This window comes from uncultured Sphingomonas sp. (assembly GCF_913062585.1).
GTDB lineage: Bacteria > Pseudomonadota > Alphaproteobacteria > Sphingomonadales > Sphingomonadaceae > Sphingomonas.
The window spans coordinates 1-52854 of record NZ_CAJXWX010000029.1 but is presented as its reverse complement, the minus strand read 5'-3'; the positions used below and the strand labels follow the sequence as shown (position 1 = coordinate 52854).

55 protein-coding genes, 4 tRNA genes and 1 pseudogene are annotated in these 52854 nt (G+C 67.1%); 32 read left to right on the top strand and 28 right to left on the bottom strand.

The features are described 5' to 3' along the window. Positions 1-2: 2 nt before the first annotated feature. The 3 genes from QZ546_RS15925 to QZ546_RS15915 all read right to left on the bottom strand — a co-directional run bounded on the left by QZ546_RS15925 (position 3) and on the right by QZ546_RS15915 (position 639). A tRNA-Ala gene (locus QZ546_RS15925) sits at positions 3-78 on the bottom strand. 75 nt (positions 79-153) lie between these two features. Continuing rightward, a tRNA-Ala gene (locus tag QZ546_RS15920) sits at positions 154-229 on the bottom strand. An 86-nt stretch (positions 230-315) separates the two neighbouring features. Next, positions 316-639 (bottom strand): TIGR02300 family protein, encoded by a 324-nt coding sequence (locus QZ546_RS15915; protein ID WP_175310700.1) that lies wholly within the window; start codon positions 637-639, stop codon positions 316-318. A 95-nt stretch (positions 640-734) separates the two neighbouring features. Here QZ546_RS15915 and aroA point away from each other — a divergent pair, with 95 nt between their 5' ends. The 7 genes from aroA (at position 735) to QZ546_RS15880 (ending at position 7307) form a co-directional block, all read left to right on the top strand. Beyond that, positions 735-2066, top strand: a complete 1332-nt coding sequence (aroA, locus tag QZ546_RS15910; RefSeq protein ID WP_294239692.1) for a 3-phosphoshikimate 1-carboxyvinyltransferase — start codon at positions 735-737, stop codon at positions 2064-2066. Then, on the top strand, positions 2063-2695 hold the full coding sequence (gene cmk / locus QZ546_RS15905; RefSeq protein WP_294239689.1) for a (d)CMP kinase: 633 nt from the start codon (positions 2063-2065) through the stop codon (positions 2693-2695). Before aroA ends, cmk begins: the two co-directional genes overlap by 4 nt. Before the next feature lie 384 nt (positions 2696-3079). Beyond that, complete coding sequence (rpsA, locus tag QZ546_RS15900) at positions 3080-4789, top strand: 30S ribosomal protein S1 (RefSeq protein ID WP_056439406.1); 1710 nt, start codon at positions 3080-3082, stop codon at positions 4787-4789. Between the two features lie 148 nt (positions 4790-4937). Further along, on the top strand, positions 4938-5225 hold the full coding sequence (locus QZ546_RS15895; RefSeq protein WP_294239686.1) for an integration host factor subunit beta: 288 nt from the start codon (positions 4938-4940) through the stop codon (positions 5223-5225). Positions 5226-5362: 137 nt separating this feature from the next. Further along, positions 5363-5446: transfer RNA gene (locus QZ546_RS15890), tRNA-Leu, on the top strand. Further along, on the top strand, positions 5446-6882 hold the full coding sequence (locus QZ546_RS15885) for an ABC transporter substrate-binding protein (protein WP_294239684.1): 1437 nt from the start codon (positions 5446-5448) through the stop codon (positions 6880-6882). Before QZ546_RS15890 ends, QZ546_RS15885 begins: the two co-directional genes overlap by 1 nt. Before the next feature lie 23 nt (positions 6883-6905). Further along, positions 6906-7307 (top strand): DUF4112 domain-containing protein, encoded by a 402-nt coding sequence (locus tag QZ546_RS15880; RefSeq protein WP_294239709.1) that lies wholly within the window; start codon positions 6906-6908, stop codon positions 7305-7307. Between the two features lie 6 nt (positions 7308-7313). Here the strand turns inward: QZ546_RS15880 and QZ546_RS15875 are convergent, their stop codons facing one another. From QZ546_RS15875 to QZ546_RS15825, 11 genes are all read right to left on the bottom strand, one after another. Further along, positions 7314-8021, bottom strand: coding sequence for a ribonuclease T (locus tag QZ546_RS15875; protein ID WP_294239682.1), 708 nt, complete (start codon positions 8019-8021; stop codon positions 7314-7316). Further along, entirely contained in the window at positions 8021-8413 is a 393-nt protein-coding gene (locus QZ546_RS15870; RefSeq protein WP_294239680.1) for a hypothetical protein, read from the bottom strand. Before QZ546_RS15870 ends, QZ546_RS15875 begins: the two co-directional genes overlap by 1 nt. A 28-nt stretch (positions 8414-8441) precedes the next feature. Next, on the bottom strand, positions 8442-9278 hold the full coding sequence (gene nadC, locus QZ546_RS15865) for a carboxylating nicotinate-nucleotide diphosphorylase (RefSeq protein WP_294239677.1): 837 nt from the start codon (positions 9276-9278) through the stop codon (positions 8442-8444). A gap of 8 nt (positions 9279-9286) precedes the next feature. Next, positions 9287-10273 carry a quinolinate synthase NadA gene (nadA, locus tag QZ546_RS15860; protein WP_294239674.1) on the bottom strand — a complete coding sequence of 329 codons (987 nt, stop codon included), beginning with the start codon at positions 10271-10273 and terminating at the stop codon, positions 9287-9289. 45 nt (positions 10274-10318) lie between these two features. Then, positions 10319-11050, bottom strand: coding sequence for a DUF4230 domain-containing protein (locus QZ546_RS15855; protein WP_294239671.1), 732 nt, complete (start codon positions 11048-11050; stop codon positions 10319-10321). Next, positions 11032-11892: an MBL fold metallo-hydrolase gene (locus QZ546_RS15850; protein ID WP_294239668.1), complete on the bottom strand. Its 861-nt coding sequence runs from the start codon at positions 11890-11892 to the stop codon at positions 11032-11034. The genes QZ546_RS15855 and QZ546_RS15850 overlap by 19 nt, the downstream gene beginning before the upstream one ends. 92 nt (positions 11893-11984) lie before the next feature. Next, positions 11985-13664 (bottom strand): M56 family metallopeptidase, encoded by a 1680-nt coding sequence (locus QZ546_RS15845; RefSeq protein WP_294239666.1) that lies wholly within the window; start codon positions 13662-13664, stop codon positions 11985-11987. Continuing rightward, positions 13661-14029, bottom strand: coding sequence for a BlaI/MecI/CopY family transcriptional regulator (locus tag QZ546_RS15840; protein WP_294239663.1), 369 nt, complete (start codon positions 14027-14029; stop codon positions 13661-13663). The genes QZ546_RS15845 and QZ546_RS15840 overlap by 4 nt, the downstream gene beginning before the upstream one ends. A 247-nt stretch (positions 14030-14276) precedes the next feature. Next, positions 14277-14600: a Grx4 family monothiol glutaredoxin gene (grxD, locus tag QZ546_RS15835; RefSeq protein ID WP_294239661.1), complete on the bottom strand. Its 324-nt coding sequence runs from the start codon at positions 14598-14600 to the stop codon at positions 14277-14279. A gap of 24 nt (positions 14601-14624) precedes the next feature. After that, the gene (locus QZ546_RS15830) at positions 14625-14858 is read right to left on the bottom strand and encodes a BolA/IbaG family iron-sulfur metabolism protein (protein ID WP_294239658.1); all 234 of its coding nucleotides are present in this window, start codon (positions 14856-14858) and stop codon (positions 14625-14627) included. 2 nt (positions 14859-14860) lie between these two features. Further along, positions 14861-15184, bottom strand: coding sequence for a DUF1476 domain-containing protein (locus tag QZ546_RS15825; RefSeq protein WP_294239655.1), 324 nt, complete (start codon positions 15182-15184; stop codon positions 14861-14863). Positions 15185-15402: 218 nt separating this feature from the next. On the opposite strand from QZ546_RS15825, the gene QZ546_RS15820 reads away from it, so the two are divergent. After that, on the top strand, positions 15403-15549 hold the full coding sequence (locus tag QZ546_RS15820) for a hypothetical protein (protein WP_294239651.1): 147 nt from the start codon (positions 15403-15405) through the stop codon (positions 15547-15549). Positions 15550-15579: 30 nt separating this feature from the next. On the opposite strand, the gene leuD is transcribed toward QZ546_RS15820, so the two are convergent. From leuD to QZ546_RS15790, 6 genes and pseudogenes are all read right to left on the bottom strand, one after another. Further along, complete coding sequence (leuD, locus tag QZ546_RS15815) at positions 15580-16191, bottom strand: 3-isopropylmalate dehydratase small subunit (protein ID WP_294239649.1); 612 nt, start codon at positions 16189-16191, stop codon at positions 15580-15582. Positions 16192-16360: 169 nt separating this feature from the next. Next, complete coding sequence (leuC, locus tag QZ546_RS15810; protein ID WP_294239646.1) at positions 16361-17818, bottom strand: 3-isopropylmalate dehydratase large subunit; 1458 nt, start codon at positions 17816-17818, stop codon at positions 16361-16363. 174 nt (positions 17819-17992) lie between these two features. Then, positions 17993-18654, bottom strand: a pseudogene (locus QZ546_RS15805) (glutathione S-transferase). Beyond that, on the bottom strand, positions 18654-19289 hold the full coding sequence (locus QZ546_RS15800) for a CoA transferase subunit B (protein WP_294239643.1): 636 nt from the start codon (positions 19287-19289) through the stop codon (positions 18654-18656). Before QZ546_RS15800 ends, QZ546_RS15805 begins: the two are co-directional and overlap by 1 nt. Positions 19290-19291: 2 nt before the next feature. Continuing rightward, the gene (locus tag QZ546_RS15795; protein ID WP_294239640.1) at positions 19292-20158 is read right to left on the bottom strand and encodes an HAD family acid phosphatase; all 867 of its coding nucleotides are present in this window, start codon (positions 20156-20158) and stop codon (positions 19292-19294) included. 180 nt (positions 20159-20338) lie between these two features. Further along, positions 20339-21040 carry a CoA transferase subunit A gene (locus tag QZ546_RS15790; protein WP_294239636.1) on the bottom strand — a complete coding sequence of 234 codons (702 nt, stop codon included), beginning with the start codon at positions 21038-21040 and terminating at the stop codon, positions 20339-20341. A 123-nt stretch (positions 21041-21163) separates the two neighbouring features. On the opposite strand from QZ546_RS15790, the gene QZ546_RS15785 reads away from it, so the two are divergent. Further along, positions 21164-22813 carry a thiamine pyrophosphate-binding protein gene (locus tag QZ546_RS15785; protein WP_294239635.1) on the top strand — a complete coding sequence of 550 codons (1650 nt, stop codon included), beginning with the start codon at positions 21164-21166 and terminating at the stop codon, positions 22811-22813. 283 nt (positions 22814-23096) lie between these two features. On the opposite strand, the gene QZ546_RS15780 is transcribed toward QZ546_RS15785, so the two are convergent. Further along, entirely contained in the window at positions 23097-23279 is a 183-nt protein-coding gene (locus QZ546_RS15780; protein WP_294239632.1) for a CsbD family protein, read from the bottom strand. A 90-nt stretch (positions 23280-23369) separates the two neighbouring features. Beyond that, positions 23370-24380 (bottom strand): sulfur carrier protein ThiS, encoded by a 1011-nt coding sequence (gene thiS, locus QZ546_RS15775; RefSeq protein ID WP_294239630.1) that lies wholly within the window; start codon positions 24378-24380, stop codon positions 23370-23372. A 113-nt stretch (positions 24381-24493) separates the two neighbouring features. Between thiS and aroQ the strand changes: the two genes are divergently transcribed. From aroQ to QZ546_RS15730, 9 genes are all read left to right on the top strand, one after another. Next, positions 24494-24928, top strand: coding sequence for a type II 3-dehydroquinate dehydratase (gene aroQ, locus QZ546_RS15770; RefSeq protein WP_294239628.1), 435 nt, complete (start codon positions 24494-24496; stop codon positions 24926-24928). A gap of 14 nt (positions 24929-24942) precedes the next feature. Continuing rightward, on the top strand, positions 24943-25431 hold the full coding sequence (gene accB / locus QZ546_RS15765) for an acetyl-CoA carboxylase biotin carboxyl carrier protein (RefSeq protein WP_294239625.1): 489 nt from the start codon (positions 24943-24945) through the stop codon (positions 25429-25431). Positions 25432-25437: 6 nt separating this feature from the next. Continuing rightward, positions 25438-26790 carry an acetyl-CoA carboxylase biotin carboxylase subunit gene (accC, locus tag QZ546_RS15760; protein ID WP_294239621.1) on the top strand — a complete coding sequence of 451 codons (1353 nt, stop codon included), beginning with the start codon at positions 25438-25440 and terminating at the stop codon, positions 26788-26790. Between the two features lie 202 nt (positions 26791-26992). After that, positions 26993-27328, top strand: coding sequence for an arsenate reductase (glutaredoxin) (gene arsC / locus QZ546_RS15755; RefSeq protein WP_294239703.1), 336 nt, complete (start codon positions 26993-26995; stop codon positions 27326-27328). A 160-nt stretch (positions 27329-27488) separates the two neighbouring features. Beyond that, positions 27489-27827, top strand: coding sequence for a P-II family nitrogen regulator (locus QZ546_RS15750; RefSeq protein ID WP_294239618.1), 339 nt, complete (start codon positions 27489-27491; stop codon positions 27825-27827). A gap of 109 nt (positions 27828-27936) precedes the next feature. After that, positions 27937-29349 carry a type I glutamate--ammonia ligase gene (gene glnA / locus QZ546_RS15745; protein ID WP_294239617.1) on the top strand — a complete coding sequence of 471 codons (1413 nt, stop codon included), beginning with the start codon at positions 27937-27939 and terminating at the stop codon, positions 29347-29349. A 574-nt stretch (positions 29350-29923) separates the two neighbouring features. Beyond that, the gene (locus tag QZ546_RS15740; protein ID WP_294239615.1) at positions 29924-30253 is read left to right on the top strand and encodes a hypothetical protein; all 330 of its coding nucleotides are present in this window, start codon (positions 29924-29926) and stop codon (positions 30251-30253) included. Between the two features lie 48 nt (positions 30254-30301). Continuing rightward, on the top strand, positions 30302-30568 hold the full coding sequence (locus QZ546_RS15735; RefSeq protein WP_367113539.1) for an energy transducer TonB: 267 nt from the start codon (positions 30302-30304) through the stop codon (positions 30566-30568). 191 nt (positions 30569-30759) lie between these two features. Continuing rightward, positions 30760-31206: a hypothetical protein gene (locus QZ546_RS15730; RefSeq protein WP_294239611.1), complete on the top strand. Its 447-nt coding sequence runs from the start codon at positions 30760-30762 to the stop codon at positions 31204-31206. 135 nt (positions 31207-31341) lie between these two features. On the opposite strand, the gene QZ546_RS15725 is transcribed toward QZ546_RS15730, so the two are convergent. The 5 genes from QZ546_RS15725 to QZ546_RS15705 form a co-directional block, all read right to left on the bottom strand. Further along, positions 31342-31959, bottom strand: a complete 618-nt coding sequence (locus tag QZ546_RS15725) for a peptidylprolyl isomerase (RefSeq protein ID WP_294239609.1) — start codon at positions 31957-31959, stop codon at positions 31342-31344. A gap of 158 nt (positions 31960-32117) precedes the next feature. Next, entirely contained in the window at positions 32118-33092 is a 975-nt protein-coding gene (locus QZ546_RS15720; RefSeq protein ID WP_294239607.1) for a quinone oxidoreductase, read from the bottom strand. Positions 33093-33133: 41 nt separating this feature from the next. Beyond that, positions 33134-37282 (bottom strand): translocation/assembly module TamB domain-containing protein, encoded by a 4149-nt coding sequence (locus QZ546_RS15715; protein WP_294239604.1) that lies wholly within the window; start codon positions 37280-37282, stop codon positions 33134-33136. After that, positions 37279-39285 (bottom strand): autotransporter assembly complex family protein, encoded by a 2007-nt coding sequence (locus tag QZ546_RS15710; RefSeq protein WP_294239601.1) that lies wholly within the window; start codon positions 39283-39285, stop codon positions 37279-37281. The genes QZ546_RS15715 and QZ546_RS15710 overlap by 4 nt, the downstream gene beginning before the upstream one ends. A 90-nt stretch (positions 39286-39375) precedes the next feature. Then, the gene (locus QZ546_RS15705) at positions 39376-39579 is read right to left on the bottom strand and encodes a hypothetical protein (RefSeq protein WP_294239698.1); all 204 of its coding nucleotides are present in this window, start codon (positions 39577-39579) and stop codon (positions 39376-39378) included. A gap of 162 nt (positions 39580-39741) precedes the next feature. Between QZ546_RS15705 and QZ546_RS15700 the strand changes: the two genes are divergently transcribed. After that, a complete protein-coding gene (locus tag QZ546_RS15700) occupies positions 39742-39927 on the top strand; it encodes a hypothetical protein (RefSeq protein ID WP_294239598.1) in 186 nt (61 codons plus the stop codon). Between the two features lie 283 nt (positions 39928-40210). Here QZ546_RS15700 and QZ546_RS15695 read toward each other — a convergent pair whose 3' ends face one another. After that, positions 40211-40846: a helix-turn-helix transcriptional regulator gene (locus QZ546_RS15695; protein WP_367113537.1), complete on the bottom strand. Its 636-nt coding sequence runs from the start codon at positions 40844-40846 to the stop codon at positions 40211-40213. 78 nt (positions 40847-40924) lie between these two features. Here QZ546_RS15695 and QZ546_RS15690 point away from each other — a divergent pair, with 78 nt between their 5' ends. The 13 genes from QZ546_RS15690 (at position 40925) to QZ546_RS15630 (ending at position 52693) form a co-directional block, all read left to right on the top strand. After that, a complete protein-coding gene (locus tag QZ546_RS15690; protein ID WP_294239596.1) occupies positions 40925-41101 on the top strand; it encodes a hypothetical protein in 177 nt (58 codons plus the stop codon). Then, entirely contained in the window at positions 41098-41454 is a 357-nt protein-coding gene (locus tag QZ546_RS15685) for a hypothetical protein (protein ID WP_294239594.1), read from the top strand. Before QZ546_RS15690 ends, QZ546_RS15685 begins: the two co-directional genes overlap by 4 nt. Before the next feature lie 99 nt (positions 41455-41553). Continuing rightward, positions 41554-43680, top strand: coding sequence for a TonB-dependent receptor (locus QZ546_RS15680; protein WP_294239591.1), 2127 nt, complete (start codon positions 41554-41556; stop codon positions 43678-43680). A 210-nt stretch (positions 43681-43890) separates the two neighbouring features. After that, positions 43891-45075 carry an acyl-CoA dehydrogenase gene (locus QZ546_RS15675; protein ID WP_294239588.1) on the top strand — a complete coding sequence of 395 codons (1185 nt, stop codon included), beginning with the start codon at positions 43891-43893 and terminating at the stop codon, positions 45073-45075. Between the two features lie 142 nt (positions 45076-45217). Then, positions 45218-46342: a CaiB/BaiF CoA-transferase family protein gene (locus tag QZ546_RS15670; RefSeq protein WP_294239586.1), complete on the top strand. Its 1125-nt coding sequence runs from the start codon at positions 45218-45220 to the stop codon at positions 46340-46342. Between the two features lie 35 nt (positions 46343-46377). Then, positions 46378-46956, top strand: coding sequence for a (2Fe-2S)-binding protein (locus QZ546_RS15665; protein ID WP_294239583.1), 579 nt, complete (start codon positions 46378-46380; stop codon positions 46954-46956). A gap of 89 nt (positions 46957-47045) precedes the next feature. Further along, positions 47046-48041, top strand: coding sequence for an RcnB family protein (locus QZ546_RS15660; RefSeq protein WP_294239582.1), 996 nt, complete (start codon positions 47046-47048; stop codon positions 48039-48041). Positions 48042-48114: 73 nt separating this feature from the next. Then, positions 48115-48810 (top strand): 2OG-Fe(II) oxygenase, encoded by a 696-nt coding sequence (locus QZ546_RS15655; RefSeq protein ID WP_294239579.1) that lies wholly within the window; start codon positions 48115-48117, stop codon positions 48808-48810. Between the two features lie 75 nt (positions 48811-48885). Further along, positions 48886-50640 (top strand): single-stranded-DNA-specific exonuclease RecJ, encoded by a 1755-nt coding sequence (gene recJ / locus QZ546_RS15650; protein WP_294239574.1) that lies wholly within the window; start codon positions 48886-48888, stop codon positions 50638-50640. A gap of 68 nt (positions 50641-50708) precedes the next feature. Beyond that, positions 50709-50783 (top strand) — tRNA-Glu (locus QZ546_RS15645). 95 nt (positions 50784-50878) lie between these two features. Next, a complete protein-coding gene (locus QZ546_RS15640; protein ID WP_367113538.1) occupies positions 50879-51145 on the top strand; it encodes a DUF6538 domain-containing protein in 267 nt (88 codons plus the stop codon). Further along, positions 51111-51551, top strand: coding sequence for a hypothetical protein (locus QZ546_RS15635; protein WP_294239569.1), 441 nt, complete (start codon positions 51111-51113; stop codon positions 51549-51551). Before QZ546_RS15640 ends, QZ546_RS15635 begins: the two co-directional genes overlap by 35 nt. A 77-nt stretch (positions 51552-51628) precedes the next feature. Then, positions 51629-52693: a site-specific integrase gene (locus QZ546_RS15630; RefSeq protein WP_294239566.1), complete on the top strand. Its 1065-nt coding sequence runs from the start codon at positions 51629-51631 to the stop codon at positions 52691-52693. Positions 52694-52854 lie beyond the last annotated feature (161 nt).

Sequence of the window (52854 nt, the reverse complement as noted above, 5' to 3'; positions counted from 1 at the left end):
AATGGTGGAGCCGAGGGGGATCGAACCCCTGACCTTCGCAATGCCATTGCGACGCTCTCCCAGCTGAGCTACGGCCCCAATATTACGGCAAATATCCGGCGGGATGCGGATATGCCCGTCAGCGGATCAGATCGCGCTGCTATTCCGGCGGAATGGTGGAGCCGAGGGGGATCGAACCCCTGACCTTCGCAATGCCATTGCGACGCTCTCCCAGCTGAGCTACGGCCCCGTTCCGCTGTGGAGGCAGCCCACTAGCGGGGCCGCCGGGGCTCGGCAAGCACTTTTTTCAAGCACCCCCCGAGCCCTTCGGACAACTTAGTGTTCGTCGTCCTCGCTGGACGTTTCCACGCCCAGATCGTCGTCGCCGCCCAGATCGACTTCATCGTCGGGCGAGGGCTCTTCATCCTCACCGGTGATGTCCAGATCCTCGTCGTCGCCGCCCGCCAGATCGCTGTCGGCTTCCTTGTTCTCGGGCTTGGCCTGCTCGAACGGCAGGGGCTGCTTCGACTTCAGGATGGGCTCGGGCTCCCACTGCGTCCCGCAATTGATGCAGGTGACGGGGTCGTCCTTTTCGAGGTCGTAGAAACGCGTCGCGCATTTCGGGCACGTACGCTTCGTGCCCCATTCCGGCTTGATCATGCCGTTCATACCTTTCGGATTGGGTTTTCCGCCGGAGCGAAAAGTGGGCGCGCCTTGCCACAGCGCAAGGCCCCTGTCAAAAGCCCGCGCCATCTATGGCGCACACTCTTCCCCAGCCTCGCACCGTGCGAGCCGCCGCCGCCCTTCGCGGCACCATCGCCGTTCCGGGCGACAAATCGATCAGCCACCGCTCGCTGATGCTCTCCGCGCTGGCGGTCGGCGAAAGCCGCGTCCAGGGCCTGCTGGAGGGCGAGGACGTGCTCGCCACCGCGGCCGCGATGCGCGCGATGGGCGCGGACATCGTCCGGCAGGATGATGGCGAGTGGGTGATCCACGGCGTCGGCGTCGGCGGGCTGCTCCAGCCCGAAACGGCGCTCGACATGGGCAATTCGGGCACCTCGACGCGCCTGCTGATGGGCCTGGTCGCCAGCCATGCGATCACCGCGACCTTCATCGGCGACGCCTCCCTGTCCAAGCGCCCGATGGGCCGCGTGATCGAGCCGCTGTCGCAGATGGGCGCGCAGTTCCAGGATACGCCGGGCGGCCGCCTGCCCCTGATGGTCAGCGGGATCAGCCCCGCCGTGCCGATCCGCTACACCCTGCCCGTCGCCTCGGCGCAGGTGAAATCGGCGATCCTGCTGGCGGGCCTGAACACGCCGGGCGAGACCACGGTGATCGAGCCGATCGCGACCCGCGATCATAGCGAGCGGATGCTGGCGGGCTTCGGCGCAGAGTTGAGCGTCACCCCCTCCCCCGAGGGCCGGATCATCACGATTCGCGGACAAGCCGAACTGAAGCCGCAGAATATCGTCGTGCCGGGCGACCCGTCCTCGGCGGCCTTCTGGCTGGTCGCGGGGTCGATCGTGCCGGGTGCGGATGTGACGATCACCAATGTCGGCATGAACCCGACCCGCACCGGCATCATCGCCGCGCTCAAGATGATGGGTGCCGACATCACCGAGCTCGATTCGCGTATCGTCGGCGGCGAGCCGGTGGCCGACCTGCGCGTCCGCCACGCCCCCCTGTCCGCGATCGAGGTCCCGCCCGAGCTGACGCCGAGCATGATCGACGAATATCCCGTGCTGTTCGTGGCCGCCGCCTTCGCGACCGGCACGACCATCGCGCGTGGCGCAGAGGAGCTGCGCGTCAAGGAATCGGACCGCATCACCGCCATGGCCAATGCCCTCGGCGCGTGCGGCGTCGCCTGCGAGGAATTTGAGGACGGCATGGCCGTGACCGGCACCGGCGGCGATCCGATCCCCGGCGGCGCCACGATCGCGACCCTGCTCGACCACCGGATCGCGATGAGCATGACCATCGCGGCGCTCAACGCCCGCGAGCCCGTAACGCTGGACGATGCAGCCCCCGTCGCGACAAGCTATCCCATCTTCTTCGACACGCTGGAGAAGCTCGGGGCGCTGGCATGATCATCGCGGTCGACGGCCCCGCCGCCAGCGGCAAGGGCACCATCGCCCGCGCCTTGGCAAAGCATTACGGGCTGCCGCATCTCGATACCGGGCTGCTCTACCGCGCCGTCGCCGCGACGGTGCGGCAGATGCATCTGGATCCCACGCGCGAGGCCGATGCGGTCGCGGCGTGCAGCTTCGACGACAGCCTGCTCGCCGATCCGGGCTTGCGCGATGACGAGACGGGCAAGCTCGCCTCGGTCGTCTCCGCGCATCCGCTGGTCCGCGCGGCGCTGCTCCAGCGGCAGAAGCGCTTCGCCAACCAGCCGGGCGGCGCGATCCTCGATGGGCGCGACATCGGCACGGTGATCGCCCCCGACGCCGATGCCAAGCTGTTCGTGAAGGCCAGCCCCCAGGTCCGCGCCCGGCGGCGACATAACGAGTTGGTCAGGAACGGCGCGACCGTGACCTTCGAGCAGGTGCTGGCCGACATCCGCGCCCGTGACGAACGCGACAGCGGCCGGGCGACCGCCCCCCTCACCCAGGCGGCGGACGCGGCGGCGCTGGATACGTCCAGCCTGACGATCGACGCGGCGGTGGCCCGCGCGATCCAGTTTGTCGACGCCCAGGTGGCGGCGAAAAGGCACTAACAAATCCTCCCCGGCACGGGGAGGTGGCAGGCCGTCAGGCCTGACGGAGGGGGGCTTCCTCAAAGGATGTCCTATGGGGCACGCCCCCTCCACCACCGCTTCACGGCGGTCCCTCTCCCCGTATCGGCGAGGACAGCCCTCACCTTGCACAAAACCCCATTTTCCGCTAAGGCGCCCCCGCTCGCGGACCCTGTTCCGCGGAGAGGCTGACGCGGGGCGTTGCCCCAGCGTCCTTTCCGCATTTGTCGCGGACCGCCGCTTTTCCGTGTTTCAGTTACATCTACGGGCCTGGTGGCGTCGACATGGGGTCGGCGCGGCCATCGTCGAAGGCCTCGGGACCCGCCCGGACCGGAGGCGAAAAACTCTCAGGAACCTAACCCTTTTATGGCAACCAACCCCCAGCCCACGCGCGACGATTTCGCGGCGATGCTCGATGACATGTTCGGCGGTGCCGACAGCTTCGAGGGTCGCGTCGTGCATGGCACCGTCACCGCGATCGAAAACGACATGGCCGTCATCGACGTCGGTCTGAAGTCGGAAGGCCGTGTGCCCCTCCGCGAATTCGCTGCCCCCGGCCAGAAGGCCGACCTGAAGGTCGGTGACGAGGTCGAGGTCTATGTCGACCGCGTCGAGAACATGCACGGCGAAGCGATGCTCAGCCGCGACCGCGCGCGCCGCGAGGCCGCCTGGGACAAGCTGGAGCTCGAATTCTCGAAGTCGGCCCGCGTCGAAGGCGTGATCTTCGGCCGCGTGAAGGGTGGCTTCACCGTCGACCTGAACGGCGCCGTGGCGTTCCTGCCCGGCTCGCAGGTCGATATCCGCCCCGTCCGCGACGTCACCCCGCTGATGGACATCCCGCAGCCGTTCCAGATCCTGAAGATGGACCGCAAGCGCGGCAACATCGTCGTGTCGCGTCGCGCGGTCCTGGAAGAGACCCGCGCCGAGCAGCGTTCGGGCCTGATCCAGAGCCTGGCCGAAGGTCAGATCATCGACGGCGTCGTCAAGAACATCACCGATTACGGTGCGTTCGTTGACCTGGGCGGCATCGATGGCCTGCTGCACGTCACCGACCTGTCGTACAAGCGCGTCAATCATCCGTCGGAGATGATCGCGATCGGCGACACCGTGAAGGTGCAGATCATCCGCATCAACAAGGACACGCAGCGCATCTCGCTCGGCATGAAGCAGCTCGAGAGCGATCCGTGGGATGGCGCCGGCGCCAAATACCCGGTCGGCGCGAAGCTGTCGGGCCGCGTCACGAACATCACCGAGTACGGTGCGTTCGTCGAGCTGGAGCCGGGCATCGAAGGCCTGGTCCACGTGTCGGAAATGTCCTGGACCAAGAAGAACGTCCACCCAGGCAAGATCGTGTCGACCTCGCAGGAAGTCGATGTGGTCGTCCTCGAGGTCGATCAGGAAAAGCGTCGCATCTCGCTCGGCCTCAAGCAGGCTCAGGCCAATCCGTGGGAGGCGTTCGCCGCCGCTCATCCGATCGGCTCGACCGTCGAGGGCGAAGTCAAGAACGCGACCGAGTTCGGCCTGTTCATCGGCCTGGACAACGATGTCGACGGCATGGTCCACATGTCGGACATCGCCTGGGGCGTGTCGGGTGAGGATGCCCTCAACCTGCACCGCAAGGGCGAAGTCGTTCAGGCCGTTGTTCTGGACATCGACCCCGAGAAGGAGCGCATCTCGCTCGGCATGAAGCAGCTCGAGCGCGGCGGCCCCGTCGCCGGCGGCGTGGCTGCGGCTGGCGATCGCCTGAACAAGAACCAGGTCGTCACCGTGACCGTCCTCGAAGTCCGCGACGCGGGCCTCGAAGTCCAGGCGGGCGACGATGGTGCGACCGGCTTCATCAAGCGTACCGATCTGGGTCGCGACCGTGACGAGCAGCGCCCCGAGCGCTTCCAGGTCGGCCAGAAGTTCGACGCGATGGTCACCGGCTTCGATCGTTCGAAGAAGCCGACCTTCTCGGTCAAGGCGATGCAGATCGCCGAAGAGAAGCAGGCGGTGGCGCAGTATGGTTCGTCCGACTCGGGCGCATCGCTGGGCGACATTCTGGGCGAAGCGCTGAAGGCGCGCACCCAGAAGTAAGTCTCTGGACCGGGGCACGTTTTTTCCAAAAGCGTGTCCCGGTTTCGGTCAAAAGTGACGCACGCGTGACTTTTTCGTATAATAAAAACACTTTCAGCTGCAAGAAACACAGGTTAGGAACGACCCGTCTATAGGGTGGGGCTAGACGATGATCCGTTCCGAGTTGGTGCAAAAAATCGGTCAACATAACCCGGGACTTAACCCGCGCGAAGTTGAGTTGATCGTCACCATTTTTTTCGATGAAATCACCAAGCGCCTGGCCGGGGACGGTCGGGTGGAATTGCGGGGCTTCGGCGCCTTTTCGACGCGCGCGCGCGGTGCACGTACCGGGCGCAATCCCCGGACCGGTGAAACCGTCGATGTCTGCGCCAAGCGCGTTCCCTATTTCAAACCCGGCAAGGAAATGCGCGCGCGGCTGAACGTCGAAGAAGGCTGATCGCCTTCGCCCCGGGAGATGGGCGGCGTCGATGCTGGCCAGGGCGCGTTGGACGGGGTGTCAACAGACCGCCGGAGCGCGTAATCGGCGCTCCTCCCTTGACCTTCGCGGCAACCTCGTCTCTTCCTGTGCTGTGCGCGGACGTGGCGAAACCGGTAGACGCTGCCGACTTAAAATCGGCTTCCTATGGAGTGCGGGTTCGAGTCCCGCCGTCCGCACCATGGCGCTGGGTCTGGTGTCGCTGGCCGTGGCCGGATGCGACCGTCATGCCGACACGGGCCCCGTCATCGTCAGCGCGATCCGAGCGGCCACCGGCGCCGCGGCTCCGTCCAGGCCGGGGTCTACCGAGGGCGACATGCCCCACCGGGTGCTGCGCGACTCATTGGCGCAGGGGCTGGTCCGGTTCGACGCCAATGGTCAGATCGAACCGGGGCTGGCCGAACGCTGGATCGTGATCGACGGTGGCGGCAGTTATATCTTCCGGCTGCGTGATGCGAAGTGGAATGACGGAACGCCCGTCACCGCCGAACAGGTCGTCCCGATCCTGCGCCGCTTGGTGTCTCCCCGTTCAGGCAACCCGCTAACGCCCTTCCTGACCGCGATCGACGAAATCGTCGTGATGACGCCGCAGGTCATCGAGGTGCGGCTGTCGCGCCCGCGCCCCGACCTGCTGAAGCTGTTCGCGCAGCCCGAAATGGCGATCATCGACCGAGCCCGTCACGGCACCGGGCCATTCCGCATCGTCCGCGCCGGACCGCCGCCCCTGCTCCGTCCCATTCCCGATCCGCGCCGGGCCGAGCCGGACGATGCCGCCACGCCTGCGCCGGAGGACGATGTCCGCCTGATCGCCGAGAGCCCGGCGCGCGCCATCCTGCGTTTCGCCCGGGGCAATTCCGACCTGGTGTTGGGTGGCCGTTTCGAGACATGGCCGCTGATCGACATGGCGCGGGTCAACGGCACCGCGATCCGGGTCGATCCGGCCGCCGGGTTGTTCGGGCTGGCCATCGCCAATCGCGAGGGCTTCCTGGCCGATCCCGCAAATCGCCAGGCCTTGTCGGCCGCCTTCGACCGGGCGACGATCCTGAGTGCCATCGCGCCGAACTGGGAAGCCGCCGACCGACTGCTGCCCGATGCGCTTGATTCGGACGCGCCGCCGCAAATTGCTGGCTGGGCGCTGCTCAATCTGAACGAGCGGCGCGCGAGCGCGCGGGCGCGCGTCGTGGCGGCGGGCCAGCCGATCCGGTTGCGCATCGCTTTGCCACAAGGACCGGGTGCGAACCTGCTTTATGGCCAGATTGGCGCGACGCTGCGTGCCATCGGGATCACCCCTGAACGCGTGGCCCTCGATGCGCCCGCCGATCTTCGTCTGGTCGATGCGGTCGCCCCCTTCGACAGTGCGCGCTGGTATCTGGCGACCGCCTGCGCGCCCTGCGGCCCGGAGGCACAGGCCGCGATCGAGCAGGCCCGGCTCGCCCCCACGCTGGCGGCGCGGAGCGCGGCGATCGCGGCGGCGGATGCGGCGCTCAACGCCGACGCGCCCTTCATTCCGCTGGCCCGGCCGCTACGCTGGTCGCTGGTCACCGGCCGCCTGCGGCAATATCAGCCCAATGTCCGCGCCTGGCATCCATTGAACCGATTGCGCGCCGACACCAATTGAGGCCCATGGCCAAGACGACCAGCATGGACCCGACCAGCTTCGACGCACTCCCGCTGGACAAGGGCATCACCGCCAGCCGCCAGCGGATCGAGGCGATGGAACGGCTGCTGGAGCGTGTCGTCGTGCTGCCCGGCATCAACCGCCCGATCGGGCTGGACGTGGTGCTGGGGCTCGTCCCCGTGGTCGGCGATATCGCCGCCGCCGCGCTGGGCAGCTATATCATTTGGGAAGCGCGCAATCTGGGCCTGTCGAAATTCCAGATGCTGCGCATGATGGGCAATGTCGGCTTCGATGCGGTGCTGGGCTTTGTGCCCCTGGTCGGCGACGCGGCGGACATATTGTTCCGGTCGAACACGCGCAACCTGCGCATCATCCGCAAGCACCTCGACAAGCATCACCCCTCCGGCGTCACGCTGGAGGGGTAAGCCGGATCAGCGGCCGCCGCGCCAGATCTGGAGCGGCGCGTTCGGGGCCAGACCGCCCTGGTGCACCGGGCAGCGGGTGGGGCGGAACGCCTTGTTCAGGCAGATCCAGATTTCATCCAGCCAGCCTTCGCGGGTCGCCGTGACGCGCATCATGTCGGCGCTCATGCCCCGGTTCGCACTCGCGAAAGCCGTGGCCAGATCGCCCGCCGTCAATCCCTCCCGCCGGGACAGCGCCATCATGTCGGGGAAGCGCAGACCATAATAAAGCGCGTTCGACTGCTGGAAGTAACGCGACGGGCTATAGCCCGGCATACAGGTGCCATGCTTGGCCCATTCATGCTGCAACAGCTGGGCCGAGGGGGTGGCGCAGATGTGACGGCGCACGACCGCCTGCGGCAGAATCTTGGTCGGCGCACAATATTGCGGCCATTCCTTACCTTCGCCATCGGGCCACAGGCCATGCAGCGTGAAGCCGAAACGATTGCCCGATCCGCACTGGAAGCTGCTGTCGCCCTTGGCATTGCGGCAATATTGCGGGCTCCAGCTGATGGCCAGCGTATAGCTGCCGATCGGCAGCACGCGGGTCGGCTGGCTCTGGCTGGGCAGTTCGGGGCGAATGCGCTGCGTCTCCGTTGGTGCCGAGCATTGCAGCGTCTGCGCCGACGCCCATTGCGGCGCGGCCAGCAGGGCCAGCCCGATCACAGCATGTTTCATCACTCGCTCACCTCCGCCATCGCACGATACCAGGCGCGTGCATTGGGCCGCGCCAGCAGGACAACCGCCACCAGCGAGGCCGCTGCCTGCACGGCGGTCAGTACGCCGAACACCCCGTGCGCCAGCGCACCTTCCGACACCTGATAGAGAAAGCCCAGTAGGTTCAGGACCGTCAGGACGATCAGGAAGACCAGGCCGCCCCGGCTGGCCAGTCGCGTCGTCAGCAGGGTCGCCAGCGCGAACAGCCCGATCAGCAGGCCATTGGCAATGACCGCGATCGCGACGCCCGCCTGCGCCACCGTATCGGACCAGCCAAGCGCCGCCAGGACGACCAGCAACAGGATGGCGAGGAACGACAGCCGCTCGCCCAGGATCACCGATTTCGGTCGCACGACCTTTCCCCCTTCTGAACGCGGAGGCTCAGGCCGCCGCGAAATCCAGCCCGATATCGGCCGCAGGCGCGGACTGGGTCAAGCGGCCGACGCTGACATAGGTCACGCCCGTCTCGGCCAGCGCCCGGATCGTGTCCAGCCGGACACCGCCCGACGCCTCGGTCGGCACCCGGCCCGCGACAAGCGAAACGCCCTCGGCGAGCTTGGCCGGGCCCATATTGTCGAGCAGCAGATGCGTCGCGCCCGCCGCCAGGGCCGGCTCGATCTGGTCCAGTTCGTCGACCTCGACGATGATCCGCACGATGCCCGCCGCCTTGGCCGCCGCGACCGCCGGGCCGATGCCGCCCGCGACCGCGACGTGATTGTCCTTGATCATCGCCGCATCCCACAGGCCCATGCGGTGGTTCTGCGCACCGCCCATGCGGGTGGCGTATTTCTCCAGCAGGCGCAGGCCCGGAATGGTCTTGCGCGTGTCGAGCAGGGTCGCCCCCGTCCCTGCCATCGCCGCGACATAGGCCGCCGTCATGGTGGCGATGCCCGACAGATGCTGAACGGTGTTGAGCGCGGACCGCTCGGCGGTCAGCATCGCGCGCGCCTTTCCCGACAGGCGGAGCAGCGCGGTCCCGGCGGGAACGCTTGCACCGTCCTCGACCAGCCGCTCGATTGCCACCTCGGGGTCGAGGCGGCGGAAGAACGCCTCGGCGATGGGCAGCCCGGCGACGGTGATCGCATCGCGGCTGGCCATGGTGCCGACGAACCGCGCCTCGGCCGGGATCACCGCCGCCGAGGTGATGTCGCCGTCCGGCCCCATATCCTCGGCCAAGGTCGCGGTCACGAAACCGTCGAGGTCGAAGCCTGCGATCACGCCTTCCGTCACGGGCGCGGGCCCAGATCGCCCTTGCCGACCATCCCGCTGGCGAGCGTCAGCATCGCGTCCAGGCTCTTCTTGGCCTGAAGCCGCAAGCCCTCTTCGATCTCGACGCGCGGGGTCAGGTCGCGCAGCGCGAGGTACAGCTTCTCCATGGTGTTCAGCGCCATATAGGGGCAGATATTGCAGTTGCAGTTGCCGTCCGCACCCGGCGCGCCAATGAAGGTCTTGCCCGGCATCGCCTTTTGCATCTGGTGGATGATGTGCGGCTCGGTCGCAACGATCAGCGTGTCGCCGGTTATCCCCTGCGCGAATTCCAGGATGCCGCGCGTCGAGCCGACATAATCGGCATGATCCAGGATGACGGCGGGGCATTCGGGATGCGCGGCGATCGGCGCGTCGGGATGCTGGGCGCGCAGCTTCAGCAGTTCGGTCTCACTGAACGCCTCGTGCACGATGCACACGCCGGGCCAGAGCAGCATGTCGCGCCCCGTCTTGCGCGCCAGATAGCCGCCCAGATTGCGGTCGGGACCGAAGATGATCTTCTGCGCAGGGTCGATCTGCGCCAGGATCTGCTCGGCCGAGGACGAGGTCACGATGATGTCGGACAGTGCCTTCACCTCGGTCGAACAGTTGATATAGGTCAGCGCGATGTGGTCCGGGTGCTGGGCGCGGAACTCGGCGAACTGGTCGGGGGGACAGCTATCCTCCAGGCTGCACCCGGCGGCCATGTCGGGCAGCACGACGATCTTGTCGGGCGACAGGATCTTGGCCGTCTCCGCCATGAAGCGCACGCCGCAAAAGGCGATGACGTCCGCATCGGTCGCCTGCGCCTTTCGACTGAGGTCCAGGCTGTCGCCGACGAAATCGGCCAGGTCCTGAATCTCGGGCTTCTGATAATAATGGGCGAGGATGACGGCATTCCGTTCCTTGCGGAGCCGGTCGATCTCGGCGCGCAGGTCGAGCCCGGTCAGATTCGTCTGGATGGTCATGGCACTTCCCCTAGGCGCACGGGCGTGCGCCGACAATCGGTGACGTTAGCGGGCGTTGCCCAGAACCTCTTCGACCGTGCGCGTCGTGTCCCAGCGTTCGTCGTTGGACGGCTCGTCGGAGAAACGCACCTTGACGCTCGCATCCACGCCCGCCGCCCGCAGCGGCATGGCAAAGCTGCGCTCGACCGCGCGCCGGGTCGCGTCGCGCGCCAGCTTCATCGGTGCGGGCGCACGGGCCTGGCGCATCAGTTCGACCTGGCCCGCCGTGCGGTTGGCGGCATCCAGCCGCTGCTCGGCGTCGGTGAAGGTCGTCAACACACCGCCCGAGCCATATTCGCGGATCGCCGCCAGATCGACCTGCGGCCCGTCGACCTCGACCGGCGGCAGCGTGACCGACAGGGTCCGGCTGCCGGCGTCCCAGCGGACGTCCTGCTGGCGCAGCTTGCCCAGATCGACCTCGTACCGGACCATGCCCGGCATGATGAGCGTCCGCTCCGCCGAGAAGCCGAGCTGCGACTGGCGCGAGGTGACGACCGCGACATAGCGTGCGGCGAAGGCCGACAGGCGGTTCTGCTCGCGAAGCCCGTCCAGGCTGGCGCGCGCGATCGTCGTCGGGTCGGGGGTCAGGCGTTCGGCGACATAGCGCTCGATCCCCCAGATCACGATCAGACCGGCCAGGATCACCAGGATCAGCGCCCCGGCCACCTTGGTCAGGAACAGGCCGACCCCGCCGCGCTGCGGCGTCGCGGGGGGCGGGTTCACGTCGCGCTCGTCCATGATGCTCCCTCTTCGCGGACCAGACCGCGCGTCCGCAGGTCGTAAAGATGCGCCAGCACCGATCGTTCCGCTGCCGGAAGCAATTTGGGGTTCAGGCCGACATACATGCGCGCGGTCATCGCAGGGACGGTCCATTCGTCCCCACCCGCCAGCAATCGCAATATCTGCCCCTCACGCTGCTTGCGATGGCCCAGCATACCGCGCACCAGCCGCTGCGGATTGTCGACCGCCTCGCCATGCCCGGGATAATAGACCCGGTCGTCGCGCTCCATCAGCTTTTCCAGGCTCGCCATATAGGCGCTCATGTCGCCATCGGGTGGCGAGACGATGCTGGTCGACCAGCCCATCACATGATCGCCCGAAAACAACGCCCTGGTTTCGGGCAAGGCAAAGGCGAGGTGATTGGAGGTATGGCCCGGTGTCGCGATGGCGGTGAGGCGCCAGCCGTCGCCGCATACCCCCTCTCCTTCGGCCAGCACCCGGTCAGGGGCATAGTCCCGGTCGAAGGCGGCATCGGACTGGTCCCCTTCGTAATCGGGTGCGAAGGGCGCGGCGCCGACGATCGGCGCGCCGGTGGCGCGTGCGAGCGGTCGGCTGGCCGGGCTGTGATCACGGTGATGATGGGTAATCAGGATCGCGACCATCGGCCGCCCCGCAATCGCCTTCGCCAGCGCCGCGAGATGGGCGGGATCGTCGGGGCCGGGGTCGATCACCGCGACGTCGCGATCACCGACGATATGGGTCTGCGTCCCCGTATAGGTGAAGGGTGACGGATTGGGGGCGAGCACGCGGGTGACCAGCGGCTCAAGCAGGATCGGAATGCCGGTCGGGTGCTCAGCCATTCCCCACCATGTGGGCAAGGTCCGGGCAAGAGGCAACCCCTGTACCCGATGATCGGGCGCAGGGGTCGAGTTTGGGGTAAAGTCGTCGAGGGTCAGTCGTCCGCCCGGTTCGCCATTTCGGACTTCAACTGGGCCGTCGCCTCGTTCAAGCCGTTCAGGGCTTCGCGGCGGGCCTCCTCGGAGAGGTTGCGGTCGCGCGCGATCGAGGAACGCGCATTTTCGATGCTGGCCAGCGCGATCCGCATGTTCACCTGGGCGGTACGCTGAGCGCTCAAGGCGGTAGCGGAGGCCTGACGGGCCCTTTGTTCGATCCGGTCGGTGCAGATGACCGTTACCTGCTGCCGGGTCGTGCCGTTGACCGTCGTATAGCTGGTGCGCGTATCGCTGCCGCCGGTCCCGCAGGCCTGCGAGCGGACCATGGGAATGGGGGGCATCGCATAGGCGCGGCCATTGTCGCCAATCCGGATCGTCTTGCCGTCGCGGGTGGTGATGACGCGGCTCCGATAGGTGCCCGGCACCTTGGGCATGTCCGACATGTCCGCCGTCATCGGTGCCATGGGCGGCATCGGTGCCATGGGCGGCATCGGTGCCATGGGCGCCATGGCGGGCATCGGGGCCATGGGCTTCATCGGGGGCATCGGAGCCATGGGCACCATGGATGCGGTCGCGACGTCCCGCGCCTTTCGACGCACGGAGGCAACAGGTACGGGCGAGGCCATGGTCGTAGGCTCGGTCGCGTTGTCGGGCTCCATGGCCGCCACCTCGTCGATCTGCGTGTCCAGATCCGTGCTGGTCAGGTCGACGCCGATCGTCCGCTCGACCTTCTTGGTCAGCGCCGCCGCCGCCGGCGTGCCGGACGCGGTCAGGCCCAGGCCACTCAGCACCAGCAAGGATACGGTGGTGCCTCCCATGGCAAGCTGACGGCGCGATTTCGGAGAAGTGGTCAACATCTTCAGCCTCCCTTTCAGATCGTCGATGGTGTGCAGGTGACAGGCGCCCGACAAAGCGCGGCCGTGCGCGGCCTTGACGATGGCGCAGGCATAAACATGCCGGTCGGCCCGGCTGCGCCCCTTCAACACGCGGGCGTCATTGGCCAGTTCCTGGTCGGCGCGGAAGGCGTGGAAGGCCCGCCACGCCACGGGGTTGAACCAGTGGAGCGCCAGCACAGCGAGCGCGATCCAGTTGGCGATCAGGTCGCCGCGGGCATGGTGGCCCAGCTCATGCGCCAGCGCCAGATCGCGCTCGTCCGCGTCATAGCGTTCGGCGAAATCGCGCGGAAAGGCGACATAGCGGTGCCAGACCCCGAAGGCGAGCGGCCCCGGCGCGCCGTCACTGGCGACCACCTGCACGCCCTGCACCGCCTCCAGCGGCTCGGCACTGGCCAGCAGGCGGGCCCGGAACCGCCAGTGGCGGAACAACTGGAAGCCCAGAAATCCGGCCGCGCCGACGATCCACAGCAGCGCAACCCCCTGCCCGACCGTCGGCCACAGGCTGGGTTGCGTCAGCGTCGTCGGCAGCTGGGCGGCGACCGGCATGACGATATAGGTCGAAAACCCCTCGCTCGCCGCCGCCAGGGGCGGGGTCGCCTGTTCGGACACCCCTTGCGGCAGGCGGGGCAGCACCAGGCGGAGCAGCGGCAGCGCCCAGAGCGCATAGGCGATTTGCGGCCCGAAGGCTTCGCGGACCGGCCGGCGTGCCACCAGCACCAGCGCCATGAGCAGGGTCGAGGCGATCATCGCCTCGACCGCCCAGCCGAGTTGCGCGCCGCTCACGCCTTCAGCTCCTTGAGCAGCGCCTCGATCTCGGAAATATCTTGCGCGGTCAGTTCGTCGCGCTCGGCCAGATGCGCCACCAGCGGCGTCAGGCGGCCGCCGAACAGCCGATCGATCAGGCGGCGGGACTCGCCAACCACATAATCGTCGCGGGCGACAAGCGGCCGATAGAGATAGCGCCGCCCCTGTTCCTCATGGGCGATGGCTTCCTTGGCCAGCAACCGGCCGAGCAGCGTCTTGACGGTGTTGGTGCTCCAGCCGCGGTCGGGATCGACCCGCTCCGCGACGTCCTGGGCGGTCAGGGGCGCTTCCTCCCACAGGACCTCCATCACCGCATGTTCGGCATCGCTGATACGCTCGGCCATCGACTCGCCCTTTCATTGACTACAAGCGTAATCCTATTGCGATTACAGGCGTAGTCAATAGGGCGTATCTATTCCTCCCCTGCAAGGGGAGGGGGACCATCCGAAGGATGGTGGAGGGGTATTCCCGCTGATGGTGATACCCCTCCGTCAGTCCTGCGGACTGCCACCTCCCCTTGCAGGGGAGGAATAAAAAAAGGGGCCGGATCGAAATCCGGCCCCTTCTTATTTCACATGCGAAGGTTGGCGCTCACGCGGTCTTCACATCCTGGACCAGCTCGGCCAGTTCGCCGCTCTCGTACATCTCCATCATGATGTCCGAACCGCCGACGAACTCGCCCTTCACGTAGAGCTGCGGGATGGTCGGCCAGTCCGAATAGGCCTTGATCCCGTGGCGGATGCCCTGATCCTGGAGCACGTCGACGCTCTCGAACGGTACGTCCAAATGGTTCAGGATCGCCACAGCACGGCTGGAAAAGCCGCATTGCGGGAAGAGCGGCGTGCCCTTCATGAACAGCAGGACGGCATTGTCCTTCACCAGCGCGTCGATCCGCGCGTTCGTATCGTCGGTCATATCAATCGTCCTTGAGGCAAAGGGTCAGGCGGGAACGGCGGTCGTCAATTGCAGGGCATGGAGTTCGCCCCCCATGCGCCCGCCTAGCGCGGCATAGACGGCGCGGGTACGTGCGACCCGGCTCATGCCCGCAAAGCTGGCGGCGGTCACATGCGCGGCATAATGATCGCCGTCCCCGGCCAGATCGGTGATCTGGACATCGGCATCGGGAATGGCGGCGCGGATCATCGCGGCGATATCGTCGGCGGCCATCGGCATGGTCAGCGGCTCTCCATCAACTGGCGGCGTGCCTCGACCTGCTGCTCGTCGAGCGCGCGGCGGACCTCGGCCTCGCCCACGTCGATCCCGGCGGCGGTCAGGTCGCCCAGCAGCTTGCGGATGACGTCCTCGTCCCCCGCTTCCTCGAAATCGGCCTGCACGACCGCCTTGGCATAGGCATCGGTTTCCGCCGGGGTCAGCTTCATGCGCTCGGCCGCCCATTGCGCGACCAGCCGGTTGCGCCGGGCCGTGATACGGAACACCATATCCTGGTCGGCCACGAACTTGGCCTCCAGCCCCTGCCTGCGATCGTCAAAACTCGTCATCGGTCCGCCATCCCCCAGCCCCGCAGGGCAAGTCTCGGCCCCGCCGGGGCCTCTTCATGCGATCGAAATAGGCATGGGATGCCGATGGTGCAACCGACAGTCCGGTTCCCCGAAGAAACCGGGAACAGAATGCCGCTCTCGCTCGTAATGGAATTGCCACGCAATCCGCACGGATGGCCATGTCAACGAGCCCATTCCGGTGGAGACTGGAGAGTAGGATGCACAGCTTTCAGCACGCTTATCATGCGACGCGGATCAACGTCGCCCCTCGTCCAAGGGGGCCGATCGTTGGCATCGTCAATGGCGTGATCGGTTCGATCGCGCTGTGGGCGATCATCGCGGGCCTGGTCGCCGTCGTTTCGTAAGAACCGACGACGGCCGCACCACGCCGCGGATCAAGCGTCGGCGGTCGCCAGACGTGCGCGCCCTTCGATCCAGGGACGGCCCTGCATCATCTGGGTCTCGAACCGCCCGATCGCCTCGTCGCGCGCAAGGGTCAGTCCGACCTCGTCGAGCCCCTTCATCAGGCATTCGCGACGGAACGGGTCCATCTCGAACGGAAAACGGTCCTGGAACGGCGTCGTCACGCTCATGGTTTCCAGATCGACCGTGACGGGATGATCCTTCGCCACCTCCAGCAAGCGATCGACGGCCTCTTTCGGCAGCACGACCGCGACGATGCCGTTCTTGAAGGCATTGCCCGAGAAGATGTCCGAAAAGCTCGGCGCGATGACCGCCTGGATGCCCATATCGGCCAGCGCCCAGGCGGCATGTTCGCGGCTCGAGCCGCAACCGAAATTGTCGCCCGCGATCAGGATCGGCGCGCCGGCATAGGCCGGATCGTCGAAGATATTGCCCGGCTGAGCGCGCACCGTCTCGAACGCGCCGCGGCCAAGCCCGGCGCGGGTGATCGTCTTCAGCCAATGCGCCGGGATGATCACATCCGTGTCGATATTCTTGGCACCCCAGGGATAGGCGGTGCCGGAGACGGTCGTAACCGGGTTCATGCGATGATCCTGTAATTCAGTCGTCCGCGTCAGCGGGTCTGCGCGGGGCGCTCTTCGGCCGTGGCGGGGCGCGAGGCGACTCCGGCGGCATAGGCCGCCGCGCCGCACAACACCGCGCCGGTGACGAGCATGACCAATATGTGCTTCATGATGCCTTCCCCTGCCGTCCCTATGCTACGCCTTCACGATCGAAATCGTGGACGTTCAACTCTCTAACATCGAAAAGGCGCCCCGTCACGGCGGCGGCCGCCGCCATGGCCGGGGACAGCAGATGGGTGCGCGCGCCCGGTCCCTGACGGCCCACGAAATTGCGATTCGAGGTCGAGGCGCAGCGCTCCCCGGCGGGCACCTTGTCCGGGTTCATCGCCAGGCACATCGAACAGCCCGGCTCGCGCCACTCGAAACCCGCCTCAACGAAGACACGGTCCAGCCCCTCGGCCTCGGCCTGGCGCTTGACCAGTCCGGAGCCCGGTACGACCAGCGCGCGGACGCCGTCCGCCACGCGGCGATCGCGCGCCACGGCGGCGGCGGCGCGAAGGTCCTCGATGCGGCTGTTGGTGCAGCTGCCGATGAAGACATGCTGGATGGCGACGTCCTGCATCGCGGTGCCGGGCTCCAGCCCCATATAATCCAGCGACTTGCGCGCCGCCGCCCGCTTGGACGGATCGGCAAAGCTGTCGGGATCGGGCACGACGCCGGTGATCGACACCACATCCTCGGGGCTGGTGCCCCAGGTCAGGTTGGGTGCGATGTCGGCGGCGTCGAGCGTGACCACCTTGTCATAGGCCGCACCCGGATCGCTGGGCAGCGTCCGCCACCAGGCGACCGCCCGGTCCCATTCCTCGCCCTTGGGCGCCATCGGGCGGCCCTTCAGATAAGCGAAGGTCGTCTCGTCCGGCGCGATCAGACCGGCGCGCGCGCCGCCCTCGATCGACATGTTGGCAATGGTCAGGCGGCCTTCGACCGACAGGTTGCGGATCACGCTGCCGGTAAACTCGATGACATGACCGGTGCCGCCCGCCGCGCCGATCTTGCCGATGATCGCCAGCACCACGTCCTTGGCCGACACGCCATACCCCAGCGTACCGTCGACGCGCACTTCCATCGTCTTGGACGGCGAAAGCAGCAGCGTCTGGGTCGCCAGCACATGCTCGACCTCCGACGTGCCGATGCCGAAGGCCAGCGCCCCCAGCGCGCCATGCGCCGAGGTATGGCTGTCGCCGCAGACGAGCGTCGTGCCCGGCAGGGTGAAGCCCTGTTCCGGCCCCACGACATGGACGATGCCCTGCGCCGCCGCGGTCGCGTCGATATAGTCTACGCCAAACTCGGCTGTGTTGCGGCGAAGCGCGTCGAGCTGCTGCGCGCTTTCCGGGTCGGCGATCGGCAGCAGATTGCCGTTCGCGTCCTTGCGCGGCGTGGTCGGCAGGTTGTGATCGGGGACGGCGAGCGTCAGCTCGGGCCGCCGCACCTTGCGCCCGGCCACGCGTAGCCCTTCGAACGCCTGCGGGCTCGTCACCTCGTGGACGAGGTGGCGGTCGATATAGATGAGGCAGGTGCCATCGGGCCGCCGTTCGACAACGTGCGCGGCCCAGATCTTCTCGTACAGAGTCTGGGGTCTTTGGGCCATGATGCGGGGGCTGTTATCCGAAAAGGGTCGCGAGGCAAAGGCTCTGCGCAATGTTATTTCGCTTCGAGCGTAAATTCCCTTGGCCTTCGACTTCGCTCAGGCTGAACGGCGCGAGGGGAATACCCTCCACAACCTCCGTTCCGCCTGAGCGAAGTCGAAGGCCACGCCCAACCCTCACTCCTGGGCGCGATAATCCGCCGTCACACCACCGCATTCGGCCAGATCGATCTCATGATCCGGATCACGCCACGTCTCGGCCAGTGCCTGGGCTTCCCACTCGCGCACGGCCGGATGCGCCAGGATCGTCTCGACCCAGCCCGCCCCTGCGGCGTCGAGTTCGGTCCCATAGGTCCGCACCCGGAACGCGACCGGCGCGTAAAAGGCATCGACCGCCGAGAAACGCTGCCCCGCCAGCCATGGCCCGCCGAAACGCGACAGTCCGTCCGCCCATAGCTCCGTCAACCGCGCGACGTCGCGATCCAACTGGGCCGAAGGCGGCTTCGCGTCCACGCGCACCCCGACATTCATCGTCCGCTCGGCCCGTAGCGCACCGAAGCCGCCATGCATCTCGGCCACCGCGCACATCGCCCAGGCCCGCGCCGCCTCGTCCTCGGGCCAGACCCCTGGATGCCGCTCGGCGAGATGGAGAGCAATGCCCAGCGAATCCCACACGGTCCGCTCGCCATCGATCAGCACCGCCCCTGCCCCGTCGGCGAGAAGGCGCGAAACGGCTCGATCCGGTCGACAAAGCCGATCCCCAGCGCCTTCATCAGCAGCCAGGGTCGCAGCGACCAGCTGGAATAATTCCGGTTCGCGGTGATGAGGGTATAGGCCATCAGCGCTCGAACTTCGCCGTCGTCTTGGCCGCGATCTCATCGGCGGTGACACCCGGCGCGCATTCGATCAGGCGGAAGGCGCTGTCGTGATCGGGCCGCTGGAACACCGCCAGGTCGGTGACGATCATGTCGACGACGTTGCGGCCGGTCAGCGGCAGCGTGCATTCGGGGATGAACTTCGGGCTACCGTCCTTGGCGTTGTGTTCCATCACGACGATGATCTTCTTGACGCCGGCGACCAGGTCCATCGCGCCGCCCATGCCCTTGATCATCTTGCCGGGGATCATCCAGTTGGCGATGTCGCCGCCCTCCGACACCTCCATTGCGCCCAGCACGGTCAAGTCGATATGCCCGCCCCGGATCATCGCAAAGCTGTCGGCGGACGAGAAATAGACTGAGTGCGGCAGCTCGCTGATCGTCTGCTTGCCCGCATTGATCAGGTCGGGGTCGACCTCGTCATCATAGGGGAACGGCCCGATGCCCAGCATCCCGTTTTCGGATTGCAGCGTGACCTCAACCCCTTGCGGGATATGGTTCGCGACCAGTGTCGGGATGCCGATGCCGAGATTGACGTAGAAACCGTCCTTCAGCTCCTTGGCCGCACGGGCGGCCATTTCGTCGCGGGTCCAGGCCATCGTTACTCTCCTGTCGGATGCCACCGCCGGTCGGCGGGGAAAATGTCGTCGGGGGTGCCCTTCAGCGCCTTGCCATAGACGGGGTTCGGGAAGACGAACCAGCCACGCCCCCACAGCGCCGCGACACGCGGGCCGTCGGTGCGTGCGCGGCGTTGCGCCACGGTGGCAGGGTCGTTGAACAACTCACTGAAATCGCCGAGTTGATCGCCGCCCATGGCGATCACGCAATAGCGGTCGGCGATGCGCCAACGCCGCGCGTCCTTGTTGTCGCCCGTATTGGTGTCGGTGCGCACGAACAGCGTGTCGCCATGCACGGCCGGGCCCAGCCCCGCCGCCTCGATCGCGCGCGCCGCACCGGCCGCATCGTCGCGATTGGTGTTGAAGATCACGGTGACGCCCATCGTCCGCAGATCGGCGAGCGCCGCCGCTGCGCCGGGGGTCGGCAGGACGGCATGGCCGTCGCTCTGTTCCCAGGCACGCCAACGCTCGGGAAAGGCGCGGTCGGCGCGGCCGGTCAGGTCGTCCTGTTCAAAGCCCAGGTTCAGGAGCACGGTTTCGTCGACATCGAACACCGCCGCCGGGCGCTTGCCGGTGCAGGTGACGAAACGCGGGTTTTCCAGGGTGGCGTCCTCCTCCAGCACCACGCTGTCGCGCGGCGGGTTGCGGACCTTGTCGGCGGCGTAGGTCACGAGCGCGTTCCAGGCTTGACGTGAGATCGCGTCGGCCTCGGCGGAGCCGTAGAGATATTGCATCCCTGCGAGCTTGGGATTCGCGGCGGATGGTGGCGGGGCGGCGGGGCTGTTGTTGCCGACTGCGACGACGCAGCCGGATAGGGAAAGGGCGGCGGCGAGGGTTAGGGCCAGCCTCAAGCCGCAGAGCCCTCCCCCGGCCCCTCCCGCCTGCGGGAGGGGAGAGGTTCCTAGGCTTTTGTTCGGGATCAATCGCGCGCGTCTCATAGTCATGCCCTCCGCCAAGAACGCTCCCCCTCCCGCAGGCGGGAGGGGGTCGGGGGGAGGGACCGCGCTCTCCGCACCCCTCCCCTCAAAAAATCAAACCCGCTCGCGAACCGTGCGGAACTCGATCTTCTTCTCGTACGGCGCGCCGACGATCATCCGCTTCACGTAAATCCCGGGCAGATGGATCTGGTCGGGATCGAGCGAACCCACCGGCACCACCTCTTCCACCTCGGCGACGCAGATGCGCCCGGCCGTCGCCATGGGCTGGTTGAAGTTGCGCGCGGTCTTCCGGAAGATCAGGTTCCCGGCCTCGTCGGCCTTCCACCCCTTGATGATCGACAGGTCGGCGCGGATGCCGCGTTCGAGGATATAGTCCTCTCCGTCGAAGCTCTTCACTTCCTTGCCCTCGGCCACCTTCGTGCCGACGCCGGTCTTGGTGTAGAAGCCCGGAATCCCCGCGCCCCCCGCCCGGCAGCGCTCGGCCAGCGTGCCCTGCGGACAGAACTCGACCTCCAGCTCACCGCTCAGATATTGCCGCTCGAACTCCTTGTTCTCGCCGACATAGGACGAGATCATCTTCTTGACCTGATGCGAACGGAGCAGTTTGCCCAGCCCAACCCCGTCGATCCCGGCATTGTTGCTGGCGATGGTCAGGTCCTTGACCCCTGACGCCTCGATCGCGTCGATCAGCCGCTCGGGGATCCCGCACAGGCCGAAGCCCCCTGCGCAGATCGTCATGCCGTCATGGAGCAGGCCTTCGAGCGCGGCGGTGGCGTCGGAATAGAGCTTCTGCATGGGCGTCCTCGCTATGATGGCCGAAGCGTTAGGCGGAGGCACGGAGCCGGGTCAACCCAAGCTTTGCGCTTTGCGCGGGCCAGCGTTTGCGCTTTGCAAACGAGCAGGGCTAGGCTCGGCCGCATGACCACGAAAACCGGCGGACGCCTGCTTGTCGACGCGCTTCTCGAACAGGGGTGCGACCGTATCTTCACCGTGCCGGGCGAGAGTTTCCTGGCGGTGCTCGATGCGCTGCACGACACCCCCGCCATCGACCTGGTGACGTGTCGGCAGGAAGGCGGCGTGACCTTCATGGCCTGTGCCGACGGTACGCTGACCGGGCGGCCGGGCGTGGCCTTCGTCACGCGCGGGCCGGGCGCGACCAATGCGGCGATCGGCGTGCATGTCGCGCAACAGGATTCCCAGCCGATGATTCTGTTCATCGGCGATGTCGACCGGGGCACGCGCGACCGCGAAGCGTTCCAGGAAGTCGATTTCCAGGCGATGTTCGCCCCGCTCGCCAAATGGGCGGCGCGAATCGACGATGCGGCGCGGATCCCGGAATATATCGCCCGCGCCTATGCCACGGCGATGAGCGGGCGGCCGGGGCCGGTGGTCCTTGCCCTGCCCGAGGATATGCTCTGCGACATGGTGGACGGCACGCCCCGCCCTCGCATCGCGCGCCCGTCGCAGGATGTGCGGATCGAAGACGTCATGGCCGTGCAGGACCTGGTCGCCAAGGCCGAGCGCCCGGTCGCGATCATCGGCGGCGCGCATTGGACCGCCGATGCGGTGATCCTGGCGCAGCAATGGGGCGAGGCGGCAGGCATTCCCTTGGTCGCGGCGTTTCGGCGGCAGGATGCGGTGTCGGCGACCTGCCCGGCCTATGCGGGCAATCTGGGCTATGGCCCCAATCCCGCGCTGGTCGCCCGCGTGAAGCAGGCCGATCTTCTGATCGTGCTGGGCGCGCGTCTGGGTGAGGCGACGACGGATGGCTATAGCCTCATCAGCCCGGACCATCCGGGCCAGACGCTGATCCATGTCCATCCCGACCCGGAGGAATTGCACAGCACCTATCGCACCGATCTGGCCCTGTGCTGCGACGTGGACCGGGCGTTGGGAATGCTGGAACTGCTGGCGACGCAGGCCGCCACGCCCCACCCGTCCGGCGCGGAGGCCCATGCCGACTATCTCGCCTGGTCCAATCCGACGCCGCGCGACGGCGTGACGTTCGACCTGGGCCAGTGCGTCGCGGCGATGCGGGAGGCCCTGCCCGCCGACTCGATCCTGTGCAACGGTGCGGGCAATTATTCGGGTTGGTGGCATCGCTACTGGCACTACGAACCGGGGTGCCAACTTGCCCCGACCTGTGGCGCCATGGGCTACGGCGTGCCCGCCGCCACTGCCGCCGCGCTGCGCCATCCGGACCGCATGGTGGTGGCACTGGCGGGCGACGGCTGCTTCCTGATGAACGGGCAGGAACTGGCGGCCGCCGTGCAGCATGGCGCGCAGATGCTGGTGATCGTCGTCGACAATGGCGGATATGGCACCATCCGGATGCACCAGGAGCGCGAATATCCCGGCCGGGTGGCGGCGACCGCGCTGGCCAATCCGGACTTCGCGGCGTTGGCGAAAGCCTATGGCTGCTGGAGCGAGACAGTGATTCGGACCGAAGACTTCGCCCCCGCACTGTCCCGCGCGATGGCACAAGAGGGCGTGCGGCTACTGCACCTGAAGACGGATATCGAGGTCATCACCCCCGCCACGACATTGTCGCGAATCGCCGGACGTTAGACTCGTTCTCGCGAAAGGGATCGCCATATATCCGGGCTTGCGCCGTGGACCGACCCCCGGGCGAAGGCCGAGTGGAAAGCCAGTAAAACGCAGGGTTAACCGTGGCTACCCAACCAACTTCCAAGGATATGGCCAGCAAATATCCACGCAAGACAACCAAAGTAACGCTATCATAAAAACGATTGCATTACATTTTACAGACAAACAAAAGAAAACCGCCCCAGCGTAAACCGGGGCGGCAAGTTCGTTGCTGATTGCTTTAGTCAGAAAACGAATAGCAGGTTCAGATGTTGTCGCCAAGAGCGCCCTTCACCGAACCCTTCATCTGCTGACCCTTGCCTTCGACCTGCTGGGCTTCGCCCTCGGCCGTCAGCTTGTCGTCATGGTTGTGTTCGCCAATGGCTTCCTTGGCCTTGCCAACCAGTTCGTTGACGTTGCCCTTGATCTTGTCGACGAGTTCACCCATGGGAACCTCCATTTACTGGGGATCTTGCGATCCCGTTGAACACTCGGAAGTAGAACACGTCGTTAGGCGGCAAGTTCCCTGAAATTAATGTCAGATCAGCCCGGCAAGCGGGCTCGACGGATCGGCATAGCGCCGCATTCCCATGCGGCCCGCGCGGTACGCCATGCGCCCCGCCTCGACCCCCGCCTTCATCGCCCGCGCCATCAGCACCGGGTCCTTGGCCTCGGCGATCGCGGTGTTCATCAGCACGCCGTCGCAGCCCAGTTCCATGGCCACCGCCGCCTCGGAGGCGGTGCCGACGCCCGCATCGACCAGCACGGGCACCTTCGCGCCCTCGACGATCAGGCGGATCGTCACCTTGTTCTGGATGCCCAGCCCCGATCCGATCGGCGCGCCCAGCGGCATGATCGCGACCGCGCCGACATCCTCCAGCCGCTTGGCCGCGATGGGATCGTCGACGCAGTAAACCATCGGCTTGAAGCCTTCCTTGGCCAGGATCTCGGTCGCGCGCAGCGTCTCGTACATGTCGGGATAGAGCGTCTTCGCTTCGCCCAGCACTTCCAGCTTGACCAGGTCCCAGCCGCCCGCCTCGCGCGCCAAGCGGAGCGTGCGGATCGCGTCCTCGGCGGTAAAGCAGCCCGCCGTGTTGGGCAGATAGGTGATCTTCTTCGGGTCGATATAATCGGTCAGCATCGGCGCATTGCGATCCGATACGTTGACCCGGCGCACCGCGACCGTGACGATCTCCGCCCCCGACGCCTCGACCGCCGCCGCATTCTGCGCGAAGTCCTTATACTTGCCGGTGCCGACGATCAGGCGCGAGCGGAAGCGCTGCCCCGCGACTTCCCACGAATCATCGTCCAAGACCGGCGCGACATGATCGCCGCCGCCGACGAAATGGACGATCTCGATCTCGTCGCCATCTTCGACCTCGACCTGCGCCAGGGTCGAGCGCGGCACGACCTCCAGATTGCGCTCCACCGCCACCTTTTCGGGCACCAGCCCCAGCTGGCTCGCCAGATCGGCCAGCGACAGGCCCGCCGCCACCCGCTTATGCTCGCCATTCACGGTGATCGTCACGGTTCCATCGGTATGGGGCATATGTGTCACTTACCATGCAAGTCGCTGCCCGCTCGACGTGGGATAGGGCATGCGGTTAAGGAAGGCCCTCGATCTAGGCCCGGCCATCCCGAGCCGCAACCATGGGAGTGCCGATGCCCGCGACCGTTTATGTCCTCAACGGGCCGAACCTGAACCTGCTCGGCCTGCGCGAGCCGCATATCTATGGCCATGACACGCTGGACGATATTGCGGGGCTGCTGGAGGACAGGGCGCGCGAACTCGATCTCGAAATCGACATGCGCCAATCCAACCATGAAGGCCATCTGATCGACTGGCTGCACGAGGCCCAGGCTTATGAAGCGAAAGCCGTGCTGCTCAATGCCGGGGGCTTTACCCATACCTCGATCGCGATCCATGACGCGATCAAGTCGGTGAAGACCCCGGTGATCGAGGTTCACCTATCCAACCCTCATGCACGGGAGCCATTCCGGCATGAGAGCTTCATCGGGCGTGCCGCAAAAGGCACAATCGCGGGTTTTGGCGCGCAATCCTATCTGCTCGCGCTTGAAGCCGCGGCCCGGTTCTGACAGGAGCGCGTCCCATGACCGAAAAGACTGAACAAGCGATGAAGGTCGATGTCGACCTCGTCCGTCAGCTCGCCGAGCTGCTCGACGCCACCGCCCTGACCGAGATCGAGGTCGAGCATGGCGACCGCAAGATCCGCGTCGCGCGCAAGGCCGCGGCCGTCGCCCAGATGGGCTATGCGCCGGCGCCCGCGCCCGTCGCTGCCCCGGCGGCCGCCGCGCCTGTCGCTGCCGCTCCGGCAGAGGTCGGTGCGTCCGCCCCGGCCGTGTCGGCCAATGCGGTGAAGTCGCCGATGGTCGGCACCGTCTATCTGTCGGCCGAGCCGGGCGCCAAGCCCTTCGCCGCCGTCGGCCAGAAGGTGGCGGCGGGTGACACGCTGCTGATCGTCGAAGCCATGAAGGTGATGAACCCGATCACCGCGACCGCCGCTGGCACCGTCACCGCCGTCCTGGTCGAGAACGGCCAGCCGGTCGAGTTCGACCAGCCCCTGGTCGTCGTCGAGTAAGCCGCCTTGGCGCAGATCAAGAAACTCCTGATCGCCAATCGCGGTGAGATTGCGCTTCGCATCCACCGCGCCTGTCACGAAATGGGGATCGAGACCGTCGCCGTGCACTCCACGGCCGACGCCGATGCCATGCATGTGCGCCTGGCCGACCAGGCGGTGTGCATCGGCCCGCCCGCGGCGACGGACAGCTATCTCAACATCCCCAACATCATCTCGGCGGCCGAGATTTCGGGCGCGGACGCGATCCACCCCGGTTACGGCTTCCTGTCGGAGAACGCCAAGTTCGCCGAGATCGTCGAGGCGCACGGCCTGATCTTCGTGGGCCCCAAGCCCGAGCATATCCGGGTGATGGGCGACAAGGTGGAGGCCAAGCGCACCGCCGGCGCGCTCGGCCTGCCGCTGGTCCCCGGTTCGGACGGCGCGATCTCGGATCTGGAGACGGCCAAGGCCCTCGCGGCCGAGATCGGCTATCCGGTCATCATCAAGGCGGCCAGCGGCGGCGGCGGTCGCGGCATGAAGGTCGTACCCTCCGAAGACCAGCTCGAAACGCTGATGCAGCAGGCAGGCACCGAGGCGAAGGCCGCGTTCGGCGACGCCACCGTCTATATGGAAAAATATCTGGGCAACCCCCGGCATATCGAATTCCAGGTGTTCGGCGACGGCAATGGCAATGCGATCCATCTGGGCGAGCGCGACTGCTCGCTCCAGCGCCGCCACCAGAAGGTGCTGGAGGAAGCCCCCTCGCCGATCATCTCGGCCGAGGAGCGTGCGCGCATGGGCGGCGTGGTCGCCAAGGCGATGGCCGATATGGGCTATCGCGGTGCGGGCACGATCGAGTTCCTGTGGGAAAATGGCGAGTTCTATTTCATCGAAATGAACACCCGCCTGCAGGTCGAGCATCCGGTCACCGAGATGATCACCGGCCTGGACCTGGTGCGTGAGCAGATTCGCGTCGCCGAGGGCCATCCGCTGACCCTGCGCCAGGAAGACGTGCAGTTCCGCGGCCATGCCATCGAGTGCCGCATCAACGCGGAAGACCCGCGCACCTTCGCCCCCTCGCCAGGCACGGTGAAGATGTATCACGCGCCGGGCGGGATGCATGTCCGCGTCGATAGCGGGCTGTACCAGGGCTATAAGGTGCCGCCTTATTACGACAGCATGATCGCCAAGCTGATCGTGTACGGCACCACCCGCGACGGCGCGCTGCGCCGCCTGCGCCGCGCGCTCAACGAGTTCGTGATCGAGGGGATGAAGACCACCATCCCGCTGCACCAGTCGCTGCTCGACGATCCCGAATTTCAGAAGGGCGACTATACGATCAAGTGGCTGGAGGAGTGGCTGGCCAAGCAGGGCGCCTGAGCCAGCCTGCCACATCGAACGTGACGAAGGGGACAGGGATCGCACAGGCGATTCCTGTCCCCTTTTCGTGAAAATGGCGGCCCGGCGATCACGTCACGTCGGAGCGACGCGGCAAGCGCCCAAGCGGGATCGGCCGTGGGCTCATTCCGCACATGACCCGCTTGGCTTTCGCGGCGGCCGGGCGCATAGATCGTTCATGGCCATTCGGGCGACCATCTATCACAATCCGCGTTGCGGCACTTCCCGCCAGACGCTGGCCCTGTTGAACGAAGCGGGGGTCGACGTCACGATCGTCGAATATCTCAAGACCCCGCCGACCGCCGAGGAGCTTCGCCGCCTCTATGCGAAGGCCGGGCTTCACCCGCGCGACGGGCTGCGCAAGACCGAGACCGGGGCGGCGCCGCTGCTGGACGCGGATGACGCGACCGTCCTCGCCGCCATGATCGCGGACCCGATCCTGATCCAGCGACCGCTGGTCGAGACGGACAAGGGCGTCGTCCTCGCCCGCCCCTCGGAAACCGTTCGGGCCATCCTGTGATCGCTGCCCATAAATTGAGCATCACACGGCTCCATGCCCGCTTTTCGGGCGCAATTCTGACCGATTTCTTAGTCTCGCAAGAGGGAAACGCAGTTGGCACGATCCCTGCTACGCAGGCGATCGGGCGAGGGTTTGAACAACATCGGGGGCAGTCAGGCTCGTGAAAAAGATTGAGGCGATCATCAAGCCCTTCAAGCTGGATGAGGTGAAGGAAGCGCTGCACGAGATCGGCGTGTCCGGCATCACCGTCACCGAGGCGAAGGGTTTCGGCCGCCAGAAGGGCCATACCGAACTGTATCGCGGCGCCGAATATGTCGTCGACTTCCTGCCGAAGGTGAAGCTGGAAGTGGTGGTCGAGGACGGCCTGGCCGAACGCGTGGTGGAGGCGATCGCCGCCGCCGCGCAGACCGGCCGGATCGGCGACGGCAAGATCTTCGTGATCCCGGTCGAGACCGCCATGCGCATCCGCACCGGCGAGCGCGACGACGCGGCGATCTGACGCACCCGACATCCCATCGTCACCGGACCGACACGCGGCCCGATTAAAACCTTTTCACCGGCTCCGGCCTTCCGCCGGATGACGGCCTTAAGCAGAGAGAGAACGGCACATGGCGAATACGGCCAGCGACATCCTGAAGAAGATCAAGGACGAGGAGATCGAATGGATCGACCTGCGTTTCACCGATCCCAAGGGCAAGTGGCAGCACCTGACCATGGTCGCCTCGATCCTGGGCGAGGATGAGTTCACCGACGGCCTGATGTTCGACGGTTCGTCGATCGAGGGCTGGAAGGCGATCAACGAATCGGACATGGTCCTGAAGCCGGACCTCGACGCCGTGTACACCGATCCCTTCTCGGCGACCCCGATGCTGATCGTGTTCTGCGACATCGTCGAGCCGTCGACCGGCGAGCTTTATGCCCGCGATCCGCGCTCGACCGCCAAGCGCGCCGAAGCGTTCGTGAAGACCACCGGCATCGGCGACACCGTCTATGTCGGCCCGGAAGCCGAATTCTTCATGTTCGACGACGTGCAGTTCGACACGACCTATTCGTCGTCCTACTTCAAGATCGACGATATCGAGCTGCCGACCAACACCGGCCGCGAATATGAGGGCGGCAACCTGGGCCACCGTCCGCGCGCCAAGGGCGGTTACTTCCCCGTCGCGCCGGTCGACTCGGCCGTCGACATCCGCGGCGAGATGGTCACGACCATGCTCGAAATGGGCCTGCCCTGCGACAAGCACCACCACGAAGTCGCCGCCGCGCAGCACGAGCTGGGCCTGACCTTCGGCACGCTGACCCAGACCGCCGACCGCATGCAGATCTACAAGTATGTCGTGCATCAGGTCGCCCATGCCTATGGCAAGACCGCGACCTTCATGCCCAAGCCGATCAAGGAAGATAACGGCTCGGGCATGCACACCCACTTCTCGATCTGGGAAGGCAAGAACCCGCTGTTCGCCGGCAATGGCTATGCGGGTCTGTCGGAAATGTGCCTGTACTTCATCGGCGGCATCATCAAGCACGCCAAGGCGATCAACGCCTTCACCAACCCGACCACCAACAGCTACAAGCGCCTGGTGCCGGGTTACGAAGCGCCGGTTCTGCTCGCCTATTCGGCGCGCAACCGCTCGGCTTCGTGCCGCATCCCGTACGGCACCGGTCCGAAGTCGAAGCGCGTCGAAGTGCGCTTCCCCGACGCCCTGGCCAACCCGTACCTTGCCTATGCCGCGCTCCTGATGGCGGGTCTGGACGGTATCCAGAACAAGATCCATCCGGGCGAAGCGATGGACAAGAACCTGTACGACCTGCCGCCCGCCGAGCTGGCCCAGGTTCCCACGGTCGCCGGTTCGCTCCGCGAAGCGCTCGACTCGCTGGCCGCCGACCACGACTTCCTGCTGAAGGGCGACGTGTTCACCAAGGACCAGATCGAAAGCTATATCGAGCTGAAGATGAGCGAAGTGATGCGCTGGGAAATGACCCCCAGCCCGGTCGAATACGACATGTATTACAGCGGCTGATCCAGCCCCTGCACGATGTCACTACGGGGAAAGGGGCCGCAAGGCCCCTTTCTTTTTGGCGTTTATATACCTTGCAAACGAGCCAAGTCGGAGATGCCAGAATGATTGACGGCGTTTGCTGTTTCTGCGGCGAACCTGTCGCCGAGGTTGGGTTAGACCCATGCACCCTCGCCATTTTTACTAAAGGCGAGGGCAATCAGTCGTGGCCCTGTCATGCGGCGTGTTATCGTGAGCGGCTCGGCGTCCACTTGCCTTATGGACAAGAGCTATTTGAGAGCGGCGATCACTGACGCGCTACGCGTGTTTGCAAACTACATAATCGCCTTCTTTTTGGGAAGGCCACCGCCACCGGCATCGCTCTAATATCCCAACCCGCTCAGCCCCCGCTTGACGCCACCAAAGCCGCGCGGGATCGTCATCATCGGTGAGTAGAGGAGCGATGATGTCCGTCTTTCTGACCGCACTGGCCGCGTTCCAACCGGCCCCCACCGCCCTGGAAACCGTAGGCCCGTGGCAAGTGGCGTCGACAGCGGATGGTTGCGTTGCGCTATGATCCTTCCAGGGCGACGAGGGCGTGCAGATCGGCTTCGAATCGAGCCTCAGCAGCCCTCTGCCATTGCTGCTCCTTCGCGGGCCCAGCACCCAGCTCCCGGCGGGCATTGGAGAGATGGCCGTATCGCTCAACGATGCGGCGCCCGTCACGATCCACTATGGCGCCTTTGCCGCGCAGGATCCGCACTATCGGCTGCTGAAACTGTTTCCCGACAAGGGGGCCTTGGAGGCCTTGGCCGCGGCGACCAGCATCCGGCTGGAGGGCAGCACGATGCCGCCACTCCACGTCACGGCCATCGGTACCGTCCTGACAAAAATGGACGCGTGCATGTCGACCAAATTGACGGCGTAGGGCGTTTCCCCTGCCCCTTATTTCCAGCGCAAGCTCGCCAAGACGAGCATACAACTCCTGCTGGCGTTCGATGATCGGCACTATCCGGAGGAAGCCCGTCGGGCGGGCGTTTCGGGGCGGGTGATCCTGTTGCTGAAGACCGACCCAGGCGGCGCGATTACGGATTGCAAGGCCGTCGCCCCTGCGGACGAGCGGCTGAACGCCGGAAGCTGCGCGATCGCCGAGAAGGCCCGATTGATCCCGCCGACCGATACGGATGGGCGCCCCATGGCCAGCTACGCCTTCCAGCCCATTCGCTGGCAGCGTCCGCAGTAAGGGATGATGGTCGGCTGCGGCCATGGGCATAGGACCGTCATCCGGTTCGCCGACCAGGTCCTCACCGTCACCGGAGAACCGGCGGTTTGGCGGGACGATCCTGGTCCCGGCGGGTCGCCGTCCCCTTCGCCCGTTGCCCGACGGGGCGCTTTATCTTACGCCGGACACGGGATCAGGGGAGGAATAAAGGCATGAGGATCATCATTCGCTCAGGGATTGCGGTCGCGGGACTTCTGGTGTCGACCGGCGCCATTCCTGCGCAGCCCGAGAAGGTCTCAGCCGACTTCTGTGCGCGGCTGGCGGCGGATAGCGGGATCGACAAGCCCGCCTCACCCGACGGGCGCACGAAATGGACCGCCAGCGCGATGAACTTCGGCCAGCGCGTTCTGTTGGGCGGCTCGGCCGCGACGGGCGTCGGGGTAAAGCCGATCGAGCCGGCGACCGTGGCCGAATATAAGCGGCTCGACGACATGTGCACGGTGAAGGGCAAGGGCGCGATATGCCGGCTGGTCGGTCCGGTGACCTTCAAGTTCAACTGGAAAGGCCGCGAGATCCTGATCCCGATGGCGGCGGGCGAGCGCGCCACGGTCGAGGTCATCGGGTACAAGACCAGTTGCCGGACCGAAGCCGCGCAGTAAGCCTGTCGGGTCGCGCGCGGCTCGGTGACGTGGATCAGGCTGGGGTCGAGCACATCCTCGGCATAGGCGTAATCCAGCCCTTCTGTTCCGCGCGACTGGCCTCGCCCCTGCGCCGCATGACCGGCCGCGCGGTGCTCAGGGCGTCACCGTCACCCGCTTGGCCGACAGGATCTTGACCGGCGCGGCGAGCATCTCGCCCTTGAACGGGCCCTTGGCTGGGTCGGCGGGCTGATCGAGGATTTTGCGGATCACGTCCATCCCCTCGACCACATGGCCAAAGGCGGCATAGCCCAGATTGTCGCCGGGCTTGGAGGGATCGGCATCGAGCGAGGGCTGGTCGCCGACCATGATTGTGAAGTCGCCGCGCGCCGAACCCGGCGCCAGCCGCGCGATCGAGATGGTGCCGTTCAGATGCTTGATACCGGTCTTGGTCGTCGGCTCATGCGCGATCGGCGGCAGGATGCGCTTGGGTTCGTTCTGGATGCCGAACTGGACGAAGCCGAAATCGGGCGCGACGCGGACCGAGCGATAGAAGGTCACACCGTCCAGCCGGTGCTGGTCGACATAGCGCAGGAAATTGGCCGTGGTGATCGGCGCATGGGTGCGGTCGAGATCAAGGACGACGGGGCCAAGGTTGGTCTGCATCGCGACGCGGACCATCACCGGCTTCTGGGCCTCCGCCGTAGCGGGCGCGGGCGGACTCGCAGGGGCCGTCTGGGCGATAAGCAGGGCGAGCGGCAGGAGCGCGATCATCTTGGTCTCCGGGTGCGGGATTGGCGGTCAGATTAGCGGGGTTTTGGGGCGGGGTGTATCCCTTGGGCTTCGACTTCGCTCAGCCTGAACGGCATCTGGGATAACCGCCCAACACCACCCGTTCAGCCTGAACGAAGTCGAAGGCCACGCCCCGGACCTCACGGAATAAGGACCGTACTTCCCACCGTCTCCCCTGCCTCGATCGCCCGGTGCGCCTCCGCCGCATCCGTCAGCGCAAAGCTCTGGCCGATGTCCGGCGTGATCGCGCCCTTCTCCAGCATTGCGAAGACCCGCGCAATCAGGCTGCGCTTCTCCGCCGGCGTCACGGCATAATCGAACAGCGTCGGCCGGGTCACGAACAGTGAGCCCTTCCCCGCCAATATCCCCAGATTGACGCCGTCCACCGCGCCCGAGGCATTGCCGAAGCTGACCACCAGTCCGCGCCGCGCAGTGCTGTTCAGCGAGGCGTCCCAGGTCGCCTTGCCGACGCCGTCGAGCACGACCGGAACGCCCTTTCCGCCGGTGATCTCGCGCACACGCGCCGCGACATCCTCCTGCCGGTTGAGGATGACGTGATCGGCGCCTGCGGCCCGCGCCTTCTCCGCCTTCGCCTCGCTGCCGACGGTCGCAATCACCGTCGCGCCGATCGCCTTCAGCCAGCCGACCGCAAGATGCCCCACCCCGCCCGCCGCCGCATGGACCAGCACCGGCCAGCCGGCTTCAACCCTGGCGCAATCCTCGATCAGAAAGGCCGTCGTCGCCCCCTTGAGCAGGATCGCCGCCGCCGTCCGGTCGTCGACCCCGTCCGGCAGGGGCACGAGCAGGTCGGCCGCGACGTTGCGGGCGGTGGCATAGGCCCCGCGCGCCGGGCCGAACACGCCGACCCGGTCGCCGACCGCGAAGTCGGTGACGCCCTCGCCCACCGCCTCCACGACGCCCGCCGCCTCGGAGCCGAGCTTGCCCGGCAGGTCGATCGGATAGAGCCCGCTGCGATGATAGGTGTCGATATAGTTCAACCCGACCGCATGATGCCGCATCCGCACCTCGCCAGCACCGGGCGCGGGCAGCTCCTCGTCACGCCACTGGATGACCTCGGGGCCGCCGGTCCGGTCGATGAAGGCGGTCTTTTCCATGGGGCTCAACTCCTGTTCGCGGGTCCGGGCGGGCCAACGCCTCAATAGTCCTTGGATATCCGCACGTTCACATTCTGCCGCCCCAGCGTCGAGATGCTGGAGAGCAGCGACAGCCAGCGCGTCACCTGGAACTCCACCTGGGTCGCGGAATAACCCTGCCCGTCGGTGATGATCTCGGCATAGAAGCGCCGGGTGATGTATTTGCCCGCCGCGACCGAGGTGGCGCGCCCGATCTGAACATCGGCGGGCAGCACGCGCAACCGGTCCAGTCCCGCCGCGCGCCGCACCGCGTTGATCGGGTTCAGGCCATTGCCGCCGTCCTGAAGCGCGGCCACCGCGGCGGCCAGCTGCAACGCTTCCGGCGCGGACAGGCTGGCGATCGAGGTGCCGAAGAGGAGGCGCGACAACAGCTCGTCATTGGGCAGCGCCGGCGTGCTGGAAAAGCCGATCTCGGGCTTCAGCGCGGTGCCCGTCACGCGGATCGTCGCGCTCAGGCCCTGCACATTGGCGTTGGCGGCGATGTCGAGCGCGGGGTTGGCCGGAACCTCTCCGCCGAAACGGATGACCCCGCGCGCCAGATCGAACTCGCGGCCCGCAAATTCATAATCGCCGCGGATCAACGTCGCCTGGCCGGTGATCGCGGGGTTGTCGGGCGTACCCGCGATCTTCAGGTCGGCGGACCATTCGCTGTTCAGGCCGAGGCCCGAGACGATCAGGCCGTTCGGCGCGCGCGCCTTGACCGCCAGCGTCCAGGGCTTGCGGGGCATGTCATCCTCCTCGCCGCCGCCGGGGATGTTGATCTCGCGGATATTGAGTTGCGGCACGGCGGTCGCGGCCGAGGCGCGGCCCAGGCGATAGCGGCTGCGGTTGAGGACCACATCGCCCTCGATCGTGCCGCCTGCGCCGTCAGAGTGGAAACGCAGCGGCCCCGTGACCGTCGCGCCGATATCGTCGCGCGCGATCATCACCGCATTGCTGGCGTTCAGCGACAGGTCCAGGCCGACGCCGTGCGCGGCGGCGAAGTCGAACTGGCCCGTCCCGGCGACCCGGCCGTCCTTGCCCGCCTGGGCGGTCAGGCGGTCGATGACCAGCCGCGATCCGCCGAACCGGCCGCTGGCCTGCACATCGGTCAGGACGGTGCCGGTCACACCGCTTTCGATCCGCGCGCCGACCGCCTTCACCGCGCCGCGAATGACCGGCTGGCTCAGCGATCCGGTAACGTCGGCGCCGATCGCGACCGGACCCGACAGGTCGAACATCTCGACCCCGGTCAGGCGCCACAGCGTGTCGGCGGGCCCGGCGTAACGCAGTTGCGCGATCAGCCGTCCGGCCTGCATCCGGCTGGCCCAGTCCCCCGCGCCGCCCGGCACCAGCAGCGCCTGGGCGCGGCCGATGATCCGGCCGCCCGACGCCATGACCGCGCGCACGCCCAGCCGGTCGGCCGACAACAGGCCCGCGAGCCCCAGGTCGATGGGCCGCGAATTGAGGACCAGTCCCGCGCGCGTCAGCCCGCGAATGGTCAGGTCGGCCTTGCCCGTCGGCGCGCCCACGCCCTGGCGAATGGTGAGCGTGCCCGTCGCGGTGCCACCCAGGCCCAGCCCCGGATAGCCGATGTCGAGCACGGTCAGCGGCATCCGGGTCAGGCTGGCCTGCACCTCCGTCCCATCGGCGTCGAGCCGCCCGGCCAGCTTCGCCTCGCCGCCCGCGAAGCTCAACCGGGTCGGGGCCAGCACCCAGCCTTCGCCGTCGCGGGTCACGATGGCGGGCGACAGGAGTTGCAGCGGACGGCGGTCCAGCGTGCCCTGCCCCGTCATCGTGAACCGGCCGGGCGTGACCTGCGTCACCGTCTGGATCGAAAAGGCCCGGCCGCGCGATCCGGAGATGCCGACCCGCACCTCGCCGGTGCCGCCGCGCAACCGCGCGGTACCGTTCATCTGCGCGATGTTGAACGCGCCGTGCCGCAGCCCCTGGGCGTTGGCCGAAGCCTCGACCGAGGCACCAGCCGGGTCGAGCAGCGTGACCAGATCGAGCCGCCCCTGCCGCACGGTAATGCCGGAAAGCTGCGCCTGACGCGCGGCGAGATGGGCCTCGATCCGCTGTACCGTCCCCACGGGTCGGAACAGCAGCTCGCCCGACAGGCCGCCGCCCGCCACGTCCAGCCGCCCGGCAAAGCCGCCGGTCACGACGGTCAGCGCACCCGTCGCGCGCGTGCCCGCCACCAGTAGCGGCTGGATCTGGATCACCGCATCCTGCCCCTTGGGCAGCAGGATCGTCCCGCTCGCCTGGAACGGGCCCAGCCGCGATCCCCCGGCGGCGCGGAAGGCAAAGCCCTGGTCGCTGGGGTCCAGGTGCGCCTTCACGTCGCTAAGGCCCATCGCCGCATTGGGTAAGGCCAGGACCAGGTCCAGCGTCGGCCGGTCGATCCTTCCGTCCAGCACCATTTGCACCGGACCATAGCTTCGCTGCCGCCCGCCGCCGACAAAGCGGAAGGTGCCGTCATGCCGCCGGATCGCCTCGCCGGTCAGGCGGATATCGGGGCCGGTCAGTACCAGGCGATGGAAATGGAACACGCCATCGGGCGTTCGCTCCAGTTCGGTGGTCAGATGCGGCAGGCCACCCGCCAGCGACCGCAGGAACGCATTGTCCAGCCGCCGGACCTGCGCCTCGCCCTTGCCGATCACGCGCGTGCCATGACCATCGGTGCCCGGCACGGCGGTCAGCCGCGAGCGGACATCGACGATGCCGAGCCCCGGAATCAGGTAACGCTGAAGCGCGCCGTCCAGCCCGACATCATAATGGCCGTTGCGCAGGTCGATCCGCAGGTTCAGCTTGCCCGCCAGCTTGTCGGAGCGCAGCGCCAGCCCCTGCCCGATGATCTCGCGGGGCGTGATGCGCAGGTCGCCCGCGACCGACAGGCTGTGCAGGATGCCGCCCGCCGCCTCGCCCACGCCCGTCACGGCGGGCGCGGTCAAGCGGATCGGCAGGGTCAAGGGCCAGCCGCCGGTCAGCCGCCCCTTGCCGCTGGCATGGGCATCCTCGAAGCCGGTCCGGTCAAAGGCGAAACGGGTCGCAGCGAGCTTATAGTCGTAGCTCGCGCGGGCGAAGGCGCCGTCCAGCCGGGCGGTCAGCGCGATCGCCTGGCCGCTCATATTGGTGAACAGCGCATTCGGTCGCAGCAGACCGGCATCGACGCGCAGCCCCTCGAACGTGCTCGCGCCGAGATCGACCACACCCCGCGCACGCACGCGGAGCGCCGGGCTGCGCAGGACGAGGGCTCCGTTCAGCCGCCGATCGGCGAAATCGGCCTGCCCCGCCACGATCACGCGCGGCGCGGTCAGCCGCTGCAAACGGCCATGCAGGATCAGCGACGGCGCGACCTCGCCGGACAGGGCATAGCGTCCCGACCGCGCCGCGAGCGACAACTCGACCGCCCGCCGCGTCGCGATCAGCCCGCGTGCGCGGCCGTCCCAGCGCGACCAGCTCCCCGCCCCCGCCACGGTCAGCGAGACAGGCTCTTGCGCCCCGACCATGCGCGCCAGCACCCCGCCCGCCCGGCCCCGCGCCTGGACGTCCAGATCGAACCGGTCGCGATCGGGTTGGGCATCGAGGCGCAGGCGGAGCCTGTCGCTCCCGGCCACCACGCCGTCCATCGCGACCAGGGCGCGACCATCATGGATATCGGCCCGCCCCTCGACCCGGGCCACCCGCTTACGACCCAGGACGCGCGGGGCGAGGATCAGGCGGTCGAGCCGCAACCGGTCGATGCGGATATCGAAATCAGGCAGGATCGGGCCTTGCTTGCCCGTCCGCCGGGTGTGCGGCACATGATGGAGGGTCGCCAGCGGCGCCTCGACCCGGCGGATGTCCAGCGTGCCGCGCGTCCAGTTCCACGGCCGCCAGTCGAGCCGGGCCTGCGGCACCTGGACCAGCAGCCCGTCCAGGTCATAGACGCGCAGATCGACCAGCCGCATGTCCGAATAGAGCGACCCGTCGATGCGCCCGACCGAGAAGCGCAGGCCCGTGTCGGTGCGGATCGCCGCGATCCGGTCCGCGACCCAGCGATGCCCGATGGACGTATCGACGATGCCGAGTGCGGCGAACACCACCCCGACGAGCCCGACGAGCAGGAACGCGACGGCGCGGACCCAGCGGACGCGGGCGCGCGGCGGGGGTGCGGCCTCCTCGCTCAAAAGGCCTGCCCCAGCGAGACATAGACCGCGACCCGGCTATCCCCCTTTTGCGGGTTCAGCGGCGTGCCGACATCCAGGCGGATCGGTCCGAAATTGGAATAGTATCGCACGCCCAGCCCGGTGCCGAACCGCAGGTCGGTCAGACGCGGCAGCGGCGAGGTCGAGATATTGCCCGCATCCAGAAAGGGCACGACCCCGAAATGGCCGAAGGTCCGCACCCGCGCCTCGATCGAGAACTCGGCCAGACTTCGCCCGCCGATCGGATCGTTATTCGCATCGCGCGGCCCGATCGCCTGGAAACCATAGCCGCGCACCGACGCGCCGCCGCCCGCATAGAAGCGCCGCGACGGCGCGATCTGGTCGCGCGGCGCGCCCAGGATCGTGCCCAGCCGCGTCCGCGCCGCCAGCACCACCCGGTTGCCGAACGGATGGTAGACGCTCGCGTCGATCTGGGTCCGGGTATAGCCGAAGGCACTGCCCTGCAGCGACAATTCCGGGCTGATCCGCCCGCCCAGCCGGAACCCGCGCGTCGGGTTCAGCAGGTCGTCCGACCCGTCATAATTCAGGCTGGTCGGCAGGGCGCCGATGAAGAAGGTGCGACGACGCGGCTCGCCCGTCGATTCGATCACGTCGCGCTCGTCCGAGGTGAGCAGTTCGGCGCCCAGCGACCAGGTCCAGGTCTTCTGGAAGAAGATGTTGGTCTGGCGCTCCAGACTGCCGGAGAGCGACAGCGTCTTGGCTTCATAGGCGTCGCGCAGGATGTGGGCGGCGGAGAATTGCGCCGTCAGCACCCGGTCGCGCGCCTGGAAATTGTTGCGCCGGAACACGACCGCGCCCAGCTGTTCGCGAGTGCCCAGCACGCTGCGCAGGGTCAGCGCGCCTTCCGGCGGGAACAGGTTGCGGTCGGTCCAGTTGACCGTCGCGCTCGCCCCTTCCCCGGTGCCATAGCCCAGTTCGCCCGCGATGGTGTGCGGCGGCGCGGGTTCCAGCGCGACGGCGATATCGACCGTGTCGGGCGTATCGCCCTGCACCGGCTTCACATCCACCGAGGAGACGAGCCCGGTCTGCACCAGCGCGCGCCGCAGATCCTCCAGCCCGGCCGAGTCATAGGGCTGGCCGGGCTTGAACCGGGCGATGTCCTGGACATGTTTGGCGTCGAACAACCGGTCGTTGGCCATCACGATCCGGCCATAGCGGCGCGACGTACCGGGCGCGACGGACAGGTCCAGCGTCGCGGTGCGGGCGGCGCGGTCGACCACGATCTGCGGGTCGCCGACCTTGGCGAAGGCAAAGCCCTCCGTGCCCACCGCCGTCTTCAGCTTGGCCTCTGCCGCGACGATGGTGTCGGCATCGACCGGATCGCCCGGCTTGATCCCGAACGCCTTTTCCAGCGACGCCGCCTTGTCGCCCGCCGCCTGGACACCCTCCAGCGTCACCCCTGCAAAGCGATAGAGATTGCCGGGCGTCGCCTCCAGCACGACGGTCGGCTGTTCGCCCGGTTCGATCCGGGTAGCGACCTGCCCGTCGTAATAACCCGCCCCGCGCAGCAAATTGGTCAGCAGCGCCGCATCCTCGCGGGCGCGGCGATCGAGCTGCGCGGCGTTGGCAGGCTCGCCGTCATTGGCGTCGAGCGACGAGAGCTGTTCGAACCGCTGGCGCAACAGCGCGCCGGTGCCGTCGATCCCCTCGACCCGCCAGCGATAGCGCCGCTCCGCCGCCGCATCGACCGTCGCCGCCATGACCCCAGCCGGATCGCCGGGCGCGGTCGCTAGGTCAGGCCAGGCGACGCCGATCTCCGGCAGGGGCGCCAGCGGCGCGGAGGGGTCGAGCATCGTCGGGTCGTCGGCGTCCGGAACGGTCTTTGCCGGCGATGCCTGATCGGTGGACGATACGGCCGGGGCCGTCTGCGCGAGCGCATCGCCGGACCAGCCCGTGCCGCCCACTCCCCATGCGATGCATATGATGGCGACCGAGCGGCACGGCCGCCCGACGCGGACCATCATGCTGCAATCCCTAGCCGCGCGAAGGCGATAGCGACACCCCCCTGCACGATCATCTGGGCAGATTTGCCGCGCCGATGGTCGCGGGCAAGGTCAATGGACGGTGCCGAAGGCCTGTTCGCGCGACAGCAGGTCGATCAGGCGCTCGATCTGGCGCCAGCGGCAGAAATGGATGTGATTGCCCAGGTCGCGGCTGCGCCCGGCACGCGCGGCGGCCTCTCCACCGGCCGATTCGCCGAACATCTCGATAAGCTCGGCCGCGGTCGCCACATCGGTATCGGTCACGAAGGGAGTCATATAATCGGTGTCGCGATAATCGCGCATGGATACTCCTGGACCGGAACTCGAACGCCGCCCCAATAGGCCAGGGTCGTGAATTTAACAGCTACATTCCGTGGTTAACGACCGAGCGACCATGCATGGCTGGCTTCCGGACATCCGGCATGACAGGATGGCGCGATGAACACGCCCCATGATCCCACCCCGCCGCCTGCGACCGTGCAATCCGGCGGCATCTTCCTGGCGCTGGGGGTGGTCGGCGGGATCGTCGTGGGGCTGGCGACGGGCGAAGTCACGCTGGGCGTGCTGATCGGCCTGGCGGTCGGCATCGCGATCGCGCTGTTGATCTGGTGGCGTGGGCGGTGAGTGTTTACGCCATGTCGGTCGCTGAGTCCGACCCGCCAGCACCCTCGTCCTTCCCTCTCCCCTGGACAGGGGAGAGGGTTAGCGAAGCTTGCCAGCGTGCTGGCTAGCGCAGCTTGGGTGAGGGGTTGAGCGAGCCCTGTGGGCTCGCGCGCTCGGTCCCCGAGCGCCCACCCCTCACCCAGCTTCGACTAAGCCTTTGCTTTCGCAAAGACCAAGTCTGCGCAACCCTCTCCCCTCTGCGAGGGGCGAGGGAAGAATGGGCATGGTTGAATGCCAAGCCGACCTAGCTCGGCATCCGCATCTGCCAGACGACACGCCCAATCACCACGATGGGCCCATCCGGTAACGGCGGCGCGGCGGGGTTGTCGCTGGTGGCGATCAGCCCCGCTTCCCCGGCCCGGACTCGCTTGACCATCAACACGTCGCCGATGCGGATGACGTAGAGCCCACCGCGCACGGTCGGACGCATATCGTCCTGATCGACCACCAGGTGATCGCCCTCGACCAGTCCCGGCGCCATCGAATCGCCGCGCACCCGGATGACCGACGCCGCACCGTCGCGCAGGCCCAACCGCCGCGCCAGCCCCCGGTCGATCGCCTCGACACCCAGCATCACCTCGCCGTCCACGGTCGCCCCCGGCCCCGCCGACGCCGCCACCGACAGGCGCGGGACCAGCATCGGACCGCCCCCCGGCGCTGCGCCCAGCCGGGTCTCGGGCACCCCGAAAAATTCCGCGAGCTGCCGCCGATCCCCCTCGGCCAGGACACGCGGCGTTCCCCGCTGCACGAACTGCTGCAGATAGGCGTCGTTGCGGCCGATCATACGCGACAGCGCGGCCAGGCTGACGCCCGCCCCGTTCGCCAGCTCCTGAAGCACCATCCGGATATCGGGGTCGGCCATGCCTTGCATCATAGTCATAGGATTTTTCCTAGACAAGTTGGAAATTGGAACAGATCATGAACATCAGGAAGAGATTCGGACTTTGGGAGAACGTCCATGGAATTGCTGAGGGTGATCGAACGCTATCTGAAACGCAGCCGGATGCCGGAGACGAAATTCGGGCGGCTGGCGGTCAACGACCCGCGCTTGGTCAGCGACCTGCGCAAGGGGCGCGAGCCCGGGCAGCAGATGATCGCCCGCGTCGCGGCCTTCATCGCGGAGCATACCGCATGAACGCCTTCGCCCGGATCGCGCCGGTTCGCCGCGCCCGTTTCGTAAGCCATCGCCCTGCGGATCGTGGCGATCGGCTGGCCCGTGCGCTCACCGCCGATGCGTCGCGCGCGGGCTGTATGATCCGGTTGACGGTCGAGGCAGTCGAGCCCTGGTCTTCGGCGACGTTCAGCGGATCGCTCATCACCCTGACCCTGACCGCCCCGAGCGGCCCGGCCCTGGCCGCCTGGCTGTCGGAACTGCCCGATCGCGACATTCCGCTGGGCCGCGATATCGTCGCCGACCTTAGCGTCGTGCCGCAGGCGGACGGCTGGCGGGTGCAGGCCTTGCTCTGCCTGGATGCCGCCCAAGGGTGACACCGTGGATGACGCCAGCGACATCAAATCATCATTTTCTACTTGATATGTTGTATCACATCGGTAGGCAACGGGGCTTCATTTACGGGAGCCCTGTTCGTGTTCAAGCCCGCCCTCTTGTCCGGCCTGTCGGCCACCGCCCTCGCCAGCCTTCTGGCCGCACCCGCCGCCGCGCAGACCGCCCCCTCTGCCCAACGCGGCCGCGAGATCGTGGTGACCGCGCCGGTGCAGCAGTCGGAGGCCGACGTGCTGTCGGGCACCTCGATCGTGACCGGCGACGAGTTGCAACGCGCGATCCGCCCGACCATCGGCGAGACGCTGGCGCGCCAGCCGGGCGTGTCGGCGACCTCCTTCGGCCCCAACGCCTCGCGCCCCGTTCTGCGCGGCTTCCAGGGCGAGCGCATCCGCGTGCTGACCGACGGCATCGGCTCGATCGACGTGTCGAACACCAGCGTCGACCATGCCGTCGTCATCAATCCGCTGCTCGCCGAGCGGGTCGAGGTGCTGCGCGGCCCTTCCGCCCTGCTGTTCGGATCGTCGGCGGTGGGCGGTGTGGTCAACGTCATCGACACGCGTATCCCGCGCGTCGTGCCGGAAAAGGGCTACAGCCTGTCGGGCATGGCCTCCTATGGCTCGGCGGCGACCGAGCGGTCGGTGGCGGGCGCGGCGGACGTCGCGGTGGGCAGGCAGTTCGTGCTGCACGCCGACGGCTCATACCTGAAGACCGACGACCTGAAGATCGGCGGCTATGTCCTGGCGCCGCGCGCCCGTGCCGAGGCGCAGGCCTCAGCGGCGCTGGCGCCCAACGACCCGCTCGATTTCGGCCGCGTCGCCAATCTGCGCGGCCGCCTGCCCAACACCGCCAGCGAGACCTGGACGGCGGGCGTCGGCGGCGCGCTGATCACCGATACCGGCTCGCTGGGCATCGCGTACAGCCATTATGACAGCCTGTACGGCGTGCCGGTCCGCTACGCCCTGACGCCGGGCGGCGAAGAGCCCGAGGCCCCGCGCCTCAGCCTGGTCCAGAACCGTCTCGACCTGCGCGGCGAGATCGAGACGGGCGGCGGCTTCCTCGACCGCATCCGCCTGCGCGCCGGGGCCGCCGAATATCGCCATTTCGAGCTGGAAGAGAGCGGCGAGGTCGGCACCGCCTTCTACAACAAGGGCATCGAAAGCCGCCTGGAACTGGTCCAGACCAAGCGCGGCGGCTGGCAGGGTGCGTCGGGCGTGCAGTTCTTCAACCGCGACTTCGACGTGAAGGGGGACGAGGCGTTCCTGCCGCGCAACAACACCGCGCAGGTCGGCCTGTTCACCCTGCAACAGCTGGATCGCGGCGCGTTCAAAATGGAGGCCGGCGCCCGCTATGAGCATACCTCGCTGACCGCGCGTACGGCGGTGAGCGACGACCGCTTCTTCCGCGGCCAGCGCAGCTTCGACGCCTTCTCGGGTTCGATCGGCGCCAGCTATGGCTTCGCCCCCGACTGGCGGGCGGGCCTGAACCTGTCGCGCACCGAGCGCGCGCCGTCCGCCGAGGAACTGTTCGCCAACGGCCCGCACGCCGGGACCGAGGCCTATGAGCTGGGCAATCCGAACTTCAAGAAGGAAGCCAGCTGGGGCATCGAGGCAACCGTCCACGGGCATGGCGACGGTTACAGCTTCGACGCCTCGGCCTATTACAACCGCTTCTCCAACTATATCTATGACGCGCTGGTCCAGCAGGGTCCGTGCGAAGCCGCCGCTGCCCCCTCGGGCCGTGAGGTCGACCTGCCCTGCTTCGCCTATGCGCAGGCCGATGCCCGCTATTACGGCATCGAGGCGGAAGGCTCGCTGCGCCTCGCCACGATCGGCCGGTACGCGATCAATGCCGATCTGCTGGGCGACTATGTCCATGCCCAGATCATCGACACGGGGCCTGCCCCGCGCATCCCGCCGCTGCGCCTGCTCGGCGGACTGGAGGCGCAGTCGGACAGCGTGAACGCCCGCGTGGAGGTGGAACGCAGCTTCAAGCAGACCCGCGTCCTCGGCCTGGAGACGCCGACCAACGGCTTCACGCTGGTCAACGCTTCGGTGCAGCTGAAGCCCTGGGGCACGCTGAACCCGACGACGCTGACCCTGTCGGCGAACAATATCTTCGACGTCGACGCCCGCCGCCATGCCAGCGTCATGAAGGACTTCGCCCCCCTCGCCGGGCGCGACCTGCGCGCGACGCTCAGCTTCAAGCTGTAACCACTATTCCTCCCCTTGCAGGGGAGGTGGCAGGCCACAGGCCTGACGGAGGGGTGTCCCGACCGGTGAGGTATGGAATCCTCACGGCCGGTGACACCCCTCCACCATGCTTCGCATGGTCCCCCTCCCCTTGCACGGGAGGAACAGGGGAGCAGGGGTGGACAAACCCCGCGGCCTTCCCGAGAAGCGGGGACATAAGGAGAGAGACCTATGTCCCGAATGGGCAAGTTCGATTGGGCGGACCCGTTCCTGCTCGACGACCAGCTGACCGATGACGAGCGGATGATCCGTGACACCGCGCGCGCCTATGCCGACGACCGGCTGGCGCCGCGCATCATCGACGCCTTTGCCAACGAGCATACCGATCCCGAAATCTTCCGCGAGATGGGGCAGATGGGCCTGCTGGGCCCCACCATCCCGGAAGAATATGGCGGCGTCGGCGCCTCCTATGTCGCGTACGGCCTGATCGCGCGCGAGGTGGAGCGGATCGACAGCGGATACCGCTCGATGATGAGCGTGCAGTCCAGCCTCGTCATGTATCCGATCCATGCTTACGGCTCGGACGAACAGAAGCGCCGCTATCTGCCCAAGCTGGCAAGCGGCGAATGGATCGGCTGTTTCGGCCTGACCGAGCCCGATGCAGGTTCCGACCCCGGCGGGATGCGCACCACCGCGAAGAAGGTGGAGGGCGGATATGTCCTGTCGGGCGCCAAGACCTGGATCTCCAATGCGCCGATCGCCGACGTCTTCGTGATCTGGGCCAAGTCGGAGGCGCATGGCGGTGCGATCCGGGGCTTCGTGCTGGAAAAGGGCATGAAGGGCCTGTCCGCGCCCAAAATCGAGAACAAGCTGTCCCTGCGCGCCTCGATCACCGGCATGGTGATGATGGACGAGGTCGCGGTCGGCGAAGACGCGCTGCTGCCGCATGTCGAGGGGTTGAAGGGGCCGTTCGGCTGTCTCAACCGCGCCCGCTACGGCATCAGCTGGGGCGCGCTGGGCGCGGCCGAGTTCTGTTTCCACGCCGCGCGCCAATATGGCCTGGACCGCAAGCAGTTCGGACGGCCGCTGGCGGCGACGCAACTCTACCAGAAGAAGCTGGCCGATATGGAGACCGAGATCGCGCTGGGCTTGCAGGCCTCCTTACGCGTCGGGCGGCTGATGGACGAGGGCCGGTTCGCGCCCGAGATGATATCGATCGTCAAGCGCAACAATGTCGGCAAGGCCCTCGATATCGCGCGGGCCGCGCGCGACATGCATGGCGGCAACGGGATTTCAGGCGAATATCAGGTGATGCGTCACCTGATGAACCTGGAGACGGTCAACACCTATGAAGGCGCGCACGACGTCCACGCGCTGATCCTCGGCCGCGCCATCACCGGGATCGCAGCGTTTTGATCCCGTCTAAAATCCTCCCCATCTCCGATGGGGAGGGGGACCGCGCCCGCAGGGCGTGGTGGAGGGGCATGGCCGGTTCGTCCCGCCCCTCCACCATGCTGCGCATGGTCCCCCTCCCCAAGCACAGCTTGGGGAGGAATTGATGACCAATCCCCCGCCCCTTGCCGGCCTGAAGGTCGTCGAACTCGCCCGCATCCTGGCCGGTCCCTGGGCCGGGCAGGTGCTGGCCGATCTCGGTGCGGAGGTGATCAAGGTCGAAAGCCCCGAGGGCGATGACACCCGCCGCTGGGGCCCGCCCTTTATCGACAATCCCGATGGCAGCCGGGACGCGGCCTATTTCCACGCCGCCAATCGCGGCAAGACCTCGGTCGTCGCCGACTTTTCGACGCCGGAGGGACAGGCCAGGGTCCGCGCGCTGATCGCCGATGCCGATGTCGTCATCGAGAATTTCAAGCTGGGCGGCCTCGCCCGCTACGGCCTGGATTATGCCAGCCTGTCGGCGATCAATCCGCGCCTGGTCTATTGCTCGATCACCGGCTTCGGCCAGGACGGGCCCTATGCGCCGCGCGCCGGATACGACTTCATCGTCCAGGGCATGAGCGGCATCATGGACCTGACCGGCGAGCCCGGCGGCGCGCCGCAGAAGATCGGCGTCGCGCTCGCCGACATCATGACCGGGCTCTACGCCGTCATCGCCATCCAAGCGGCGCTGCACATGCGCGAGCGGACGGGGCGGGGCCAGCAGATCGACATGGCGCTGCTCGATACGATGACCGGCGTGCTGGCGAACCAGGCGATGAACTATCTTGCCTCGGGCCGGACGCCGACGCGGCTGGGCAATGCGCATCCCAATATCGTGCCCTATGCGGCGTTCCCCGCGAGCGACGGCTGGTTCATCCTGGCGGTCGGCAACGATGCGCAGTTCCGTCGCTTCGCGAGCGTGGTCGGGATCGACGGCGACGACCCGCGCTACGCTACCAATGCGCTGCGCTGCGAACATCGTGCCGAACTGACCCCGGTGATCGAGGCAGCAACCGCCCGCTGGCCACGCGACGAACTGCTTGCCGCACTGGAGGCCGCTGGCGTTCCGGCGGGGCCGATCAACACGGTCGAACAGGCCTTTGCCGACCCGCAGATCGTCGCGCGCGGCATGGCCATCCAGCCGGAGCGCCCCGACGGCTCGACCGTGCCCGGCGTCCGTACCCCGATCCGCTTTTCCGACGCCGACCTGTCGCTCGACCGTGCAGCGCCGATGCTGGGGCGGTAGCTCCCCGCAACCCTATCGGCTAAGCCGTCTCCGCGATGACCAGCCTCACCGTCAACAATCAGCCCGTCCGCTACCGCCTGCCGCCGGACACGCCGCTGCTATGGGCGCTGCGGGATGCGTCGAACCTGACCGGCACCAAATATGGCTGCGGCACCGGCGATTGTGGCGCCTGCACCGTCGACATAGACGACCGCGCGGTGCGCAGCTGCCAGGTGCCGATCGGCCGGATCGAAGGCAGCGTCGTCACCACGATCGAGGGGCTGTCGCGCGACCGCTCGCACCCCGTGCAGCAGGCCTTTCTGGCCGCCAATGTCGGCCAGTGCGGATATTGCATCCCCGGCATGGTGATGGCCGCCGCCGCCCTCATCCGGCGCCATCCCGACCCGTCCGAGGAACTGATCCGCACGCAGATCACCAATTTGTGCCGCTGCGGCATCTATCCCCGGCTGGTCGAGGCGATCCAGCGGGCCGCCAGCGCCGCACGCGGCGAGGAGACGATCCCCGCCGCCGCCCTGCCCGGCACCGAACCGGCGGGCGCCGCCCGCGACGTCCCCGCCCTGGTGCCGGGCGCGACCGGCCGCACGCAAGATGACGCGATTCTTTCACGAAGCTGACAAATGGGTTCAGCAACCGCTCAACGCCGTTCATGCAGAGTCTGTCGCATGATCGGGGTCGGCATGTGCGCCGACACATGGGGAACGGGATGATGAACAGGCGTTGGATGGCGGCTCTGCTGGCGGCGACCACAATGGTGGCGGGGGCGACCCCGGCGATGTTGCGCGCGCAGGAGATGCGGATGGACGAAGGGCCACGCGCCCGTCATGAAGGTGGCCCGCCGCGTGGCGGCCCTGGCGGCCCCGCCGGTCGCTTGGAGCGCAGCGAAGGTCGCCCGATCTTCCATGATCGCCAGTCCTTCCCCGAAAACCGCCCGACGCCGGACGATCGCCCGGCCTTCCGCCCGGACCATGCCGAGGCACCGCGTCCTCCCGCCCCCGCGCCCGAGCAGCCACGCGGCGGGAACGATCGCGGCGGCTGGCGCGACAGGCCCGAACCGTCCCCGGCGCCCGTGCCCGGACAGGAGCGCTATTGGGGCAACCGCGGCGACTGGCGCGATCGCGTCCAACCCACGCCCATGCCCGGTCCCGATCGGGTCGGGCCCAGCGGCGTGCGCGTCGACCGTCAGAATGGCGGCCCCGGTGGCTGGCGCGACGATCGCCAGGCGCAATCCCAGGATCGGCAGTGGCAGGACCGGCAGCGCCAGGACCAGCGCTGGCGCGACGACGAACGCCGCCAGCGCGAGGATCGCAATCGGTGGCGGCGCAACTATGGCGACTGGCGCGACCATAACGATCAGGCTTACGGCTTTGCCGAGCGGCGGGCCTGGGCGGACCAGTGGAATCGCGGCTGGCGGCGCGATCGGCGCTATGACTGGATGAGCTGGCGCTCGATGAACCGGGGCACCTATCACCTGCCCCGCTATTACGCGCCCTATGGCGGCTATGGCTATCAGCGCTTTTCCAGCGGCGTGATCCTGGACCAGATGTTCTTCGGCCAGAATTACTGGCTGGACGACCCGTTCGCCTATCGCCTGCCCCCCGCTTACGGCCCCTATCGCTGGGTACGCTATTATAACGATGCCCTATTGGTCGACCTGCGCAGCGGGCTGGTCGTCGATGTGGTCTACGACATCTTCTGGTGATCCGGGCGGGAGGGGGTTTTGAAGCACCCCCTCCCTCTTGTCTTTGCCGCCACGCCGTCGCACATCACATCCCATGTCGTTGTTCTCGAGGAAGCCGAAGGGCAACCCCGCCGCCTCCCCCGTCCGCGCACGGTTCGGGCTCACCGTCGCCCAGCAGCTGGACGCGAACCCGGCCGTCACCCGTGTGGCGACCGATGCGGCGCAAATCTATTACCAGGCCGATTTCCTGACCGGCGAGCAATGCGACAGGCTGATGGCGATGATCGACGCCAATCGGCGTCCCTCGACCCTGCTCTCCGACCGGCCCGATTACGGGTTCCGCACCTCGGAAAGCTGCGACATGGCGCGCTGGTCCCCCGATGTGCAGCCGATCGACGAGTCCATCGCCGCGCTGCTCGGCATCGCCCCCGAACAGGGCGAGACGATGCAGGGCCAGCGCTATGCCCCTGGCCAGCAATTCCGCGCGCATCACGATTATTTCCATGAAAGCGAAAGCTATTGGGAAAAGGTGCGCGTACACGGCGGACAGCGGACCTGGACCGCGATGATCTATCTCAACGACGTGCCCGAGGGCGGCGCGACCTGGTTCCCGCAGGCGGGCATCCGCGTCGCGCCGCGCCGGGGCCTGCTGCTCGCCTGGAATAACATGAAACTCGATGGCAGCCCCAACGAGATGACCCTGCACGAGGGGATGCCGGTGGTCGAGGGCACCAAATATGTCATCACCAAATGGTTTCGCGAGGGCAACTGGATCAACCACGCAAGCTGACCGCCTGCTCTTGTCGCGACTCCTGCGCCCGTGGCATGGCGTTCGCGTGACGTTCTCTTCCCCGATGATCCGCCCATGACCGACGTTCTCGGCATCGCCCAGTCGATCCTGGGGCAGCCCTGGCGCTGGCGTGCGCTGGCCGCCGATGCGCGGGACGGCCTGGGCCATGATGATCTGGTCGCGCAACTGCTGCTCGCGCGCGGCTGCCCGCCGGACGCGGTCGAGGCGCACCGCGCGCCCTCGATCCGGGGATTCATGCCCGACCCGTCGATCTTTCGCGACATGGACCGCGCCGCCCATCGCCTCGCCGATGCGGTGATCGCGCGGGAGGCGGTGGCGATCTTCGGCGATTATGACGTGGACGGCGCGACCTCGGCGGCGCTGATGGTCCGCCTGCTCCGCGACCTGGGCCTGGCCCCGCGCCCCTATATCCCCGACCGGATGACGGAAGGCTACGGCCCGACCGAGGCCGCGCTGCTGCGCCTCCAGGCCGAGGGCGCGAACCTGATCGTCACCGTCGATTGCGGCGCCCAGGCCTTCGAGCCACTGGCCGCCGCCCAGGCCGCCGGGATCGAGATACTGGTCGTCGACCATCACAAATGCGCGACCGAGCTGCCCCGCGCCCATGCGGTGGTGAACCCCAATCGCCTGGACGAAACCGAGGGCGCCGCGCACGGCCATCTGGCGGCGGTGGGCGTGTGTTTCCTGCTCGGCGCCGCGCTGATCCGGACGCTGCGCGCGCGGGACTATTTCACCGACCGGGCGGAGCCGCGCCTGCTCGACCTGCTCGACCTGGTCGCGCTGGGCACGGTGGCGGACGTCGCGCCCCTGAAGGGCCTCAACCGCGCCTTCGTGGCACAGGGCCTGAAGGTCATGGCGCAGCGCCGCAATGTCGGGCTGACCGCGCTGACCGAGGCCGCCCGCCTGACCCGCGCGCCGACCTGCTCGGACCTGGGCTTCGCGCTGGGGCCGCGCATCAATGCGGGCGGGCGCGTCGGGCGGGCCGATCTGGGCGTCCGGCTGCTCACCACCGACGATCCGGCCGAGGCCCGCGCGATCGCGGAAGAACTGAACCATTTCAACGACGAGCGCCGCGCGATCGAGGCGGGCGTCCAGGCCACCGCCGAAACCAGCGTCGACCGCAGCCGCCAGGTCGCCGTGGTGTCCGGTGAGGGCTGGCACCCCGGCGTCATCGGCATCGTCGCGGGGCGGCTGAAGGAAAAGCTCGATCGCCCAGCCATCGTCATCGCGCTCGACGAACACGGACTGGGCAAGGGCTCGGGCCGCTCGATCGCGGGCGTCGATCTCGGCGCGGCGATCCTGGCGGCCAAGGAACATGGCCTGCTGATCGCGGGCGGCGGCCACGCCATGGCGGCGGGGCTGACCGTCGAGGCGCACCGAATCGCCGAATTTGCCGATTTCCTGGAGGAACGGCTGGCCGAGGAGGTCATCCGCGCCAGCGCCGGTCGCGCGCTGCTGGTCGACGCAGTGCTGGCGCCCGGTGGGGTCAATCCAGCCTTGGTCGGCGCGATGGACGCCGGCGGGCCCTATGGCATGGGCTGGCCCGCCCCGCGCATCGCGGCGGGCCCCTTCCGGATCATCCGCGCGGACCTGGTGGGCGCGAACCATGTCCGTGCGATCGTCGCGGGCGCGGACGGACGCAGCCTGAAGGCGATGGCGTTCCGCCAGGCCGACACCGCTTTGGGCCAGGCGCTGCTGGGCGCGGGCAGCACCCGCCGCCTGTGGCTGGCGGGCCGCGCCAAGGTGGACGACTGGTCCGGCCGCGACGTCGCCGAACTCCATGTCGAGGACGCCGCCTGGGCCGATTGAACGCCATCGCAAAAAAGCCCTTGACCGTTCCACCCCCCTCCCTTAGAGGCCCCTCCACGCCACCCGGCGGCCCCTTCGTCTAGCGGTTAGGACGCGGCCCTTTCACGGCTGAAACACGGGTTCGATTCCCGTAGGGGTCACCAGCACCCGCCAGAATGGCGGATTTGCGCGGTTTTGGCGGTCTTCATGGACGCTTTACCCATCCTTGTGTACAAAGGATGCGTACAAATTGATCCGTATGGCCACCCCTTTCAAAGATCCTCGCACCGGCATTTTCTACTTCCGACGGGTCGTCCCTGCCGCGCTCCGCCCGTTCTTCGATGGCGCGTCGAGCGAGTATAAGCGCACCCTCAAGACCCGCGATCCCGACGAAGCCCGTCAGCGCTACCACCCGCATGCCGTGATCTATGAGCAGAAGCTTGCCGCGGCTCGTCGCGCCTTCCAGCTGGCAACTCCGCTCGGCACGTGTGATGGTCGACGATTTTCTCGACGGACAATCGGATGAGCAACTCCGCGGCGCGGCGCAGAAGCTCGCCGCGCTCGAGCTCGGGGCATTCGAATATGCCAACGGCCTGACCGAACATGCGCCCGGTGCCCGCTACGACTTCGGCGTGCCGCCGGGCCTTGATGATCTTCGCGATCACGCAAGCCGAACCGCCATGCTGAATGCGGTGCCCGACTTCATGCCCCTGCCTTGGCTGGAGACGTTACAGCGCGTTGCCGCCCTCCCCACCCTCGATCCGATCGAGTGGTTGATCGCAGCGGTGGCTCCGCCAACGCCCTCAGTTCGCCGCTGGCACCCGAACTTTATGAGGCAATTGGTCGCGCATACCTCGACAGGCTCTGCGCCGCCTGCGCCCTCAGCATCGATCCCGCACGAAGGCGTATCCTACCACCCTCGGTCCTTGTGACGGGCTCCGGGGCGGTCGTCCCCGCGCTCTCCCCACCTTCGAACGAACCACAGCTGCCGACACCGCAAGCCAAGACGGTGCCGACCATCACCCAGGTCTATGAAGCCTGGGCTAACTCCGAGCCGCGCGAGGCCAAACTCGTCGACGAGTGGCGAACCGCCGTGAATCGGTTCGCCCAGCTTCATGACGACCCACCCGTCGATCAGATCTCGGTATCGATGGTACGGGCCTATCGCCGCACCTGTGCCGGACTTCCAAGCCGCGCAAAGAAAGAAGTTGCCGCCCTGCCCCTGCTGGAACAGGTCGCACTTGCGGAAGCCGAGGGAATGCCCACGCTTTCGCCCGCGACCGTCAACAAGGCCTTATCGGCCATAAGAGTGACTCTCGAACACGCGGTTGAGGAACTGGAGGTCATCGACGGCAATGTCGCCAAGACCGTGAAGTCCATGGCCAAGAGGTCGATAGAAGACGCACGCCTCCCCTTCGAGCCGGAGGATATGACCAGGATTTTCACCGCGCCTCTGCCGGAACGCAGCGGGGTGGCGCCGCGAACGCTTTTCTGGATACTGATGCTCGCGCCATTCACCGGTTGCCGGCTCGACGAATTGGGCAAACTGCGGCCGGGCAATATCAAGACCTATGATGGCATCCCCTACATTGCCATCGAGCCCGATCGTTTGCGCATCCGCCAGGAACAAGAGGGCCCGGCCAAGCGGATGAAGACTGCCAGCGCCAAACGGGACATCCCGTTGCATTCGACGCTGCTTGAAGCGGGCTTCCTCGATATGGTGAGCGCGCGCCGCGCGGACGGCGCGGAATGGCTGTTTCCCGAACTCGAAGCCAATGCCTATGGCAGCCGGACGCAGCGCCTGTCGCGCGTGCTGAACGATTTCCTCGATGCAATCGGCCTGTCCGATCCCGAACTGGTGTTCTACTCGTTTCGCCACACCGGGAAGCGCGCCGTGCGCGGCAAGGTTTTAAGAGAGATCGTCGATTTGCTCTTCGGCCATGCAGATGGATCCGTCAGCACGCTGTATGGGCGCGGCGCCGAAATGACGGTACTCCGCGACGCCGTAAAGAAGATTCAATACCCTTCGGTCGATTGGCAACCGGTGATCGCAACGGGCCGAACAATGACATGAGGACCAGCGCGGCGAGCCAAACTTCACGTCGCTGCATGATATGTATCTCGCCCTGATGGACGACAATGAGCGGCGGCTACCGACCGATTGTGTTGAAAAAGGCTGGCTTGCAGTAGTGTCGGTGGTCTGATTCAATTGCCTTGAGGCGAGCGGAGACGGGC

Bases quoted from the DNA above. Each gene is read 5' to 3' on its own strand.
- QZ546_RS15725 (WP_294239609.1), bottom strand. From the start codon at position 31,959: ATGATCGCGCTCCTGCCGCTCGCCCTGCTTATCGCCCAGACGGCCCCT.
- thiS (WP_294239630.1), bottom strand. From the start codon at position 24,380: ATGCCCCATACCGATGGAACCGTGACGATCACCGTGAATGGCGAGCAT.
- QZ546_RS15825 (WP_294239655.1), bottom strand. From the start codon at position 15,184: ATGACGAGTTTTGACGATCGCAGGCAGGGGCTGGAGGCCAAGTTCGTG.
- QZ546_RS15915 (WP_175310700.1), bottom strand. From the start codon at position 639: ATGATCAAGCCGGAATGGGGCACGAAGCGTACGTGCCCGAAATGCGCG.
- QZ546_RS15640 (WP_367113538.1), top strand. From the start codon at position 50,879: ATGGCCACCCCTTTCAAAGATCCTCGCACCGGCATTTTCTACTTCCGA.
- QZ546_RS15875 (WP_294239682.1), bottom strand. From the start codon at position 8,021: ATGAAACATGCTGTGATCGGGCTGGCCCTGCTGGCCGCGCCGCAATGG.
- QZ546_RS15635 (WP_294239569.1), top strand. From the start codon at position 51,111: ATGGTCGACGATTTTCTCGACGGACAATCGGATGAGCAACTCCGCGGC.
- QZ546_RS15885 (WP_294239684.1), top strand. From the start codon at position 5,446: ATGGCGCTGGGTCTGGTGTCGCTGGCCGTGGCCGGATGCGACCGTCAT.
- leuC (WP_294239646.1), bottom strand. From the start codon at position 17,818: ATGGCCCAAAGACCCCAGACTCTGTACGAGAAGATCTGGGCCGCGCAC.
- QZ546_RS15880 (WP_294239709.1), top strand. From the start codon at position 6,906: ATGGACCCGACCAGCTTCGACGCACTCCCGCTGGACAAGGGCATCACC.
- QZ546_RS15695 (WP_367113537.1), bottom strand. From the start codon at position 40,846: ATGACTATGATGCAAGGCATGGCCGACCCCGATATCCGGATGGTGCTT.
- QZ546_RS15830 (WP_294239658.1), bottom strand. From the start codon at position 14,858: ATGCCGATGGCCGCCGACGATATCGCCGCGATGATCCGCGCCGCCATT.
- QZ546_RS15675 (WP_294239588.1), top strand. From the start codon at position 43,891: ATGTCCCGAATGGGCAAGTTCGATTGGGCGGACCCGTTCCTGCTCGAC.
- QZ546_RS15700 (WP_294239598.1), top strand. From the start codon at position 39,742: ATGAACACGCCCCATGATCCCACCCCGCCGCCTGCGACCGTGCAATCC.
- aroA (WP_294239692.1), top strand. From the start codon at position 735: ATGGCGCACACTCTTCCCCAGCCTCGCACCGTGCGAGCCGCCGCCGCC.
- QZ546_RS15850 (WP_294239668.1), bottom strand. From the start codon at position 11,892: ATGGCTGAGCACCCGACCGGCATTCCGATCCTGCTTGAGCCGCTGGTC.
- leuD (WP_294239649.1), bottom strand. From the start codon at position 16,191: ATGAACCCGGTTACGACCGTCTCCGGCACCGCCTATCCCTGGGGTGCC.
- QZ546_RS15670 (WP_294239586.1), top strand. From the start codon at position 45,218: ATGACCAATCCCCCGCCCCTTGCCGGCCTGAAGGTCGTCGAACTCGCC.
- QZ546_RS15855 (WP_294239671.1), bottom strand. From the start codon at position 11,050: ATGGACGAGCGCGACGTGAACCCGCCCCCCGCGACGCCGCAGCGCGGC.
- accB (WP_294239625.1), top strand. From the start codon at position 24,943: ATGACCGAAAAGACTGAACAAGCGATGAAGGTCGATGTCGACCTCGTC.
- QZ546_RS15665 (WP_294239583.1), top strand. From the start codon at position 46,378: ATGACCAGCCTCACCGTCAACAATCAGCCCGTCCGCTACCGCCTGCCG.
- glnA (WP_294239617.1), top strand. From the start codon at position 27,937: ATGGCGAATACGGCCAGCGACATCCTGAAGAAGATCAAGGACGAGGAG.
- QZ546_RS15655 (WP_294239579.1), top strand. From the start codon at position 48,115: ATGTCGTTGTTCTCGAGGAAGCCGAAGGGCAACCCCGCCGCCTCCCCC.
- QZ546_RS15730 (WP_294239611.1), top strand. From the start codon at position 30,760: ATGAGGATCATCATTCGCTCAGGGATTGCGGTCGCGGGACTTCTGGTG.
- QZ546_RS15785 (WP_294239635.1), top strand. From the start codon at position 21,164: ATGACCACGAAAACCGGCGGACGCCTGCTTGTCGACGCGCTTCTCGAA.
- rpsA (WP_056439406.1), top strand. From the start codon at position 3,080: ATGGCAACCAACCCCCAGCCCACGCGCGACGATTTCGCGGCGATGCTC.
- QZ546_RS15800 (WP_294239643.1), bottom strand. From the start codon at position 19,289: ATGGCCTGGACCCGCGACGAAATGGCCGCCCGTGCGGCCAAGGAGCTG.
- aroQ (WP_294239628.1), top strand. From the start codon at position 24,494: ATGCCCGCGACCGTTTATGTCCTCAACGGGCCGAACCTGAACCTGCTC.
- QZ546_RS15690 (WP_294239596.1), top strand. From the start codon at position 40,925: ATGGAATTGCTGAGGGTGATCGAACGCTATCTGAAACGCAGCCGGATG.
- grxD (WP_294239661.1), bottom strand. From the start codon at position 14,600: ATGACCGACGATACGAACGCGCGGATCGACGCGCTGGTGAAGGACAAT.
- QZ546_RS15820 (WP_294239651.1), top strand. From the start codon at position 15,403: ATGCACAGCTTTCAGCACGCTTATCATGCGACGCGGATCAACGTCGCC.
- recJ (WP_294239574.1), top strand. From the start codon at position 48,886: ATGACCGACGTTCTCGGCATCGCCCAGTCGATCCTGGGGCAGCCCTGG.
- nadA (WP_294239674.1), bottom strand. From the start codon at position 10,273: ATGACCATCCAGACGAATCTGACCGGGCTCGACCTGCGCGCCGAGATC.
- QZ546_RS15895 (WP_294239686.1), top strand. From the start codon at position 4,938: ATGATCCGTTCCGAGTTGGTGCAAAAAATCGGTCAACATAACCCGGGA.
- QZ546_RS15780 (WP_294239632.1), bottom strand. From the start codon at position 23,279: ATGGGTGAACTCGTCGACAAGATCAAGGGCAACGTCAACGAACTGGTT.
- QZ546_RS15710 (WP_294239601.1), bottom strand. From the start codon at position 39,285: ATGATGGTCCGCGTCGGGCGGCCGTGCCGCTCGGTCGCCATCATATGC.
- QZ546_RS15660 (WP_294239582.1), top strand. From the start codon at position 47,046: ATGATGAACAGGCGTTGGATGGCGGCTCTGCTGGCGGCGACCACAATG.
- QZ546_RS15685 (WP_294239594.1), top strand. From the start codon at position 41,098: ATGAACGCCTTCGCCCGGATCGCGCCGGTTCGCCGCGCCCGTTTCGTA.
- QZ546_RS15705 (WP_294239698.1), bottom strand. From the start codon at position 39,579: ATGACTCCCTTCGTGACCGATACCGATGTGGCGACCGCGGCCGAGCTT.
- QZ546_RS15840 (WP_294239663.1), bottom strand. From the start codon at position 14,029: ATGGCCGAGCGTATCAGCGATGCCGAACATGCGGTGATGGAGGTCCTG.
- QZ546_RS15720 (WP_294239607.1), bottom strand. From the start codon at position 33,092: ATGGAAAAGACCGCCTTCATCGACCGGACCGGCGGCCCCGAGGTCATC.
- cmk (WP_294239689.1), top strand. From the start codon at position 2,063: ATGATCATCGCGGTCGACGGCCCCGCCGCCAGCGGCAAGGGCACCATC.
- QZ546_RS15790 (WP_294239636.1), bottom strand. From the start codon at position 21,040: ATGCAGAAGCTCTATTCCGACGCCACCGCCGCGCTCGAAGGCCTGCTC.